Genomic DNA, 54623 nt, shown 5'->3' with positions numbered 1-54623 from the left:
CCATCGGCGCGCGGCTGCGGGAGCAGGCCGGCCCCGGCGGCGCGGCGCCCGACACCTCCACCGTCTACCGCACGCTCGAGCTGCTCGAGAAGCTCGGCCTGGTCTGGCACACCCACCTGGGCAAGGGGGCGCCGGTCTACCACGCCTCCGAGCACCCGCACCTGCACGTGGTGTGCGCCTCGTGCGGTGACATCGCCTCGGCCGACCCGGCGCTGCTCGACGAGGCGGCGGAACGTCTGGCCGCCGAGCTGGGTTTCACGGTGGACGTGGGGCACGTCGCGCTGTCGGGGACGTGCCGCCGATGCAGGGGAGCCGAGACGGAGAACGCATGACCACCACCTCACCGCTGGCACAGCGACCGGGCGCCGTCGTCGCCGAGGGCGCGACCGTCGCCGCCCACCGGGTCGCCGTCCACTACGGCGACCCGCTGCGCGAGCAGCGGCTGCTGGCCGAGGGCGCCGGCCTGGTCGACCGCAGCGACCGCGACGTGCTCACCGTCCCCGGGGTCGACCGGCTGACCTGGCTGCACAGCCTGACCAGCCAGCACCTCGAACGGCTCGCCGACGGCACCGGCACCGAGGCGCTGGTCCTCTCTCCGCACGGCCACGTCGAGCACCACCTCGTCCTGGCCGAGCTCGGCGGTACCACCTGGGCCGACGTCGAGCCGGGCACGGGTGCGGAGCTGCTCACCTTCCTCCAGCGGATGGTGTTCATGCTCCGCGTCGAGCCGGCGCTGGTCACCGATGCCTGGGCGCTCCTCTCCCTCGTCGGCCCGCGGGCGCCCGAGGTGCTCGCCGCCGCCGGCCTGCCCGCCCCGGAGGACGCGTACGCGGTCGCCGCGCTGCCCGACGGCGGCTGGGTGCGCCGCGTGCCGTCCCTCGGCGACGGCGGCGCCACCGCGTTCGACCTGCTCGTGCCCCGCGACGCGCTCGCCGGCCGGGCCGACGCGCTGACCGCGGCCGGTGCCGGCAGCGCCGGCCTGGACGCCTACGAGGCGCTGCGCGTCGAGGCCCGCCGCCCGCGCCACGGCGTGGACACCGACCACCGCACCATCCCCAACGAGCTGGAGTGGCTCCGCACCGCCGTCCACCTGGAGAAGGGGTGCTACCGCGGGCAGGAGACGGTCGCGCGGGTGCACAACCTCGGCCGCCCCCCGCGGCGGCTGGCACTGCTGCACCTCGACGGCGTCAGCGAGGACCTGCCCGCCCCCGGGACGCCGGTGCTCTCGGGCACCCGCGAGGTCGGCCGGGTGGGCAGCGTCGTCCGCCACCACGAGCTCGGTGCCGTCGCGCTCGCCCTGGTCAAGCGGTCGGTGGCCGCCGACGCCGACCTCGCCGTCGGCGGCTCGCGAGCCGCACTCGACCCCGACGACCTCGCCGAGGAGGCCGACGACACCCGGACGGCCGCCCGCGACCGGGTCCGGGCGGTGCGGTCTGCCACCATCGGGCGGTGACCTCCGCGATCCCTCACCCGACGCCCGCCGGCGGAGCGGCCGTCGACGAACTGCTCGACCCGGCCTTCCTCCAGGACGTCGAGCACCGCTCCATGGCCGACGTGCGGGTGCTGCGCCGCCGGGCCGAGCAGGAGGAGGTCAACCTCTCCTACACCCGGCGGCTGCTGCAGGGCCGGCTCGACATCGTCCGCCGCGAGCTGCAGCGGCGCGCCGAGCACGACGGCCGCTCGCTGGTGGACCTGCTGCCGGAGATCCTCGCCGAGAAGGGCCGCGGCCCCGCCCACGGCCTGGGCCGGCACCAGACGGTGCAGCCGGCCTCTCCCGAGGAGTACGAGTCCTGGGTGCACGGCCTGACCCCGGACGTCGACCTCTCCGACGTCATGGGTCTCGCCGACGCCGACCTGGAGCGGGCCGCCCGCGCGCTCGCTGCCGCCGAGGGCCAGCTCTCCGAGCGGCGCCGCGGCGTGCAGCAGGTCATGGACGCCCTCGCCGGCGAGCTGGCCCGGCGCTACCGCAACGGCGAGGCCGACGTCGCCGCCCTGCTCGCCGACGAGGGCCGGTGACGGCCTCCTCGCAGGGTCCCGCCGCGAGCTCGAGAGTGGCGGGGGGCGAGGAGGTCCTCTCCTGGCCCGACGCGCCGGTGCTGGTCGAGGTGCGGCGCTCGGGGTTCCTGGAGTCGGTGCACCGCGGCGCGGCCGTCGTCGTCGGCCCCGAGGGGGACGTGCGCTGGTCGGCCGGGGACGTCGCCCGCCCGGTGCTGCCGCGCTCGGCGAACAAGCCGGTGCAGGCCACCGCCTACCTCGCCGCCGGCTGGCGGCCCCGCTCGGGCGAGGAGCTGGCCATCGCGGCCGGCTCGCACGCCGGCGAGGACGGCCACCGCGACCTCGCCGCGGCGGTGCTCGCCTCGGCCGGGCTGGGGCCCGAGGCGCTGGGCTGCCCGCCGGCGCTGCCCGGGCACGAGCCCACCCGCGCCGCCTGGCTGGTGGCCGGCCGCGCCCCCGAGCGGCTGGCCATGAACTGCTCCGGCAAGCACTCCGCGATGCTCGCGGCCTGCGTCGCCGCCGGCTGGCCCACCGAGGGCTACCTGGACCGCGACCACCCGCTGCAGCAGGCGATCGAGGCCCGGCTGGGCGAGGCGGCCGGTGAGCCGGTGGCCGCCGTCGTCGTCGACGGGTGCGGCGCCCCGCAGCACGGCCTGTCGCTCACCGGGCTGGCGCGCGGCGTCGGCTCCCTGGTGGCCGCGCCCGAGGGCAGCCCCGAGCGCGCGGTGGCCGACGCGGTGCGGGCACACCCCTGGTACGTCGCCGGCACCGGCCGCGAGGACACCGACCTGATGACCGCCGTCCCCGGCCTGCTGGTCAAGGGCGGCGCCGACGGTGTGCACGTCGCGGCACTGCCCGGGCGCGGCGCGGTGGCGCTCAAGCTCGACGACGGCGGTGACCGCGGGCGGACGCCGGTGCTCGCCGCGCTGCTGCAGCACCACCTCGGGGTCCCCGCCGGGGCACTCGCGCGCTGGGCGGTCACGCCCGTGACCGGTGGGGACGGCGTCGTCGGGGAGGTCCGGCCCTCCGCGGTGCTCGGCGGCTGACCGCGACACGCCGGGTGTGAGGGGTCTCACGGGGCCGTGCTAGCTGCTGCGCTTGCAAGAGCTAGCACCCCTGCCTACCGTCGAGTACGTGCAGGGGCCCGGCGAGTTCGTGAGCGGCCAGGTGAGGTCGGTCCGCGAGAAGGTGGACCAGCTCGCCGGCACCGTCGCGGCCGAGGCCCAGCAGGTCTCGGCGGTGCGCTCGCAGGTCGGTGAGTACATCCGGGAGCAGCGCAACGCCGCCCGGGTGTCCCTGCGCGAGCTCGCCCGCACGGCCGGCGTGAGCAACCCCTACCTGTCGCAGGTGGAGCGGGGGCTGCGCAAGCCGTCGGCGGAGATCCTGGCCGCCATCGCCCGCGGCCTGAAGATCTCCGCCGAGTCGCTCTACGAGCAGGCGGGGATGCTCGACCGGCGCGCCGGCAACCCCGACACCGTCGCGGCGATCCGCTCCGACGAGCACCTTTCCGAGCGGCACAGGGCCGTGCTGCTCGAGCTGTACGAGACCTACGTCCGCGAGCACGCCGCCACCGGCGGCACGGCCGCGGCCGACGCCCCGAGCACCACCCAGGACCACCCGGCCGGAGCCCCTCCGGCGCCGCACCCCTCCAAGGAGTCCGCATGAGCACCACCGACACCCTCAAGCAGGTCGCCGAGCGCGGCCGCACCCCGCTGCTGGCCGCCGTCGGCGCCGGTGACCTCGCCCTCGAGCAGGCCCGCACCGTGCTGACCTCGCTGCGCTCGCGCGCCGAGGCCCTCCCCGGCGAGGCCCAGGTCCAGGTCGACCTGGCCGCCAAGGAGGCCCGCACCCGCGCCGAGCAGGCCGCCGACCGCGCCCGCGGCGCCAGCCGCCAGCTGGTCACCGCCGTCCGCCCCGACGCGGTCGCGAGCACCGTGGCCGAGCTGGTCGAGCAGGCCCGCACCCAGGCCCTCACCACCGTCGAGCAGCTCGCCGAGCGCGGCGCCGAGGTCCTCGAGGAGCTGCGCCGCCAGCCGGGCTTCCGCCGGTTCGTGGCCCGCACCGAGCGAGCCGTCGACCGCGTCGAGGACGCCGTCGAGGAGGTCCTCGAGGAGACCGCCGAGGCCGTCACCGAGGCCTCCGACGAGGTGACCTCGCTGGTCCAGAAGGCCGCCTCGCGGACCGCCAAGGCCACCGCCAAGGCCGAGAAGGCCGTCGACGAGGCCGCCGACAGCGCCAAGGCCGCGCTCGAGGGCACCGCGGAGGAGGCCCCGGCCAAGCCCGCCCGCAAGCCGGCCAAGCGCACCACCCCGGCCGCCGAGGGCGCCGGCACCACGGCCACCGCCCGCGTGACCCGCACCCGCACCACCAAGAAGACCGACGCCTGACGTCGGGACACCACGGCCCAGGGCCCCGGAGCTGCACCCGCGCTCCGGGGCCCTGTGCCGTCCGGGGCGACCTGCCCCGTCGGAGGGGTGGGGCGCACCCGCCGGGCGGGTACCCTGCCCGCATGGCGTTCGACGCGCTCCTGCTCCTGAGCTTGTCCTGGCTGCTGCTGGCGGTGGCCGTCTGGGCACTCGTCGACGCGGTCGTGCGCCCCGCCGCCGGCTACGTCGCCGCCGGCAAGCTCACCAAGCCGGCCTGGGTCGCCATCACCGCGCTGGCCGGCGTGATCCTGTACTCCCAGGGGCCGATGACCTTCCTCGGCCTGCCCGCGGTCATCGCCGTCGTCGTCTACCTCGTCGACGTGCGGCCCGCCGTGCGCGGCGTCCAGCGGGGCAACAACTCCTGGTGACCGCCGGCGGCCGGGTCAGTACCGGTCGTCGCGCGGCATGAGCACCCACAGCACCAGGTACGCGATGAACTGCGGCCCGGGCAGGATGCAGGAGATCACGAAGGCCAGTCGCAGGGCGCCCGTCGAGATGCCGTAACGGCGGGCGATGCCGGAGCAGACGCCGGCGATCATCTTGTTGCGGGTGTCGCGGGCCAGTCGGCGCGGGGCGGGGTAGGTCATGGCCCGACCCTAGGCGCGGCGGCGCGCAGCCGGCATCGGGGAGGACCCTGGTCAACGGCCGAAGACACCCGGAGGCGGCTCGGGGGAGGGCTGGGCCTCCGGGTCGTGCACCGGCCCCGCGCTGCCCGCGAACCGGGCCAGGTCGTCGTCGGCGACGACCCGTGCCGGCATCGGGTCGGCAGCGCACCGCCGGGTCAGCGCGGCCACCGGCAGCGGCGCGTCGGAGGCCACCGCCACCAGGTTGCCGAAGCGCCGGCCGCGCAGCGTGCCCGGCTCGGCCAGCACGCAGACGTGCGCGAACACCGCCCGCAGCGTGGCCACCTGGCCGCGGGCGAAGCGCAGCGGCGGGCCGTCGGCGACGTTCGCGGTGAGCACGCCACCCGGCCGCAGCACCCGCCGTGCCTCGGCGGCGTACTCCACGGTGGTCAGGTGGGCCGGCGTCCGGGCGCCGGCGAACACGTCGCTGACGACGACGTCGGCGCTGCCGGTGGGCAGCGCGGCGAGCCCGGCGCGGGCGTCCGCGGCCCGGACCCGGACGCGCGCCCCCCGCGGCAGCGGCAGGTGGGCGCGGACGAGGTCGGTGAGCCGCTCGTCGACCTCGACCACGCGCTGGCGCGACCCCGGCCGGGTCACCGCCAGGTAGCGGGCCAGGGTGAGTGCGCCCCCGCCGAGGTGGACGGCGTCGACCGGCTCGCCCTCGGGCGCGGCCAGGTCGAGCACGTGCCCCATCCGCCGGACGTACTCGAACTCCAGGTGGGCGGGGTCGTCGAGGTCGACGTGCGACTGCGGCGTGCCGTCGACGACGAGCACCCACGACCCGTCGCGGTCGGCGTCGCCCAGGAGCTCGGCGGTGCCGCCCTCGACCGGCGTGGGACCGGGCGGGACGACCGCGGGCCGCTCGCCGCGTCTCACGCCGGCGCGACCGCGGACCAGCGCACGGTCAGCTCCCCGTGCCGCCAGCGCCGCGTGGACCCGACCAGGGGCCAGCCGTCGTCGGCCAGCGCCTGCACCGCCGCCGTCCACCGCTGCCGGGGTCCGAAGGTGGACAGGCCCGCGGCGGCTGCCCAGGCGGCGTCCAGGGCCTGCAGCAGGGCGTGCACCGGCCGGCCGGGGACGTTGTGGTGGATGAGCGCCTTGGGCAGCCGCTCGGCCAGGTCCGACGGCCGGTCGAGGTCGGCCACCCGGGCGGCCAGGGTGAGGGTGAGCGGCCCGTCGGCGTCCAGCGCCACCCAGGTCGCCCGCCGTCCCCACTCGTCGCAGGTGCCCTCGACGAGCACCCCGCCCGGGCCGAGGGCGGCGCACATCGTCTCCCAGGCCCGCGCCGCGGACGCCTCGTCGTACTGGCGAAGGACGTTGAACGCCCGCACCAGGACCGGGCTCAGCCCGGCCAGCTCGAAGCCGCCCACGCGGAAGTCGACGCGGGGCGGGTCGCGGTCGTCGGCGACGGCGGCCACCCGGGCGGGGTCGATCTCCAGGCCGACCACCTCGAGGCCGGGGACCTCGGGTGCCAGCCGCTCGGCCAGCTCCAGCGTGGTGACCGCCGAGGAGCCGTAGCCGAGGTCGACCACCAGCGGCCGGGCCGCGTCGCGCAGCCGCGGCACCTGGGTGGCCTGGATCCACCGGTCGACCCGGCGCAGCCGGTTGGCGTTCGTCGTCCCCCGGGTGGGCAGGCCCAGGGCGCGTGCCCGGCCGGCGGCCAGCCGGGGGGTGGCCCGCCGGGGGGCGAGGCTCGCCCGGCGCTTGTGCTCGCTGCCCGCCTCGCTCACCGGTCCGGAGGGTAGTCCGCCGCCGCGGGCGGCTGGCGCACCGCGGCTACCGTGGGGCGGTGCTCGTCCGCTCCGGTGCCCGCCTGGCCGACCTGACCACCCTCGGCGTCGGGGGCCCCGTCGGGCGCCTGGTCGAGGTCACCGACGCCGCGGAGCTGGTCGCCGCCGTCCGCGAGGCCGACGAGGCGGGCCGCCCGCTGCTGGTGCTCGGCGGGGGCTCCAACCTGGTCGCGCCCGACGAGGGGTGGGACGGCGACGTGGTGGCCGTCCGCAGCCGCGGCGTCGAGCGGCGCGGCGACACCCTCGAGGTGCAGGCCGGGGAGGACTGGGACGACCTGGTCGCGGTGACCGTCGAGCAGCAGCTCGCCGGCATGGAGGCGCTCTCCGGCATCCCCGGGTCCACGGGCGCGACGCCGGTGCAGAACGTCGGGGCCTACGGCCAGGAGGTCGCCCAGACGATCACCGAGGTGCGCGTCCACGACCGGGCCGAGAAGCGCGAGCTGACGCTGTCGAACGACGAGTGCGCCTTCGGCTACCGCGACAGCCGCTTCAAGCGCGAGCCCGGGCGGTTCGTCGTCCTCACGGTGACCTTCGCACTCGACGCCGGCCCGCTCTCGCGCCCCGTGGGCTACGCGGAGCTGGCCAAGCGGCTGGGCGTCGACCTCGGCGGGCGGGCGCCGCTGGCCGACGTCCGCGCCGCCGTGCTGGAGCTGCGCCGCGGCAAGGGCATGGTCGTCGACCCCGCCGATCCCGACACCCGCAGCGCCGGGTCGTTCTTCACCAACCCCGTCGTCCCCGCCGAGCAGGCGGTGCCCGGCTGTCCGAGCTGGCCCGCCGGCGACGGGCGGGTCAAGCTCAGCGCCGCCTGGCTGGTGCAGTCCGCGGGCTTCGGCCGGGGCACGCGCGAGGGCCGGGTCGGGACGTCGTCGAGGCACAGCCTCGCGCTGACCACCGAGCCCGGGGCGACGGCGGCCGAGCTCATGGCCTTCGCCGACCGCGTGGTCGCCGCCGTCCGGGAGCGCTTCGGCGTCACGCTGGTGCCCGAGCCCACCAGGCTGTGACCCGCCGGCCGGTGACGTCCGGCCGGTCCGGCCCGTGCCGATGCTCCGGCCGCCGCTGCGGCTGAGCCCCGGCCGTGCCCCCGACCTCACCCCGTGGTGCCCGACCTCACCCCGCAGCACGAGGACGGGCACCGCGGGGTGGGGGTCGGTGCCGGGTCAGCCGCCGGTGAGGTCCAGGTGCATGACGTGCAGCCCCACGTGGCCGTGCTCGGGGTGGTCGAAGGCGCCCGGCACGGTGCCCACCACCGTGAACCCCAGCGACCGCCACAGCGACACCGCGGGCGTGTCGGTCTCGACGACGGCGTTGAACTGGATGCCGCGGTACCCGGCGTCGCGTGCCCACGCCACGACGTGCTCGCCGAGCAGGCGTCCCACGCCCCGGCCCTGGGCGGCCGGGTCGACGAGGAAGCTCGCCGTCGCGACGTGTGACCCACGGCCCGGCCGGTTCCGGCCCATCTCGGCGCTGCCGACGACCGCTTCCCCGTCGACGGCGACGACCGTCCGCCCCGGCGGCTGCTCCATCCACAGGGGACGCGCGTCCTCCGCCGACAGGCCCTCCGGGTAGGCGTACGTGCGGCCGGCGTCGACCACCGCCCGGAAGAACGGGTGGATCCGCGGCCAGTCGGCCCCGGTCGCCTCGCGGACGTCCACGCTCACCCCTCGCGGTGCACCTTGTGCTGGGCGGCCTGGGCACGGGGGCGGACGACGAGCAGGTCCACGTTCACGTGGTGCGGGCGGGTCAGCGCCCAGGCGATGCAGTCGGCGACGTCCTCGGCCACCAGCGGCGCGCGCACGCCCCGGTAGACGGCGTCGGCCTTCTCCCGGTCGCCGGTGCGGTTGAGCGCGAACTCGTCCGTCCTCACCATCCCGGGCGCGATCTCGATCACGCGCACGGGCTGGTCGAACAGCTCGAGGCGCATGGTCTCGGCCAGCGTGTGCACGCCGTGCTTGGCCGCGGTGTAGGACGCGCCGCCCTCGTAGCTGACCAGTCCCGCCGTCGACCCGACGAAGAGCACGTCACCGGCGCCCGAGGCGATCAGCGCGGGCAGCAGCGCCTTGGTCAGCCGGACGGTGCCGAGCACGTTGACCTCGAAGGTGCGGGCCCACGAGTCCAGGTCGGCCTCGGCCACCGGCTTGGCGTCGAAGGCGCCGCCGGCGTTGTTGACCAGGACGTCGACCCGCGGCACCTGGGCCACGAACGCGTCGACCGAGGCGGCGTCGGTGACGTCGAGCGGCAGCGCCCGGGCGCCGAGGGCGGCGGCCAGCTCGGTCAGCCGGTCCATGCGGCGCGCACCGAGGACGACGTCGAAGCCCTCGGCCGCCAGCCGGGCCGCGGTGGCGGCGCCGATGCCGCTGGAGGCGCCGGTGACGACGGCGGTGCGGCCGGTCCCCGGCAGCGAGCGGGAGGGAGGGGCGGACATGTGGCCATCCTGACGCTGTTGCAGGATGGAGGACCGACAGGGGTGCCCTCCGGGCGCCCGGCACGGGTGCGAGGCGGGAGGTCGGGGTGCCTGCTCGCCGCCTGCTGTCCCCGCGTGCGCCCCGGCGGGTGGCGACCGTCTCGGTGCACACCAGCCCGCTCGACCAGCCCGGTGCCGGCGACGCCGGGGGCATGAACGTCTACATCGTCGAGGTCTCCCGCCGGCTGGCCGCCCGCGGGATCGCCGTCGACGTCTTCACCCGGGCCACGTCCAGCGACCTGCCGCCGGTGGTGGAGATGAGCCCCGGCGTCACGGTGCGGCACGTCAGCGCCGGCCCCTTCGAGGGGCTGGGCAAGGAGGAGCTGCCGGGCCAGCTGTGCGCGTTCACCGCGGGCGTGCTGCGCGAGGAGGCCCAGCACGAGCCGGGGCACTACGACGTCGTCCACTCGCACTACTGGCTGTCGGGCCAGGTGGGCTGGCTGGCGCGCGACCGGTGGAGCGTGCCGCTGATCCACACCGCGCACACGCTCGCCAAGGTGAAGAACGCCGCGCTGGCCGACGGCGACCGGCCCGAGCCGCGCGCCCGCGTCATCGGCGAGGAGCAGGTCGTGGCCGAGGCCGACCGGCTGGTGGCCAACACCGAGGAGGAGGCCCGCCAGCTCGTCGACCACTACGGCGCCGACCCGCGCCGCACCCTCGTCGTCCCGCCGGGCGTCGACCTCGACCGCTTCCGCCCCGGCGACCGGGCCGCCGCCCGCCGCGCGCTGGGCGTCCCCGCCGACGCCGTCGTGCTGACGTTCGTCGGCCGCATCCAGCCGCTCAAGGCCCCCGACCTGCTGCTCGAGGCGGCCGCGCGGATGCTGGGGGACGACCCCGCCCTGCGCGACCGGCTCGAGGTGCACGTCGTCGGCGCGCCCAGCGGCTCGGGCCTGGAGGCGCCGCGCCGGCTCGAGGAGCTCGCCGTCCGCCTCGGCATCGCCGACCGCGTCCGCCTGCTGCCGCCGCAGACCCCCGACCGGCTCGCCCTGCACTACCGGGCCGCCGACGTCGCCGTCGTGCCCAGCCACAACGAGTCCTTCGGCCTGGTCGCCCTGGAGGCGCAGGCCTGCGGGACGCCGGTGGTCGCCGCCGACGTGGGCGGGCTGTCGACGGCGGTGGACGACGGCGTCTCCGGTGTCCTCGTCGGCAGCCGCGACCCCGCCGCCTACGCCGCCGCGATCCGCGCGGTGCTGGCCCGCCGGCCGCTGCTGTCCGCGGGCGCGCGCCGGCACGCCAGCGCCTTCTCCTGGGAGCGCACCGCCGACGCGCTGGTGGCCGCCTACGCCTCCGCCGCCGCCGAGATGGCCGCCGGAGCGGCACCGGTCCGCCGGGAGCGGGCGCTGGGCGCGCTGCGGCCGGTGGCCGGGACGCAGGTGGCCTGGTGAGCGCGGCGGCGGAGCGCCCGGCGCGGGACGACGTCGTCGCGGCCCTCGACGCGGTGATCGACCGGACGCTGCGCGACGCCGAGCTGGTGCACGAGCACCCGGCGCCGGGACGGTGGCTGGTCGACCTGCCGGGCACCCACAAGCTCAAGACCGTCTGCGGGCTCGTGGTGGGGGAGCACGCGCTGCGGGTGGAGGCCTTCGTCTGCCGCCAGCCCGACGAGAACCGCGAGCAGCTGTGGACCTACCTGCTGCAGCACAACGCGCGCATGTACGGCGTCGCGTGGTCGGTCGACCGCGTCGGCGACGTCTACCTGACCGGCCGGCTGCCGCACGCCGCGGTCACCCCCGAGGAGCTCGACCGGGTGCTCGGCGCGGTGCTCAGCTACGCCGACGACCACTTCAACACGATGCTGGAGATCGGCTTCGGCACCTCGATCCGGCGCGAGTGGGAGTGGCGGGTCAAGCGCGGGGAGTCGCTGCGCAACCTCGAGGCCTTCGCCGCCTTCGCGCAGGCCGGCCGCACCGACCGGCAGGGCGACGGGGGAGGGAGCACCCCGGACGGCGGGGCGTGACCGCCACCGACCGGGACCGCGCGGCGACCGGCGAGGACGAGCGCCCCGGCTCCGCCCGGCGGTGGTGGGTGCTGGCCACCATGACCGTCTGCCTGCTGGTGGTGATCACCGGCAACACGACGCTCAACGTGGCGATCCCGACGCTGCAGCGCGAGCTGGGCGCCACCCAGGGCGAGCTGCAGTGGGCCGTCGACGCCTACATCGTCGTGTTCGCCGGGCTGCTGTTCTCCTGGGGCGTCGTCGGTGACCGCATCGGCCGCCGCACGGTGCTGCTCATCGGGCTGGGCGTCTTCGCGGCGGCCTCGGTGCTGGCCGCCTTCTCCGACAGCCCGCTGGAGCTCATCGCGTGGCGCGCGCTCATGGGCGTCGGCGGCGCGGCGGTGCAGCCGACCACCCTCGCCGTCATCACCAACGTCTTCCCGCCGGCCGAGCGGGGCCGCGCGATCGGCATCTGGGCGGCCACCGCGGGGCTGGCGGTCGCCGGGGGCCCGCTGGCCAGCGGCGCGGTGCTCACCACCTTCTGGTGGGGCGCGATCTTCCTCATCGGCGTCCCGGTCGCCCTGCTCGGGGTCGTGGGCACGCTGGCGTTCGTGCCGGAGTCGCGCGACCCCGACCCCGGCCGGCTCGACGTCCCCGGCGTCCTGCTGTCGATCGCCGCCCTGGCCGGCCTCGTCTACGGGATCATCCACGGCGGCTCGGGGGTGGGCTGGACGACGCCGGGCGTGCTGGTGCCGCTGCTGGGCGGCGCGGTGCTCATGGCGCTGTTCGTCTGGCTGCAGCGGCGCTCGGCGCACCCGGCCCTGGACGTCTCGCTGTTCCGGCTGCCGGCGTTCTCCGCGGCGGCCGTCGCGCTGGGCCTGAACTTCTTCGCCCTGATGGGCGCCACGTTCTACCTCGTCTACTACCTGCAGGGCGCCCGCGGCTACGACCCGCTGCAGTCGGGCGCCGCGCTCGTCCCGGTCGCGATCGGGATGGCGGTCATGGCCTCGCGCAGCTCCCGGCTCGCCGAGCGCCACGGCGCCAAGGCCGTCTGCGCCGGTGGCTTCGGGCTCATCACGCTGTCGTTCCTGGGCTTCCAGCTGCTCGACCAGGACGCCCCGCTGTGGCTGCTGCTCACCACGCTCAGCGTGCAGGGACTGGGCATGGGCGCGGTCATGGCGCCGGCCACCGAGTCGATCATGTCGGTGGTGCCGCGGGAGAAGGCCGGCGCGGGTGCCGCGGTGAACAACTCGGTGCGCCAGGTCGGGGGCGCCCTCGGCGTGGCGCTGCTCGGCTCGGTGCTCGCCTCGGCCTACGCCGCCGACCTCGGCCGGCAGGTCGACGTGCTGCCCGCCGCACTGCGCGACGAGGCGCGCACCTCCGTCGTGGCCACGCTGGAGATCGCCCGCGCGACCGCCGAGCAGGCCCGCGCCGCCGGGGACGAGGAGACGGCCGCCGCGGCCGACGCGCTGGTCGAGCCGGCGCGCGAGGCGTTCGTCTCGGCCATGCACCTCACCGCCGTGGGCACCGCGGCCGCGTCGTCCGTGGCCGCCGTCGTCGTCCTGGTGTGGCTGCCCGGGCGGCGCCGGCCGGTGCCCGACGCGCGCGCGGCGGCCCGACCCGGCGCCTAGCGTGGGGCCGGTGACCGACCCGCCCGCCCAGCAGGAGCGCCTCGCCCGGGCCCTGATCGGCGTGGTCGCCGCCTCCGGCCTGGTCTACCCGCTGCTGCTGTGCGCGGTGCAGCTGGTGTTCGCCCAGCTCTTCGTGGTCGACGTCGCCGCCACGCTGCTGTGGCTGGGGACGGCGGCCGGCTGCTGCGTGGCCCTGGTCGCCGCGGTGCGCTGGGGTGCCGCGAGGCGGGTGCGCAGCCCGTGGCTGCTGGCCGGGCTGGCGCCGCCGGTGCTGTACGAGGCGTGGGTGCTCTGGCCGCTCCTCACGAGGTGAGCGCCGGTCGGGCAGGATGGGCCCCGTGACGACGTCTGCGGTGAACGCGCCCGGCACCCTGGTCCTGCTCCGCCACGGCGAGAGCGAGTGGAACAAGGCCAACCTGTTCACCGGGTGGGTCGACGTCGAGCTGTCGGAGAAGGGCCGTGCCGAGGCCGCCCGCGGCGGGCAGCTGCTCGCCGAGCACGGCCTGCTGCCCGACGTGCTGCACACCTCGCTGCTGCGGCGCGCCATCACCACCGCCGAGCTGGCGCTGGCCGCAGCCGACCGGCAGTGGATCCCGGTGCGCCGGTCCTGGCGGCTCAACGAGCGGCACTACGGCGCGCTGCAGGGCAAGGACAAGGCCGCCACGCTCGCCGAGTACGGCGAGGAGCAGTTCATGGTGTGGCGCCGCTCCTACAGCACCCCGCCGCCGCCGATCGAGCCCGGCAGCGAGTACTCGCAGGACGCCGACCCGCGCTACGGCTTCCTGCCGCCGGAGGTGCGCCCGGCCACCGAGTGCCTGGCCGACGTCGTCGTCCGGATGCTCCCGTACTGGTACGACGCGATCGTCCCGGACCTGCGCAGCGGCGGCACCGTGCTGGTGACCGCGCACGGCAACAGCCTGCGGGCGCTGGTCAAGCACCTCGACGGCATGGGCGAGGACGAGGTCGTGGGCCTCAACATCCCCACCGGCGTCCCGCTGCGCTACGACCTCGACGCCGACCTCAAGCCGGTCAAGCCCGGCGGCGAGTACCTCGACCCGGACGCCGCCGCAGCCGCCATCGAGGCGGTCAGGAACCAGGGCAAGAAGTAGTGCCCGGCGCGCTCCCGCCCCGGGAGCCGCCGTTCGCCGGCACCGAGGCCGAGCACCTGCTCGGAGCCTTCGACCGCCAGCGCACGACGTTCCGCTGGAAGGCCGACGGCCTCGACGCGGCCGGGCTGCGGGCTCGACCGGCCGGTGCACGTCACCGCCCCCGACGGGCGCCCGGCCGGTCTGCGCCGGCTGCTGTTCGACCTGCTCGAGGAGTACGGGCGGCACACCGGGCACGCCGACCTGCTGCGCGAGGCGGTCGACGGCCGGGTCGGCGAGGACCCACCCGCGGACCGGCGCCCGGTCGGCGTCAGGGCGTCGCCGCCTCCTGCATCTGGCGCTCGCCGGTGACCAGGTAGACGACGCGCCGCGCGACGCTGACGGCGTGGTCGGCGAAGCGCTCGTAGTAGCGCCCGAGCAGCGTGATGTCGATGGCCGACTCCATGCCGTGCGGCCAGCCGGGGCTGAGCAGCTCGGTGAACAGCTGACGGTGCAGCGCGTCCATGAGGTCGTCGTCGCTCTCGAGCTCGGCGGCGGCCTGCACGTCGAGCTGGGCGATGACCGCGCCGGTCTTGGCCACCAGGCCCTGCGCGACGTGCCCGGCCTCCAGGAAGATCGGCCGCACCTCGGCGGGGACGGCCGACTCCGGGAACCGCATCCGCGCCAGCTTGGCCACGTGGACGGCGAGGTCGCCCATCCGCTCGAGGTCGGCGACGATCCGCATCGCGGTGGTGATGGTGCGCAGGTCGGTGGCCACCGGCTGCTGCCGCGCCAGCAGCGTGAAGCAGCGCTCCTCGATGCTCTCCCGCACCGAGTCGACGTGCTCGTCCCCGGCGATGACCAGGTCGGCGAGCGCGACGTCGGCGTCGAGCAGCGCCGTCGTCGCCTTGCTCATCGCCGAGCCGACCGAGTCGGCCATCTCGACCAGGCACGTGTTGATGTCCTCGAGCTCTTCGCGGTAGTGCTCCCGCACGGGTCCTCCTCGTGGCCGGCCGCCCCCGGACGGCTGCGCCGCACGGGCACCGACTGCTCCGGTGCCGTCGTCTGGTACCCGAGGGTAGGAGGTCCCGGCGGGGTGCCGGCTCCGTGCCGGTGAACGCGCGTCCACGGCGGCGTGAACAGTCCCCGCCGACCGGTCCGCCACCACCCGCACGGGGGATGACCGGATCCGTCCGCGGCCTAGCATCGGCCGCGTGAGCACGCTGGTCGCCCTCGTGACCGGCCTCGTCGTCGGTGCCGTCGTCGCGGCCGCCGTCGTGCTGCTCGTCCGCCGTCCCGCTGCCGTCCCCCCGCCGGGCAGCGGTGAGCCCGACGGCGCGGCGAGGGAGGCGCAGCTGGCCCGCCGGCTGCTCGACCTCATGGACCCGGCGGTGCTCGTCCTCGACGTCGACGACGCGGTGGTGCTGGCCAACCCGGCCGCCCGCGGGCTGGGCATCGTCCGGGACCGGCGGCTGCTGGTCCCCGAGCTGCTGCGGCTGGTCCGCGACGTGCGCGCCGGCGGCGGGCGCCGGGCCGACGTCCAGCTGCCCGGCGACCTGGTCGGGACCGGCCCGCGGATGGTCGGCGTCCACGGCGTGCGGCTGGAGAGCGGCCCGGCGCCGGCGCCCGGCCCGGTGGCGCTCGTGCTGCAGGACGTCACCGAGGCACGCCGGGTGGAGGCCGTCCGCCGGGACTTCGTCGCCAACGTCGGCCACGAGCTCAAGACCCCGGTCGGCGCGCTGGGCCTGCTCGCCGAGGCGATGCAGGGCGCCGCCGACGACCCCGAGACCGTGCAGCGCTTCGCCGCCCGCATGGCGCACGAGGCCGACCGGCTCGCCCGCCTGGTCCGCGAGCTCATCGACCTGTCCCGGCTGCAGGGCGCCGAGCCGCTGCCCGAGCTGGCGCCGGTCGACGTCGACACCGTGCTGGCCGAGGCCGTGGACCGCACCGGCCTGGCCGCGGCCGCGAAGGGCATCACCATCGCCGTCGGCGGGCGGCAGGGCCTGGTCGTGCGCGGCGTGGAGGCGCAGCTGGCGACGGCGGTGACGAACCTGCTGGCCAACGCGGTCGCGTACAGCCCGGAGAACACCCGGATCGCCGTCGGCGCGCGGGCCCGCTCCGGCTTCGCCGAGATCGCGGTCACCGACAGCGGCATCGGCATCCCGCGGCAGGACCGCGCGCGGGTGTTCGAGCGCTTCTACCGCGTCGACCAGTCCCGGGCCACCAAGACCGGGGGCACCGGCCTGGGCCTGGCCATCGTCAAGCACGTGGCCAGCAACCACGGCGGCTCGGTCAGCGTGTGGAGCGAGGAGGGCCTCGGCTCCACCTTCACCCTGCGCATCCCGCTGGCGGTCGAGGACACCTCCGACCGCCCCGACCCCGCAGGCGAGGCGCCCGGCGCCGTCGCCGGGCAGCTCCAGGAAGGACGGTCATGACCCGAGTGCTGGTGGTGGAGGACGAGGAGTCCTTCTCCGACGCGCTGTCCTACATGCTCGGCCGCGAGGGTTTCGAGGCGGTCGTGGCACCCACCGGGCCCGAGGCGCTCGCCGAGTTCGACCGGGCCGGCGCCGACATCGTCCTGCTCGACCTCATGCTGCCCGGGCTGCCGGGCACCGAGGTCTGCCGGCAGCTGCGCTCCCGCAGCAACGTGCCGATCATCATGCTCACGGCCAAGGACTCCGAGGTCGACAAGGTCGTCGGCCTGGAGCTGGGCGCCGACGACTACGTGACCAAGCCCTACTCGGCCCGCGAGCTGGTGGCCCGCATCCGCGCCGTGCTGCGCCGGCGGGGCGACGTCGAGGCACCGGCCGACGGCGCGCTGGAGGCCGGCCCGGTCCGGATGGACGTCGAGCGGCACGTGGTCGCCGTCGACGGCGAGCCGGTGGCGCTGCCGCTCAAGGAGTTCGACCTGCTCGAGCTGCTGCTGCGCAACGCCGGGCGGGTGCTCACCCGCGGGCAGCTCATCGACCGCGTGTGGGGCTCGGACTACGTCGGCGACACCAAGACGCTCGACGTCCACGTCAAGCGGCTGCGCGCCAAGATCGAGCCGGACCCGGCCAACCCCAAGCACCTGGTGACCGTGCGGGGGCTGGGCTACAAGTTCGAGACGTGACACGGTCGGCCCACCGGCCTCCACCACGGCCACGTGCCCCATCACCTGGCGCGGAGCCCTGCCACGGCGTCCCGGTCGGGAGCCTCCGCCCCGCGACCGGTCCGCCGTCCTCCGCAGGGCGGCTCCGGTTCCGGCCGCGCACACGACGGAGCCGTCCTGAGGGGGTGTCGGGCCGTGGTCACTGGCCCCGGCCGGTCTCCTCCTGGAGCTCGTCGATCTTCTTCGACGCGTCGGCCTTGGTGATGTCCTCCGGCACGTCCTCCCCGGCCTGGCGGGCCAGCGTGTGCAGGTAGCTCTTCTGCGCGCCGGTGGCCGGCTCGCCTCCGGTCACCCAGTCCGACGGGTCCTTCTCGGCGGTGGGGTCGCCGGCCTGGCCGGTGTTGACGTTCTCTTCGCTCATGTGTTCGAGACTAGGCGTGCACGAGCCGGTCCGCAGGTCGAGCGGCGGTGGCCCGCGCCGCCTCCCAGCGCCGCCCGGTCCGGTAGACGTGCACACTCCCGCACGCCGGGCACTCGACGGCCAGGGCGATGTGGGTCGGGTGGTTGGTGACCGATCGGATGCGCCGGTCGGAGACCAGCTCGTCGGTCCGGGTCACGGGGCAGGTGATCAGCGTCATGCGACGAGCGTGCTCCCCTGCCCGCGACCCGACGAGTGGCAGAGGTGACACCGATCGCGTCGTTCCTGCCATCATGTCCGCATGACCGGAAGCGACCGCCCGCTCGTCGTCAGCCTGCTCGCCGGCGACGGCGTCCTCGGCGCCTTCGGCCTCGGCGTCGCCGCCGAGGTCTTCGGCTACGACTACCGCCGCCTCGGCATGCCGCGCGTCGACTTCGCCGTGGTCACCGACCGCCCGGGGATCGTGCGCACGGACACCGGCCTGGCGCTCTACGTCGAGCACGGCCTCGAGCGGCTGGCGACCTCCGACGTCGTCCTGGTCACCGCGTGGGAGAAGCTCTCCCGGCCCGTCCCGACGACGGTCCTCGAGGCGCTGCGGGCCGTGCACGCCCGCGGCGGGCAGCTGATCAGCCACTGCACGGGCGCCTTCGTCGTCGCGGCGGCCGGCCTGCTCGACGGGCGGCGGGCCACCACCCACTGGCGCTACGCCGGCGAGCTGGCCGCCCGCTACCCGCGCGTCGACGTCGACCCGCGGGTCCTCTACGTCGACGAGGGCACGATCATCACCGGCGCCGGGACGGCGAGCGGCGTCGACGCCCTGCTGCACTTCGTGCGCCGCGAGTGGGGGTCCGCGGCGGCCAACGCGCTGGCCCGCGAGATGGTGGTCCCGCCGCACCGCGACGGCGGGCAGGCGCAGTACATCGACACCCCGGTCGCCCGCTGCGAGGACGACCTGCTGGGCATCGTGCTCGACTGGGCGCGGGCGCACCTGGCCGAGGAGATCAGCGTCGAGGTGCTCGCCCGCCGGGCGCTGATGAGCCCGCGCAGCTTCGCCCGCCGCTTCAAGGCCACCACCGGGACGACGCCGCACGCCTGGCTGCTCGGCCAGCGGCTGGCCGCCGCCGAGACGCTGCTCGAGGAGAGCGACGCCCCGGTCGAGGAGATCGCCCGGCTGGTCGGCTTCGGCACGGCCGCCGGGTTCCGCGACCAGTTCACCCGCCGCCGCGGCGTCTCCCCGCGGGCCTACCGGCAGACGTTCCGGACCGCCGCCGCGGTGCCCGTCGCGGCCGAGGGCTCGGCCGCCTAGCGGGGCACGGGCCGGGCGACGCCGACGAGCGAGTCCAGCCGGCCCGCGTTGGCCGCGGCCAGCGGGCTGCGCACCACCCGGGTGAGCGCCAGCCCGGCGCGGGCGAGCAGCACCGCGTGGGTGCGCGGCGTGAAGTGCCAGATGTGCTCGGCGGGCTTGAGCGTCCACCAGCGGGTGCCCAGCAGCCGCGCCGGCAGCGACGAGACGTAGGGCGTGGAGAAGAGGACGACGCCGTCGTCGGCCACCAGGGAGCGGGCGGTGCGCCAGAACTCCAGCGGGTCGGGCACGTGCTCGACGGTGTCCCACGCGCAGACGACGTCGAAGCCCGGTCGCAGGGGTGCGTCGGCGAGCTGGCCGCAGAAGACGTCGAGGCCGAGGACCTCGCGGGCGTGCCGGGCGCCGGTGCGGGAGAGCTCCACGCCGCTGGCCTCCCAGCCGGCGCGGCGCGCGGCGTCGAGGAAGAGGCCGTAGCCGGCGCCGACCTCCAGCAGCCGCCCGCCGGCGCCTCGGCCGCGCACCCGGTCGAGCAGCGCCAGCCGGCCGGCGGTCCAGGTCCGCTGCAGCAGCATCGCGGGGTCGAACCGGCCGGACCGCTCGGCCCCGCCGTCCTCGACGCCCCCGCCGTACACGCCGCCCTCGAAGTAGCCGACGTCGTCGTAGAGCCGCTGCAGCGCCTCGGGCCGCAGCCGGGGGCTGACGAAGACCAGCCCGCACCGCGGGCAGCGGACGACGCCGAAGGGGGCCAGGTCGTGCACCGGCCGGCCGCGCACGCCGCAGAGGCAGCAGTCGACCTCCTCGGTGTCCTCGGACGTCCAGGTCACCGCGGCAGTCACGGCGGTCAGCCTACGGAGCCGCTCCCGGCGCCCGTGCGCGCAGCGCCCACCGGCGGGTCGGCCGCCCCGGCGGCGTCGTCGGACCGGGTCTCGCCCGACTCGGGGTAGCGCTGCGCCAGCAGCGTGGTGATCCGCCGCCGGACGACGTCGGACACCAGCCCGCCGGGATCGGCGCCCAGCAGCTCGCCGGGGACGACGACGTAACGGTCGGGCGCGGCGTCGGCCTGCGCCAGGAACGCCGCGCGGACGGCGTCGGCGTCGGCGCCGTCGGGCCCCGCGGTGACGGGAGAGTCGACGACGACGGTGAGGTCGGGCAGCAGGCCGCGGGTGGCCCACAGCGAGGTGCGGAAGATGCGGTCGGCGTCGAGGCCCTGACCGGCGCCGTGGAAGGCGATCGAGGTGTCCACGTAGTGGTTGCACACCACGACCTCGCGCCGTTGCAGCGCCGGCCGGATCACCGTGGCCACGTGCTCGGCGCGGTCGGCCGCGGCCAGCAGCGCCGCGGTGTAGGCGGCCACCGGGTGGCCCTCGCCGTCGGTCACCGAGTGGCCGGCCGCGGGCGCCGGGGGGTAGAGCAGCTGGCGCACCTGGCGGCCCAGGGCGGTGTCGCTGGGCTCGTGGGTGGCCACGACCGGGCGGCCGCCGTCCCCCAGCACGCGGGCCAGGTCGGCGGTGTAGCGGCGGGTGAGGTCGCGGTCGGCGCCCTCGACGACGACGAACAGTCCGGTGCCGCTGGAGGAGGCCGAGAGGATGTCCGAACTGCCCCACAGCAGCCGCAGCACGTCGCGCACGCGGGTGCGCGAGCGGCCGTGCGGCGCCACCTGCCGGACGGCGTAGGCGCTGACCAGCAGCGCGAGGACGCCGCCGATGAGCAGGGTCAGCCCGGGGCCGGTGACGGTGAGCACCAGCTGGCCGACGCGCAGCTCGTGCGTGCCGAGCAGGCCGGCCAGCCCCGGACCGACCGCGACGGCGAGCAGCAGCACGATGCGCACCGAGGAGATGACGAAGGCGAACACCCGCCCGCGCAGCCGGTCCTCGACCTCGAAGCCGATCAGCGTGTAGCCGATGATCCAGGAGACCCCGGCGAACAGGCCGACGAGGAAGGCCGCCGCGGCGGCCAGCACGAACTCCTGCAGCAGCGACATCGCCAGCAGCGCCAGCCCGGCCAGCCCGATCGAGCGGGCGAACAGCGTCCGCCGCGGCACCGTGGGCAGGATGCGCGGCCCGGTGAGCATGCCGAGCGCCAGGCCGGTGAAGACGATGCCGAACACCACGCCGTAGCCGGCCGCGCCGGCGTCGAGGGTGGCGATGTAGAGCTGGGCGACGCCGATGATCAGCCCGCCGGCGCCGAACGCGCCGATGACCCCCACGTAGAGCGCGCGCATCAGCGGCTGGCCGCGGAGGAACGAGACGCCCTCGACCACCAGGGAGAAGACGTTGGCCGGCGTCTCGCGGTCGGTGGCCGTGGGCGGGATCAGCCGCCGGGACAGCAGCACGGTGGTGGCCGAGACGCCGAAGCTGGCGGCGTTGAACACCAGGGCGACCACGATCGCCGTCCGCGCGTCACCGCCGTCCCCGGTTCCGGGGAAGACGCGGCTGACGGTGGACAGCAGCGCGAACAGCAGGGCGGCGACCGGGACGGCGCCGTAGACGCTGAACAGCGACACCTGGTTGGCCACCGCCAGCCGCTCCCGCGGCACGATCGCCACCCAGATCGCCTGCTTGGCCGGGTTGGTGAACAGCCCGACCGCCTCGACGAGGAACTGGGCGACGTAGAGCCAGGTCAGCTCGTAGCTGACCGCGATGGACAGGTACAGCCCCGCGGCCAGCAGCTCGCCGACGACGACGGTGGTGCGCCGGTCGAGCCGGTCGGCGAGCGCGCCGGCGAGCGGGCCGAGGAGCAGGTCGGGCAGCAGGCGGGTGAGGATGACGCCGGAGATCGCCGCGCCCTGCACCGCCGTCGACTGGTCCGAGGTGAGCTGCTGGGCCATCGCGGTCGTGGCCAGCAGGCCCAGCCAGTCGCCGAGGCTGGAGACGGCGACCGCCGCCCACAGGCGCCGGAAGACCGGGATCCGCACCAGCGCGCGGAACGCGTTGTCCGGTGCACGGTCACCGGCCGACGGCCCCGCCGGGTGCGCGCCCGCGCTCGCCGCCTGTCGGTCGCTCACAGTCCTCGCCGTCCGGTCGTCGCGGTCGTCGCCTGCAGGGTAGTGGCCGGACCGGCCCCGCAGGCCGCTCCTGGCGCCCACCGGGGGCGTCGCGCTCAGCCGGCGGGCCGGCGTCGGGACAGCGTCAGGGGCACCGGCGCCGGGCTCGCCGGGTGCGGGGCGACGAGCCCCTGGTCGAGCCGGGCCTCGGTCAGCCGGCGCAGCTCGTCGTACGCCGCCGGGCCGAGCAGCGCGGTGAGCTCCGGCCGGTAGGTGAGCACCAGCGGTTCCGGGGAGACGTGCGCGGCGGGGGAGCCGGTGCACCACCAGTGCAGGTCCGCCCCGCCCGGGCCCCACCCGCGGCGGTCGAACTCGCCGACCGTGCTCACCAGCACGGTGCTGCCGTCGGGCCGCTCGACCTCCTCCTGCTCCCGGCGCACCGGCAGCTGCCAGCAGACGTCGGGCTTGGTGGTCAGCGGGTGCAGTTCCTCCCGCGCCGCCATCCGGTGCAGCGCGCACCCGGTGCCGCCGGGGAAGCCGGGCCGGTTGAGGAAGACGCAGGCGCCGTCGACGAGGCGGGTGCGCAGCGAGCGGACGCCGCCCTCGTCGGGGGCCTCGTCGGGGGCCTCGTCGTCGGCGGAGTCCTCCTCGGTCCAGGCGCCGCGGCCGACGGGGGCGAGCTGCCAGTCCTCGTCGGCGAGGTCGGCGACGGCGGCGGTGACCCGCAGCAGGTCGTCCTCGTCGCTGAAGAAGGCCCCGTGGCTGCAGCAGCCGTCGTCGGGCCGGCCGGGGACGACGCCGGCGCAGCCGCGCCCGAACACGCAGGTCCAGGCCGAGGCCAGCCAGGTCAGGTCAGCGCGGACGACGTGCCGCGGGTCGGCCGGGTCGGGGAACTCCACCCACTCGCGGGCGAAGTCGGGCTCGACCTCGGGGGGCACGTCCGGCACCGCCCCAGGGTAGGGAGGACCCGCTCCCCCTCGTGCCTCGCTCCGCTCGGCACGAGCCTCCGGAGGGGGCCAGGCAGACTGACCGCATGCGGCTCGGGGTGCTGGACGTCGGCTCGAACACCGTCCACCTGCTGGTGGTCGACGCCCACCGCGGCGGTCACCCCACCGCGCAGCACGACGACCGGTGGCTGCTGCGCCTGGCCGAGCACGTCGGCGACGACGACGTGCTGTCCAAGGAGGGGGAGAAGGCGCTCGTCAAGGCCGTGCAGAAGGCCTGCGACCAGGCCGAGAAGCTCGACTGCGCGGAGGTCCTCGCGCTGGTCACCTCCGCCATCCGCGAGGCGCGCAACGGCATGGAGGTGCTCGACCGGGTCCGGCAGCGCACCGGCGTCCGGCTGCAGGTGACCAGCGGCGAGGAGGAGGCGCGGCTGACCTTCCTCGCCGTCCGCCGGTGGTACGGCTGGAGCGCGGGACGGCTGCTGGTCCTCGACATCGGCGGCGGCTCGCTGGAGCTGGCCAGCGGCGTGGACGAGGACCCCGACGTCGCCCTGTCGGTGCCGCTGGGCGCCGGCCGGATGACCCGCCGCTTCCTGCCCGAGGCCGCCACCGGCGGCCGCCCCGACCTCGCCGCGCTCGAGGCGCTGGCCGAGCACGCCGCGGACGTGCTCCGGCCCGCCGCCAGGAAGCTCCGCGGCGCCGGGCCACCCGACCTGGTCGCGGCCACCAGCAAGACCTTCCGGACGCTGGCCCGGCTGACCGGCGCCGCGCCCTACTCGGCGGGGCTGCGGGTGCCGCGGGAGCTCACCGCCGACGGGCTGGGCCAGCTGATCGGGTTCGTGTCGCGGATCGAGTCGCGGGCGCTGTCCGAGCTGCGCGGCGTGTCGCCCGACCGTGCCCACCAGGTGCCGGCCGGCGCGGCCGTGGCGCAGGCGGCGATGCAGGCCCTGGATCTACCCTCCGTGCGGATCTGCCCGTGGGCGCTGCGGGAGGGCGTCATCCTCCGGCGACTCGACTCGTTGGGAAGTGCGTGATGGCCCACCCCAGGAACGACCCCGAGACCGGCGGCCGGCCGCTCGCCGACATCCTGCGCGAGGCCGGCATCGAGGCGCCGCGCAGCGTCCGCCGGCGCCGCGGCGAGGAGACCGGCGAGACCGCCATCCGCCAGCGCCGCCGGGAACCGGAGGCCGAGACCGACCGGCCCAACCCCGGCCGCCGGCTCAGTGACACCGGGCGGGTGTCCGACACCGGCCGGCTGGCGCGGGACACGGGCCGGGTCGCCGACGCGCCGCGCCCGGCCCGCAGCGGCGGCGACACCGGCCGCGACACGGGCCGCGTCCCCCAGGACACCGGCCGGGTCTCCCGGGACACGGGACGGGTCACCGGGAGCACCGCCCGCGGCGCCGCCGCCACCGGCGCGGCCGAGCCCTCGACGGCGGCCATCCCGGGGCTGCGGCCCACGGGTGGCAAGCCCGGCGTGCCGGGCGCCCCTGCTCCGGCCACCGGCCCGATCCCGGTCATCCGCGGGGACGAGGCCGCGGTCCTCGAGGACGAGCCCCTCGGCGCGAAGGAGGGCGTGGTCGCCTGGCTGCGCTTCGCCGGCGAGCTGGTCCTGGCCCTCGCCGCGGGGGTGGGGATCTACTTCCTGTCCACCGTCGTCTGGGAGCAGGTGCCCCAGGTGGCGGTGGTGCTCGCCCCGCTCGCCGTCACCGGCCTGGTCGCCGGCGTCGCCGCGTGGCGGCAGCGCACCGGCCGGGAGCCCGTGGGCGTGCGCCTGGTCGCCGTCCTGGTGTTCGCCGGGACGCTGCTGACCATCGCCCCGGCCGCCGGGCTGCTCGCCGCCGCCACCTGAGGCGGACGGGCAGCCCGGGCGGGCTCACTCGTCCTCGTCGTCCCCGTCCGACGACGCCTGGGCGAACTGCTCGACGATTGCGGCACCGAAGGCGTCGAGGTCGTCGGGGTTGCGGCTGGTGACCAGGTTGCCGTCGACGACGACCTCCTCGTCGACCCACGTGGCGCCGGCGTTGCGCAGGTCGGTCTGCAGCGAGGGCCACGAGGTCATCCGCCGCCCGCGGACGACGCCGGCCTCGACGAGCACCCACGGTGCGTGGCAGATCGCGGCGACCGGCTTGTCCGCGTCGAAGAACGCCTTGACGAAGGCGACCGCGTCGGCGTCGGCCCGGATGAAGTCGCCGTTGATGACGCCGCCGGGCAGGACCAGTGCCGCGTACTCCTCGGGGTCGGCCACGCTGACGACCGCGTCGACCTTCTTGTCCTCGCCCCGGTCGATGTGCTGGTAGGCGGTGATGGTCCCGCTCCCGAGGGACACCAGCTCCGGCTCGGCCCCGGCCTCCTCCAGGGTCTGCCACGGCCGCTCGAGCTCGACCTGCTCGACGCCGTCGGTCGCGAGCACGGCCACCTTCATCCCGTCCAGTTCTCCTGCCATGCGGCCGCCGCTACCCGGGGCGTCCGGACGGCACACCCACCCGCACTACGGTCCGGGCGACACCGGGAGCGAGGAGGACCACATGGGTGAGCGGCAGGGACTGGCGGTCCTCGGCGGCGGCAAGATGGGCGAGGCGCTGCTGGCCGGGCTGGTGCGTCGGTCGGGCCCCGACGGGGTCGTCGTCTGCGAGCGGCACCCCGAGCAGGGCGCCGAGCTCGCGGCCCGCTACGGCGTCGCCGTCGTCGGGCTGGAGGAGGCTGCGGCGCGGGCGCGCGTGCTGCTGCTGGCGGTCAAGCCGCAGGACCTGCCGGGCCTGCTCGGCCTGCTGGCCCCCTCGGTGGACACCCGCCACCTGGTGGTGAGCATCGCCGCCGGCATCTCCACCGCGACCATCGAGGCCGCACTGCCGTCGGGGGTGCCGGTGGTGCGGGTCATGCCCAACACCCCGGCGCTGGTCGACGAGGGGATGAGCGTGCTGTCGGCCGGGGCGTCGGCCGGCGAGCCCGAGCTGGACGAGGCGGCGGCGCTGCTGGCCACCGTCGGCCGGGTGGCCCGGGTGCCCGAGCACCAGCAGGACGCGGTGACGGCGCTGTCGGGCAGCGGCCCGGCGTACTTCTTCTACCTGGTCGAGGCGATGGTCGACGCCGGCGTGCTGCTGGGCCTGCCGCGGGCGCTCACCACGGAGCTGGTGGTGCAGACGGCGCTGGGCTCGGCGGTCATGCTGCGCGAGTCGGGGCAGCACCCGGCCCAGCTGCGCGACGCCGTCAGCAGCCCGGGCGGGACGACGATTGCCGGCATCCGCGAGCTGGAGCGGCACTCGGTGCGCTCGGCGCTGATCGCCGCCATCGAGGCGGCCGCGCAGCGCTCGGTCGAGCTGGGCCGGACCGACGGGAGCCGGTGACGGTAACGCCGGGACAGGGGCAGTGGGGGGACGCAGCGTCACCAAGTCGATACAACTCCTTGCCGACGCGCCGGTACGGCTGGGAAGCGAGTTGCATAGGTGTACTTCTGCCTAGGACGGACCGTTCCCCCTGTCCGTTTCTTCCATCGCTTCTGTCACGCCGGTCCCCCTACTCTCTGTATCAGCACGTGCGTGTCCCGTAGTCGGTGGGGAAGCCGACGCCCGACGCGTGCTAGGTCCGGAGAACTGATCATGACCATGCCCCAGCGCACCAACGCCGCCTACGTCCGCCCGGCCGTCCCGGGCCCGCGCCCGATGGCCCGCCCGATCCCGGCCGCCGCCATGGCCCGCCCCGTCGGCCCGCAGCACCCCGCCGCCGTCCCGGTCGGCCGCCCGGTCGTCCCGCAGCCCCGCGCCGCCGTCACCTTCCTCACCGTCGCCGAGGTCGCCAGCATGATGCGCGTCTCGAAGATGACCGTGTACCGCCTCGTCCACGCCGGTGAGCTCTCCGCCGTCCGCGTCGGCCGCTCCTTCCGGGTGCCCGAGCGCGCCGTCCAGGACTACCTGCGCGACGCCTACACCGACATCGCCTGAGGAAGGACCCCGTCCTCCCCGCCCCTCGCAGGCTCAGGGCGGGACCCGGGACGGGGCCGACTCGCGCTGCTCGACCGCACCACCACCCCCTCACCGTGGGGAGATCGACCCCGGCCCGGTTCCCGTGGCAGCGTCGCCACGGGGGCGCCGGGTAGGCTCGGGCCCCGAGCGACACCCCGGCCACGGCCGGAGCCGTCGCACACGAGCTGATCCACACTCGCGTGGCGCCCGGTTCCGCCTCCTGCGGTCACCGGCCGGCGCCCCGCGGCCACGACGTCGGGAGCAGGACATGGGTTCGGTCATCAAGAAGCGGCGCAAGCGGATGGCGAAGAAGAAGCACCGCAAGCTGCTCAAGAAGACCCGCGTGCAGCGTCGCAACAAGAAGTGAGCTGACGCTCGTGCCGCCTGCCGTGGTCCTGGTCACCGGTGTCAGCCGGTGGCTGGGCGGTGCCCTGGCGGCCGAGCTGGCCCGCGACCCCGCCGTCGAGCGGGTGATCGGGGTGGACACTGTCCCCCCGTCGGCGGACCTGCTCCGCAGCCTCGGTCGCACCGAGTTCGTGCGGGCCGACATCCGCAACCCGCTGATCGGCAAGGTCATCAGCACCGCGGCGGTCGACACCGTCGTGCACATGAACATCAGCTCCACGCCCGCCGGCTCCGGCGGGCGGGGGCCGATGAAGGAGCTCAACGTCATCGGGACGATGCAGCTCCTGGCCGCCTGCCAGAGCGCGCCCTCGGTGCGCCGGTTGGTGCTCAAGTCCACCAGTGCCGTGTACGGCGCCTCGCCGCGCGACCCGGCCGTCTTCACCGAGACGATGCAGGCCCGGCGGGTGCCCTCGGGCGGGTTCGCCAAGGACAGCCTCGACATCGAGGGCTACGTGCGGTCGTTCTCACGCCGCCGTCCCGACGTCGGGGTCGCCGTCCTGCGGTTCACCAACTTCATCGGCCCGCGCATCGACTCGGTGCTCACCGGGTTCCTGCGCATGCCGGTGGTCCCCACGGCGCTGGGCTACGACGCCCGCGTGCAGCTGCTGCACGAGGCCGACGCGCTCGGCGTGCTCACCCGCGCCACCACCGGTGACTTCGCCGGCACGGTCAACGCCGGGGGGACCGGCACGTTGTTGCTCTCACAGGTCATCCGCCGGCTGGGCCGCCTCCAGCTGCCGGTGCCCTCGCCCGCCCTGGGCTCGCTCGGCCGGTTCACCCGCCGGTTCGGCTTCGTCGACTACTCCCCGGAACAGATGCGCTTCCTCAACTTCGGCCGGGTCGTCGACACGACCCGGCTGCGCACCGAGTTCGGCTACACGCCGCGCTACACCACCGAGGCGGCACTGGCCGACTACGCCCAGACGGTGTCGCCCGTGGTGCCGTCCGACCTGATCGGCGAGCTCGCCGCCGGCGCCGAGGAGCTGGTCTCCCGGGCCGGGTCGGTGGCGGCCACGGTCGGCGCGACCGTCCACGGCCGGTTGCGGCCGGCCCCGGCGGCACCGGGACTGCGGGCGGTGCGCGATGCCTGAGGCCCGGGTCATCCAGCTGCGCCCCGACGACGAGTCGCACGTCCCGCCGGCCGCGGAGCCGAGCTGGGACGAGCAGGTGGTCGGCGGGGTCGAGTTCCTCCGCCGCCGGCTGACCGGCGAGTACGCCACCGACGAGTTCGGCTTCGACCCCGACCTCACCGACCACGTGCTGCTGCCGCTGCTGCGGCCGCTGTTCCGCCGGTGGTTCCGGGTGGAGACCCACGGGATCGAGAACGTCCCCACCTCCGGTGGCGCCCTGGTGGTGGCCAACCACTCCGGGACGGTGCCGGTCGACGCGCTGATGACCACCGTCGCGCTGCACGACGACCACCCGGCCCAGCGGCGGTTCCGGCTCCTGGGCGCCGACCTGGTGTTCGACCTGCCCGTCGTCGGCGAGTTCGCCCGCAAGTTCGGGGCCACGCTCGCCTGCAGCGAGGACGCCGAGCGGCTGCTCTGCGGCGACGAGCTCGTCGGCGTCTTCCCCGAGGGGTTCAAGGGGATCGGCAAGCCGTTCCGCGACCGGTACACCCTGCAGCGCTTCGGCCGCGGCGGTTTCGTCACGGCGGCGCTGCGCACCGGCAAGCCGATCGTCCCCTGCGCGATCGTCGGCGCGGAGGAGATCTACCCGATGGTCGGTAACGCCAGGACCGTCGCCCGGCTCCTCGGCCTGCCCTACTTCCCGATCACCCCGACGTTCCCGGCGCTGGGCCCCCTCGGTCTGGTGCCGCTGCCGTCGAAGTGGCTGATCGCGTTCGGCGAGCCGATCGAGACGGCGTCCTACGGCCCGGCGGCCGCCGAGGACCCGATGCTGGTGTTCAACCTGACCGACCAGGTCCGCGAGACCATCCAGCAGTCGATCTACCAGCTCCTGCTGCAGCGGAGCTCCGTCTTCTCCTGAGCCGCGTGTCGCTGGCGGCGAGTGTGCGCCCACCGGGGTCACCGGCTCCTCCGAGACCCCGGTGGGTGCACGGTCGGCCCCGCCGAGCGCCGGTGGGGATCAGGCCGTCTTGCGGCGGCGGAGCGCGAGGGCGCCGCCGACGACGCCGCCGGTGAGGGCGGCCGCGGCGACCGTGGGCACCCCGATCCGGGCGGCCTTGCGGCCCGTGCGGAAGTCGCGGATCGTCCAGCCGCGGGAGCGGGCGACGGCGCGCAGCTCGGTGTCGGGGTTGACCGCGACCGCCGTGCCGGTGAGCGACAGCATGGGCAGGTCGTTGGCCGAGTCGCTGTAGGCGGTGCAGCGCGCCAGGTCCAGGCCCTCGCGCTCGGCCAGCGCCCGCACGGCCTCGGCCTTCGCCTCGCCGTGCATCAGCTCGCCCACGAGCCGGCCGGTGTAGCGGCCCTCGACCACCTCGGACACGGTGCCCAGGGCGCCGGTCAGGCCCAGGCGGTGGGCGATGATCCGCGCCAGCTCGACCGGCGTCGCGGTCACCAGCCACACCCGCTGGCCGGCGTCGAGGTGCTGCTGGGCGAGGTTGCGGGTGCCCGACCAGATCCGGTCGGCCATCAGCTCGTCGTAGATCTCCTCGCCGGCGTCGGCGATCTCGGCGACCTCCCGGCCGGCGACGAAGGCCAGCGCCGTCTCGCGGATGGTGAGCATGTCGCCGGCGCTCTCGTTGCCGGCGACGCGGAACTTGGCCTGCTGCCACGCGAACCGGGCGATGTCCCGCGAGGTCAGGTACTTGCGGGAGGCCAGGCCGCGGGCGAACCAGAACAGCGAGGCGCCCATCATCATCGTGTTGTCGACGTCGAAGAACGCGGCCGCGGTGCGGTCGGCGACGACGACCGGGACGGGCTCGACCTCGGCGGCCGCCGCGGAGGCCGCGCCGGCCACGTGGGCCCGGATCTCCTCCTCGGCCTGGGCCTCGGCAGCCCGCGCACCGCGCCTGCGGAACGGCAGTCGCGGCACCGCCACCTCCCTGGTCCCTGCCACCCGGAGGTGGCACCCCGCGACCCTAGCGGGGGCGCGCGGACCGGCCGGACCGGGACCTCAGCAGAGGACCGGCGGCAGCAGGCAGGTCGGCAGCGGGGTGTCGAGGACCGCCGGGGGAGTGCTGCTCGGCGACGGCGACGGGGACGTGCCGCCCCCTCCGGGCACCGGCAGCGAGGGGACCGGACCGCTGTCGGGCGCGGTCGTCGTGGGTGCCGGGTCGCCGGCCGTGGACGCCGGGCCGCCGGGAGCCGGCGCGGAGCCGGTCGACCCGCTGCTGCTGCCACCGGAGGGTGACACGGGCGCCGGTGTCGGCGTCGGCGCGGCCGGGGGCACCTCGCCGGCGGGGACGTCGCTGGTGGGTGTGTCGGGGACGGCGGACGGGTCGCCCGGGGGCGTCGGCACCGGCGCCTCGGGAGCGGCGCACGGCGGGGGCTTCGGGCCGAGCTCGTCGCGGCCGCTGGTCGCCGGGCCGGCGGCGCAGGCCAGTGCCGCCCGCAGCTGCTCGGCGCGGACGCCGACCCGGCCCACCAGGTCGATCGACCCGGTGGCGGCAGCGCCGGCGTCGCCGGGCAGCGCGGGCCGCAGGTCGGCGAGCCCGGAGCCCTGCTGCCGCGCCCAGCCGCTGAGCACCGTCAGCGGCGCGGGGTCCCGGGCGCTGAGCGCCTCGGTGAACACCAGCTCGGCGCCCTCGGTGGTCTGCTCGTCCATCGTGGCGAGCGTGTCGCGGACGAGGGGGGCCGGGGCGCCGCCGTCCGCCAGCTCGTCGAGCTCCTGCAGGCGCGTCGAGGCGAACCCCAGCAGCGTCGCGCCGCGCTCGTCGCCGGCCAGGGCCAGCTGCGTCTGCTCGGAGCCGCGCTTGAGCCCGTAGAGCGCGTCGCCGGGCCGGGCGTCGGCCGACAGCGCGACCAGTGCGCCCATCGCGGTGACCGCCAGCGCCGCGCCGGCCACCGCCGCGGTCAGCCGGGACCGCCAGGCGGCGCGGCGGGGCCCGAGGAGGGCGCGCAGGCCGCGGCGCGGCGCGGGCCCGGGCGAGCGGACGGCGGCCATCGCGACCAGCCGGGCGCGCGTGGCCGCGCGGAAGTCCGGCGCCGGCTCGACGTCGAGGTCGGCGGCCAGCGCCCGCAGGCGGGCCTCCACGGCCTCCTCGCGGTCCCGCACGGACGCGCGGCGGCTGCCCGCGGCGTCGTGCGAGGGGCTCACCTGGGTCCTCCGGTCGGTCGGTCGGGACGGGCGCGGTCGGGTCGGGGGCGGTCGGGTCGGGGTCGTGCGGAACGCCGTCGACCGGAGCAACGAGGCCGGTCGGGGGCCGGTACGGGGTACCCGCGGGTAACCACCCCGGGTGCCCCGACCGGGGGCACGGCCGTCACCGCAGCCCCTCCGGCAACAGGCCGGCCAGCCGACGCACCGCCCGGTGCTGCAGGGCCTTGACCGCGCCGTCCTTCTTGCCCATGGCCGCGGCGGTCTCCGACACCGACAGGCCCTGCAGGAACCGCAGCGAGATGCACTCCTGCTGCTCCCTGCCCAGCTGCCGGATGCAGGCCAGCAGTTGCTCGTTGGTCAGCCGGGCCACGACGGCGTCCTCGGGGCCGTCGGTGGCCCGGTCGGCGTCGCGCATGTCGGCGGTGCTGACCTCCAGCCGGAAGCGGCTGCTCTTCACGTGGTCGCGGACGATGTTGCGGGCGATCGTCACCAGCCAGGCGCCGACGTCGCGGCCCTGGAAGGACAGCGAGTCGATCCGCCGCAGCGCCCGCACGAACGTCTCGCTGGTGAAGTCCTCGGCCTGCGCCCGGTCGCCCACCCGGAGGAGGACGAAGCGGTAGACCAGCGTCACGTAGTGGTCGTAGAGCTGCCCGAACGCCTCTGCGTCGCCGTCCTGGGCGCGGCGGACCAGGCGCCAGACGTCGACCCGGTCGGCCGGCCGCTCCTCCTCGAGGGCCGCGAGGTCCTCGTCGAGCGCCGCGTCGTCCTCCTCGCCCTCCGTGGGCGGTCCGGGGGGCACGGCGGACCCGAGGACGGCCGCCCCGGGCGTGCGCGGGCACGGGGTCGGGCGGGGCCGCCGGGCCGGGGCGGGGGACGGCGCCTCGTCCACCGGGCGCGACTGCGGCATGCGGGCGTCGACCTCCTCGTCGGCCCGCCGAGCCGCGACGGCTCGCCCGACGGGGGCCCCTCCCCGGTTCGCCGGGTGCCCGCGCTGCTGCGGGTCGTGTCCCATGGTGACAACATCACTGCGAACCGTCCACGTCGGTGGTCGCTCCCGCACCCCCTGTCCCAGGGGGAGGAGGCGCCGCCGCCCGGGAGGAGGCGCCGTGGAACCGCCCGCAGCCGCCACGGGCCCGGCGCCCCCGCGGCTGGAGCTGCTCACCCGCGAGGGCTGCCACCTGTGCGTCGCCGCCGCCGAGACGGTGGCCCGGGTCGCCGCGGAGGCGGGGGTGACCAGCCGCGAGGTCGACGTCGACACCGACCCGGAGCTGCGGGCCGAGTACGGCGACCGGGTGCCCGTCGTGCTGCTCGACGGCCGCGAGCACTCCTACTTCACCGTCGACGTCCCGCGGCTGCGCCGCGACCTGGGGCTCGGGTAGGGCCGGCACGGGCTGGTCCGGCCCCCGTGCAGGGGCCCGCCACGAGCCTGCGAGTGGTGGGGGCCACGGGGGTCCTTGCTATGGTCTCGGACACAGCACCGCCCGTCCGCGCTGACCAGGGAGCCGGTGCGGCCGCCGGGACTTTGTTCCTGCGTTCACAAGCGGTTACCGTGGCAGTCGCCGGGTGGTCGTCCGCCCGGATCCCCGATGTCGTCCGCCCCCCTCGGCTCCCGCCGTCGTCCGGGCGCGACCGCTGTGGAGTGGACCCGTGATGCAGTCGCGGCCCCGGATCCCGGAGGCCACCGTCGCGCGCCTGGCCGTGTACCTGCGGGTGCTCAGCGGCCTGGCCGACGGCGGTCGCGGCACGGTCTCCTCCGGTGAGCTGGCCTCGGCGGCCGGCGTCAACCCGGCGGGCCTGCGCAAGGACCTCTCGCACCTGGGGCCCTGCGGCACCCGCGGTGTGGGCTACGAGGTGGCCACGCTGCGTGACCGCATCGCCGGTGTGCTCGGCATGGAGACCGCGCACGCCTGCGTGCTGGTCGGGCTGGGCAACCTCGGCTCGGCCCTGGCCGGCTACGGCGGCTTCGGCAGCCGCGGGTTCGAGTTCGTCGGCCTGTTCGACGCCTCGCCGGCCCGCGTCGGTCAGGAGGTCGGCGGCCGGGTGGTCCGCCCGATGGAGGAGCTCGACGAGGTCGTCACCGCCACCCGGGCGACGATCGGGGTCATCGCGACACCGGCCGAGGTGGCCCAGGGGGTCTGCGACCGGCTGACCTCGGCCGGGGTGAGGAGCATCTTGAACTTCGCGCCGGTGGCGCTCACCGCGCCCGCGGGGGTCGACGTCCGCCAGGTCGACCTCTCCGTCGAGCTCCAGGTCCTCGCGTTCCTCGACAAGCAGCGCGGCCCCGCCACGACCGTCCTCGCCCCCGCCGGAGGCATGGCATGAGCCTGCTCGCCGTCGGCATCAGCCACCAGACCGCGCCGGTCGCGCTGCTCGAGCAGTTCGCCATGTCCCGCGACGACCAGGTCAAGGCGCTGCACGAGCTGGTCGGCAGCGACCACGTCAGCGAGGCGCTGGTGCTGGCCACCTGCAACCGGGTCGAGGTCTTCGCCGAGGTCGACCGTTTCCACGGCGGCGTCGCCGAGGTCAGCCGGGTGCTGGCCCGCCAGGCCGGTGCCACCGTCGAGGAGCTCTCGCCCTACGTCACCGTCCACTACGAGGACCAGGCCGTCGCCCACCTGTTCACCGTGGCCGCCGGCCTGGACTCCATGGTCGTGGGCGAGACCCAGGTGCTCGGCCAGCTGCGCGCCGCCTACGCCCTCGCCCAGGAGGAGGGCGCGGTCGCCCGCGCCCTGCACCCGGTGGCCCAGCACGCCCTGCGGGTGGGCAAGCGGGTGCACGCCGAGACCGGCATCGACCGGGCCGGGCAGTCGCTGGTCACCGTCTCCCTCGACCGCGCCGAGGCGCGCGTCGGACCGCTGGCCGGCCGCCCGGTGCTGGTCGTCGGCGCCGGCTCGATGGGCGCGCTCGCCGCCACCACGCTCTCCCGCCGCGGGGCGCTGGTCACCGTCGCCAGCCGCTCCCCGGAGTCGGCGGCCCGGCTGGCCGCGGCCGTCGACGGCGGCACCGCGGACCTGGCCGACCTGCCGCAGGCCATCGCCGACGCCGACGTGCTGGTGACCTGCACCGGCGCCACCGGCCTGGTCGTCTCCACCGACGCGGTCGCCACCGCGATGGCCGGCCGCCCCGACCGTCCGCTGGCCGTCGTCGACCTGGCGCTGCCCCGCGACGTCGACCCCGGCGTGGCCGCGCTGCCCGGCGTGCACGTCGTCGACCTGGCGCTCCTGCAGGGCGAGCGCAACGGCGCCCTCCTGCGCGGCGACCGCCCGGCCACCGGCACCGACCCGACCATCGGCGCCGACCGGGTCGCGGGCTCCGTCGGCGCGGACGACGTCTCCGCGGCGCACGCGCTCATCGAGGCCGAGACCGCGCTGCTGCGCGCCGAGCGGCAGGCCGCCGCCGTGGCCCCGACGGTGTCGGCGCTGCGCAGCCAGGCCGCCGAGGTCGTCGACGCCGAGCTGCTGCGGTTGTCGACCCGGCTGCCCGACCTCGACGCCCGGGCCCGCAGCGAGATCACCCGCACCGTGCGCCGCGTCGTGGACAAGCTGCTGCACGAGCCGACCGTGCGGGTCAAGGAGCTGGCCAGCACCCCGGGCGGCGTCGACTACGCCGACGCGCTGCGCGCGCTGTTCGGGCTGGGCATCGACGCCGAGGTGCCCGCCGACGGGTCGCACCTGGCCGAGGCGGTCGGCGTGGACCCCGACGAGCTGCGCCCGGGCGGCGCCGCGTGACGACCGCCACCCGCACGCTGCGGCTGGGCACCCGCGCCAGCCAGCTGGCCCGCACCCAGTCGCAGGCCGTCGCCGACGCGATCACCGCGGTCAGCGGGCTGCCGGTGGAGCTGGTGCACATCAGCACCGAGGGCGACCGGTCCGCCGCGGCGATCGCCCAGCTCGGCGGCACCGGCGTCTTCGTCACCGCCATCCGGCAGGCCCTGCTCGAGGGCACCGTGGACGTCGCCGTGCACAGCTACAAGGACCTGCCCACCGCGCCGGAGCCCGGCCTGGTGCTGGCCGCCGTCCCGCCCCGCGAGGACCCGCGCGACGCGCTCGTCGCCCGCGACGGGCTCACCCTCGGCGAGCTGCCCGCCGGCGCCCGGGTGGGCACCGGCGCCCCCCGCCGGGTCGCCCAGCTGCGCGCCCTGGGCCTGGAACTGGACGTCGTGCCGATCCGCGGCAACGTCGACACCCGGATGGCCCGCGTGGTCCCCGGCGACCTGGACGCCGTCGTGCTCGCCCGCGCCGGGCTCGCCCGCCTCGGCCGGCTCGCCACGATCACCGAGACCCTCGACCCGCTGCAGGTGCTGCCCGCGCCCGCACAGGGCGCGCTGGCCGTCGAGTGCCGGGCCGACGACGAGCGCACCCTGGAGGTGCTCGCCGCCCTCGACGACGCCCCCACCCGCGCCTGCGTGCTCGCCGAGCGCACCACGCTCGCCGCGCTGGAGGCCGGGTGCAGCGCGCCGGTCGCCGCGTACGCGGAGCTGGCCGAGGGCGACGACGGCCCCGAGCTCTACCTGCGGGCCTCGGTCACCGCGCTCGACGGCAGCGACGGAGTCCGCGGCTCCGTCACCGGCCCGGTGGGCGACGCCGAGCGGCTCGGCCGCGAGATCGCCGCCGACCTGCTCGACCGCGGCGCCGCCGAGCTCGTGGCGGCGTCCCGGTGACCCCCTCCGCCGGGCAGCCCGCCCCGGCCCCCACGACCCCCGCACACGCCCTCCCGAGGGCCACGAGACCCACAAGGACCAGGAGCACGCGATGACGCGCTTCCGCAAGACCCCAGGCCGCGTCGTCTTCGTCGGCGCCGGCCCCGGCGATCCCGGCATGCTGACCACCCGGGCCACGGCCGCGCTGGCCGAGGCCACGGTCGTGCTGGTCGACCCCGACGTCCCCGCACCGGTGCAGGACGCCGTCCGCGAGAACCGGCCCGGCCTCGAGCTGACCCCCGTCAGCGGCGAGCCGGCCGACGTCGCCAAGGGCGCGGTCGCCGCGGCGAAGGGCGGCGACGTCGTCGTCCGGCTCGTCGCCGGCGACCCGTTCACCTCCGACGCCGCGGTCAAGGAGGTGCTCGCCGTCGGCCGCACGTCGGTGCCCTTCGACGTCGTCCCCGGCGTCGCGCCCGCGACCGCCGTCCCCGCCTACGCCGGGGTCGCCCTCGGCGGCACCTCGCTGACCGCGGACCTCCGCGACGGCTCGGCCGACCTGCCGGCGCTGGCCGGCGCGGCCGCGGCGCTGGGCGCCCCCGTGGTGCTGCAGGCCGGCGCCGAGCAGCTCCCCGACGCCGCCGCCCGGCTGGTCGAGGGCGGCCTGTCCGGCAGCACGCCGGTCGTGGTGACCGCCGGCGGCTCGGGCACCGGCCAGCGCAGCGTCGTCGCCAAGCTGGCGGCCGTGGCGGAGAAGACCGCCGGCCTCGACGCGCTCACCGGCGCGGTCGTGGCCACCGTCGGGGCGGCCGTCGACAAGCGCGGCAAGCTGTCCTGGTGGGAGAGCCGGCCGCTGTTCGGCTGGCGGGTGCTGGTGCCCCGCACCAAGGACCAGGCCGGTGAGATGAGCGACCGGCTGCGGGCCTACGGCGCGGTGCCGGTCGAGGTGCCCACCATCGCCGTGGAGCCCCCGCGCAGCGCCGCCCAGATGGACCGGGCCATCAAGGGCCTGGTCACCGGCCGCTACGGCTGGATCGTGTTCACCTCCGCCAACGCGGTGAAGGCCGTCCGCGAGAAGTTCGCCGAGCTCGGCCTCGACGCCCGCGCGTTCGCCGGCGTCAAGGTCGCCTGCGTCGGCGAGCAGACCGCCGAGTCGGTGCGGGCCTTCGGCATCGTGCCGGAGCTCGTGCCCTCGGGCGCCCAGTCCAGCGAGGGCCTGCTGGCCGACTTCCCCGAGTACGACGACGTCCTGGACCCGATCAACCGGGTGCTGCTGCCGCGCGCCGACATCGCCACCGAGACCCTCGCCGCGGGCCTGCAGGAGCGCGGCTGGGAGATCGACGACGTGACCGCCTACCGGACCGTCCGGGCGGCCCCGCCGCCGGCGCCCGTGCGCGAGGCGATCAAGGGCGGCGGCTTCGACGCGGTGTGCTTCACCTCGTCGAGCACCGTGCGCAACCTGGTCGGCATCGCCGGCAAGCCGCACGCCAAGACCGTCGTCGCGGTCATCGGCCCGGCCACCGCCGCCACCGCCCAGGAGTTCGGGCTGCGGGTGGACGTGCAGCCCGAGACCGCCGCCGTCGGCCCGCTGGTCGACGCCCTGGCCGCGTTCGCCGAGGCCAGGCGCGCGGAGGCCGGGGAGTGACCGCGGCGCAGGGCGGGTCGAACCCGGGCTTCGCGCGCGGGCGCCGGCTGCGGTCGACGCCCGCGCTGCGCCGGCTCACCGCCCAGACCCGGGTGGCCCCGGCCGACCTGGTGCTGCCGGTCTTCGTCAAGGAGGGCATCTCCGAGGCCCAGCCCATCGGCTCGATGCCCGGCGTCGTGCAGCACACGACCGACTCGCTGCGCAAGGCCGCCCACGAGGCGGCCGACGCCGGCATCGGCGGGCTGATCCTCTTCGGCGTCCCCGCCGAGAAGGACGAGGTGGGCTCGCAGGCCGACGCCGCCGACGGGATCGTCAACGTCGCGCTGCGCCAGCTCCGGGCCGACCTCGGCGACGAGCTGGTGCTCATGGCCGACCTGTGCCTGTGCGAGTACACCTCGCACGGGCACTGCGGGGTGGTCACGCCGGCCGGCGTCGTCGACAACGACCCCACGCTGGACCGCTACGCGTCGGTGGCCATCGCCCAGGCGCAGGCCGGTGCCCACGTGATCGCCCCCAGCGGGATGATGGACGGGCAGGTCGCGGCCATCCGCCGGGCGCTGGACTCCAGCGCGTTCACCGAGACGCCGGTCCTCGCCTACGCCGCCAAGTACGCCTCGGGCTTCTACGGCCCGTTCCGCGAGGCGGCCGAGGGCGCGCCGCAGTTCGGCGACCGCTCGACCTACCAGATGGACCCGCCCAACGCCGACGAGGCGCTGCGCGAGGTGCGCCAGGACCTCGCCGAGGGCGCCGACGCCGTCATGGTCAAGCCGGCGCTGCCCTACCTCGACATCGTGGCCCGGGTCGCCGACGCCGTCGACGTCCCGGTCAGCGCCTACCAGGTCAGCGGCGAGTACGCGATGGTCGAGGCGGCGGCCCGCAACGGCTGGATCGACCGCGAGCGCGCCATCCTGGAGACGCTGACCGCCATCCGCCGGGCCGGTGCGGGTCAGGTGCTCACCTACTGGGCCGTCGAGGCCGCGCGCCTGCTGCGGTGACCGCCCGCCGATGAGCTACGTCGAGCCCGGGGGCTCCTGGCGGCCGTTCTGGCTGGTCGCCGGTGTCCTCGGGCTCCTCGGCGTCCTGGACCGGGTGCTGCCCGGCCCGGACGTCCCGCCGCTGCTGTGGCTCGTCGCGGTGGTGGCCGTGCTGGGGATCGCCGCCGCCGTCTGCCTCGCCGCGCGCCGCGCCTGGACCGTGCGGGTGGACCCGGGCGGTCCCGACGGCGCGCTGTCGGTGGGCCGGGAGCGGGTGGCGCTGGCCGACGTCGACGCCGCCCACCTGCGCGCCGTCCGCCGGGGCGCGGCCGGGGTGGACGCCGGCGCCCCGGTGCTCGGCGGCGGCTGGTCGGTGCCGCGGGGCCGCACCGGGCTGCCGCTGCGGCTGGCCGACGGGCGCACCGTGCTCGTCCCCACCTGCGACCCGGCGGCCCTGGGCACCGCCCTGCTCGCCGCGGTGCCGGCGAGGGCGACGTCACAGCCCGCCCACCCCGACGCCCCCGACGGCCGCCCCGGCAGGAGGGGGACACTGGGGCCGTGACCTCGCTGGACACCGCCCGGTACGACTACGCCGCACCCGTCTCGGCCGAGCTGTTCGCCCGCGGGCAGCGCGTCACCCCCGGTGGCGTGAACTCCCCGGTGCGCGCGTTCCGCGCCGTCGGCGGCACCCCGCGCTTCATGACGCAGGGCTCCGGACCGTGGCTGACCGACGCCGACGGCCGCCGCTACGTCGACCTCGTGGCCTCGTGGGGGCCGATGATCCTCGGCCACGCCCACCCGGCCGTCGTCGAGGCGGTCACCGCCGCCGCGCGCCGCGGGTTCTCCTTCGGCACGCCCACCGAGGGCGAGCTCGAGCTGGCCGAGGAGATCATCGCCCGGATGCCGCCGGTGGAGCGGGTGCGGCTGGTCAACTCCGGCACCGAGGCGGTGCTCTCGGCCGTGCGGCTGGCCCGCGGCGCCACCGGCCGGCCGGTCGTCGTCAAGTTCGCCGGCTGCTACCACGGCCACGTCGACGCGCTGCTGGCGTCGGCCGGCTCCGGCGTGGCCACCCTCGGCCTGCCCGACACCCCCGGCGTCACCACCGGCGCGGCCGCCGACACGGTCGTGCTGCCCTACAACGACGTCGCCGCCGTCGAGCGGGTCTTCGCCGAGCGCGGTCCCGACATCGCCCTCGTCGTCAGCGAGGCCGCGCCGGGCAACATGGGCGTCGTGCCGCCCCTGGCGGGCTTCAACGCCGAGCTGCGCCGGATCACCGCCGCGCACGGCGCGCTGCTGCTGCTCGACGAGGTGATGACCGGGTTCCGGGTGTCCCGCTCGGGCTGGTACGGCCACGACCCGGTCGACGCCGACCTGTTCACCTTCGGCAAGGTCATGGGCGGCGGGCTGCCGGCCGCGGCCTTCGGCGGGCGCGCCGACCTCATGGACCACCTCGCGCCGACCGGGCCGGTCTACCAGGCCGGCACGCTGGCGGGGAACCCCGTCGCGGTCGCCGCCGGGCTCACCACGCTGCGGCACTGCACCGACGAGGTCTACGCCCGCTGCGACGAGGTGGCCGCGGTGCTGCGCGGCGCCACCAGCGCGGCGCTGTTCGCCGCCGGCGTCCCCCACCGGGTGCAGCAGGCCGGCTCGATGTTCTCGGTGTTCTTCGTGCCCGCCGAGCGCCAGGTGCGCGACTACGACGACGCCCGCACCCAGGACACCGCCGCGTTCACCGCCTTCTTCCACGAGATGCTCGCCCGCGGCGTCTACCTGCCGCCGTCGGCCTACGAGTCCTGGTTCGTCAACGCGGCGCTCGACGACGAGGCGGTGGAGAAGGTGCTCGACGCGCTGCCCGCCGCCGCCCGTGCCGCCGCGGCCGCCGACCCCGCCGACGCCCCGCCCGACGAGGCCGCCAAGGACGCCCAGGAGCTGTCCCCGTGAGCGACGGGACGACGGTGGTGCACCTGCTGCGCCACGGCGAGGTGCACAACCCGCAGGGCGTGCTCTACGGCCGGCTGCCCGGCTACCGGCTCTCGGCGGCGGGGGAGGGGATGGCCCGGACGGCGGCGGAGTGGTTCGAGGGTCGCGGCGTGACCCACCTGGTGTCCAGCCCGCTCGAGCGCGCGCGGCAGACCGCCGCGCCGGTCGCCGAGCGGCTGGGCCTGCCGCTGGCCGTCGACGACCGGCTCATCGAGGCCGGCAACGCCTTCGAGGGGCTCACGGTGGCCGGCGGCCGGGGTGTGTTCCGGTCACCGGCGCACTGGTGGCGGCTGCGCAACCCCGTCCGCCCCTCGTGGGGCGAGCCCTACGTGGAGATCGCCGCGCGGATGATCCTCGCCGTCGAGGCCGCGCGCGACGCCGCCCGCGGCAGCGCCGCCGTCTGCGTCAGCCACCAGCTGCCCATCTGGACGCTGCGGCTGCACCTGGAGGGCCGTCGCTACGCCCACGACCCGCGCCGCCGGCAGTGCGGGCTGGCGAGCGTGACCTCGGTGACCTACGAGGGCGACCGGGTGGTCGGCGTCGCCTACGCCGAGCCGGCCGGTGCCACCGACCCCGACGCGGTCCCCGGCGCATGAGGCGTGCCCTGCTCGCCGTGACCGCGGCCCTCGCCCTGCTCACCGGCTGCTCGACCGGCGAGGGCCAGGTCGACGTCGCCAACGGCGGCCAGTTCCGCTTCGTCGCGGCCACCCCGGCCGGCGAGGTCATCCCGGAGGCCGAGCGGGACGCCGCACCCGAATTCGGCGGCACCCTGCTCGGCGGCGGCGACTGGACCTCCGCCGTGCTCGACGGCCGGGTCGCCGTGCTCAACTTCTGGGGCTCGTGGTGCCCGCCCTGCCGCGTGGAGACGCCGCAGTTCCAGGAGGTCTACGCCGACGTCCGCGACGAGGGCGTGGCGTTCCTCGGCCTGAACGTCAAGGAGACCGACGAGCAGTTCGCCCAGGCGTTCGTCGACAGCGAGGGCATCGAGTTCCCCTCTCTGTACGACCCCGCCGGCGAGGTGGCCCTGGCGTTCCGGGACTACCCCGCGACGGCGATCCCGTCCACCATCGTGCTCGACCGGGACGGCCGGGTGGCCGCCGTCTACACCGGCGAGGTCGCCCAGGACGACCTGCGCGCGGTGATCGACTCGCTGCTCGGGGAGGGCTCGGGTGGGAGCTGAGTTCGCCGCGCTGGTCACCGACGGCCCGCTGCTGGTCGCCGCGGCCGTCGCCGCCCTCGTCGGGCTGGTCAGCTTCGCCTCGCCGTGCGTGCTGCCGCTGGTGCCCGGCTACCTGTCCTACGTCACCGGCCTGGTGGGCAGCGGCGTGCGCACCGCCGCCCCGGTCCCCGCCGGCGACGGCACGGCGCCCGGTGCCACCGTCACCGCCGTCCGCGCCGACGAGCGCTCCCCGCGCGGGCGGATGGTGCTCGGCGCGCTGCTGTTCGTCCTCGGCTTCACCGCCGTCTTCGTCGCCGTGGGCACCGCCTTCGGCGGGCTGGGCCGGCTGCTCGTGCAGTACGACGACGTGATCACCCGGGTGATGGGCGTCGTCGTCATCGTCGTCGGGCTGGCCTTCCTCGGCCGGCTGCCGCTGCTGCAGCGCACCGCCCGGCTGTCGGTGCGCCCGGCCGCGGGCCTGGCCGGGGCGCCGCTGCTCGGCGTCGTCTTCGGGCTCGGCTGGACGCCGTGCCTGGGCCCGACGCTCTCGGCGGTCTACTCGCTGGCCTACACCGAGGCCACCGCCGGCCGGGGTGCGCTGCTGTCGGTGGCCTACTGCCTGGGCCTGGGCGTGCCGTTCGTGCTCGTCGCACTCGGCGCCCGCTGGGCGGTCGGGGCGACGACGTTCCTGCGCCGGCACGCCCGCGCCGTCACCCGCTTCGGCGGCGCCGTCCTCGTCGTGGTCGGGCTGCTGCTGGTGACCGGCGCCTGGAGCGAGATGATGTCGTGGCTGCGCTCGTGGCTGGCCGCCACCGGCCTGGGGGAGTCGCTGCTGTGAGTCTCGCCGCCCCGCCGCGGGAGGCCGCCGCGCCCCCGCCGCCGCCCGCCCGGCCGTCGGCCGTCCGCCGGCTCGGCGGGTTCCTGCTGCGCCAGTGGCGCCGGCTGACCGCGATGCGGACGGCGATCGTGCTGCTGTTCCTGCTCGCGCTGGCGGCCGTCCCCGGCTCGCTGCTGCCGCAGCGCTCGCTGTCGCAGGCCAACGTCAGCCAGTACTTCGCCGACCACCCGACGCTCGCGCCGGTGCTCGACCGGCTCTACCTCTTCGACGTCTTCAGCTCCCCGTGGTTCGCCGCGGTCTACCTGCTGCTGTTCGTCTCGCTCATCGGCTGCGTGCTGCCCCGCGCCCTGGAGCACGCCCGCGCGCTGCGCACCCCGCCGCCGCCGGCCCCGCGCCGGCTCTCGCGGCTGCCCGACGCCGCGGAGCTGCCCACCCCGCTGCCGGCGCCCGAGGCCCTCGACGTCGTCGAGGAGGAGCTGCGGGTGCGCCGCCACCGCGTCGTCCGCCGCGAGCGCGGGGGCGTGGAAGAGCTGTCGGCGGAGAAGGGGCTGCTCAAGGAGGCCGGCAACCTGGTCTTCCACCTCGCGCTGGTGGCGCTGCTGCTGGCGCTGGCCGGGGGCAAGCTGTGGGGCTACGAGGGCAGCATCCTGGTCACCGAGGGCGGCCGGTTCTGCAACTCCTTCCAGCAGTACGACACCCACTCCTCCGGCGCGCTGGTCGAGGGCAGCGACCTGACGCCGGTCTGCGTGGGCCTCGAGGACTTCCGCGCCGAGTACGAGGAGGACCTCACCGCCGCCTCGTTCACCGCGGACATCACCTACGGCCCGCCGGGGCAGGAGGGCCGGCCGGCGACGATCGGCGTTAACGACCCGCTGCGGGTCGACGGCGACCGCGTGTACGTGACCGGCCACGGCTTCGCCCCGCGGTTCACCGTGACGCTGCCCGACGGCTCGACCTTCGACGACGTCTCGGCGCCGTTCCTGCCCACCGAGCAGAGCACGATGGCCAGCGAGGGCGCGCTCAAGCTGCCCGACCTCGGCGCCGGCGCCGAGGACCAGCTCGCCCTGCAGGGGTTCTTCGCCCCGACCGGCATGGTCCGCGACGGCATCCTCACCTCGATCAACCCGCAGCCGCTGGCGCCGCAGGTCGCGATCGTGGCCTACCAGGGCTACCTGGGGCTGGACTCGGGCCTGCCGCAGTCGGTGTACTCGCTGGACACCTCGCAGATCGAGCGCGGCCGGCTCACCGAGGTCGGCTCGGCGAACCTGGCGGTGGGGGAGTCGACGACGCTGCCCGACGGCACGACGGTGACCTTCACCGGCTACGCCGAGTTCGCCGCGCTGCAGTTCTCGCACGACCCCGGCCAGGTGTGGGTGCTCGCCGCCGCGATCGCCGTCCTGGCCGGCCTGCTCGGCATGCTCCTGCTGCGCCGGGAGCGCGTCTTCGCCCGCGCCACCGCCGCCCCTGCGGACGGCGGTACCGTGCTCGGCGTCGGCGTGCTGACCCGCGGCAGCGGCGACGGCGCCCCGCGCTTCGCCGCCCTGACCGACGACCTGCGGGCGGCCCTGGCGGCCCGCGCCGCAGCCCGCGCCCCGTCCGACGGGGCCGCACCGGAACCGGAGGCCTCCCCGCGTGACCGCTGACCAGCTGGCCGACCTGTCCGACACGCTGTTCTCCAGCAGCGTCGGCCTGTACTCCCTGGCCGTCGTGGCGTTCTGCGCCCAGCTGGCCTTCGGCCGCCGGCCCGCCCGCGCGCGCGAGCTGGTCGGCTCCGGCGCGCCGGCCGAGCCCGGCGCCACCGCTGCGTCCGCCCCCGGGGCCGACCCGCCCGCGGTGCGCCGCTGGGGCCGGGTCGCGATGCTGCTCACCGCGCTCGGCGCGCTCGCCCACGCCGGGGTCCTGGTCGCCCGCGGGCTGGCCACCGACCGGCTGCCCTGGGGCAACATGTACGAGTTCGCGACGGCCGTCGTGCTCGTCGCCGTGGTGGCCTTCCTCGTGCTGGCGGTGCGCTCGCCGGGCCTGCGCCACCTGGGCCTGTTCGTGCTCGCCCCGGTCGTGGTCAGCCTGGTGGCGATCGGCCTGTTCCTCTACGTCGAGGGCGGCCCGCTGGTGGCGGCGCTGCGGTCGAGCTGGCTGGCCGTGCACGTCACCAGCGCCATCCTCGGCTCGGGCGTCTTCCTGGTCAGCGGCATCGCCAGCGCGCTGTACCTGGTGCGGTCGCGGTACGAGGCGCGGGGCGGCGACGGCGCCGACCTGGTCGCCCGGGTGCCGAGCGCGGCGAGCCTGGACCGGCTGGCCCACCGCACCGCGGTCTTCGGCTTCCCGATCTACACCTTCGCCATGATCGCCGGCGCGATCTGGGCCGAGAGCGCCTGGGGCCGGTTCTGGGGCTGGGACCCCAAGGAGACCTGGATGTTCATCTCCTGGGTCGTCTACGCCGCCTACCTGCACGCGCGGACGACGGCGGGCTGGCGGGGCCGGCCCGCGGCGTGGGTCAACGTCGTCGGCTTCGGCATGGTGCTGTTCAACCTGCTGTACGTGAACATGGTCTCCACCGGCCTGCACAGCTACGGCGGCGTGGACTGAGTCCGCACCACCCGCCCCACCAGGGCACTCGCGCCCCCTGAGCAGGGGTGCGGGCGCCGGTCGGGTCGGTTGCGTGCTTCCATGCTCCGCATGACCGCACGTGCGGGGGACCGGCGAGGAGGCCACCGTGGCTAGGCACGCAGCCGCCGACGACGCCGGCACCGACCCGATCGTCGCAGCCGCGCTCGCCCGGCAGCAGGACGGCGCACCCGGCCGGCGGCACGCGTCGGCGTCCACCGGGGGCACGGGCTCCACGCAGGGTGCCGGCTCCACGCAGGGCACGGAGAGCGGCCTGGGCTGGCCGGGGGACACCACCACCGGGGGCGGGCTGGGCTGGCCCGGCTCGACCGACGACGGGGCGGAGACCGCGCGCATCGACGCCGTCCCGCCGGTACCCGGACCCGGGGACGACCCGGAGTCGCCGGCCCGGCGCGGCTGGCGGCGCCTCTTCGGCGGCCGCGCGGCCTAGCGAGTGGACCCCGCTGCCCCCACCACTCGCGCTCGCGGTGGGCCCTGCAGCGGGGCCACGACTGGTCGCTCCGGCCAGCAACCCCCGGACCGTTACGCGGGGGAGCCGTCGTCCCGGCGGACGCGGCGGGCGAGCTCGCGGAGGAACTCGGGGTCGTCGTCGGGGGCCACCGGACGGGCCGCCTGCGACGGGCGCGGACGGCGGGCCTGCCGCGGCGGGCGCACCCCGCTCCCGGCGGCTGCCGTCGCGCGCACGACGAGCACGACCACGACCACCGCGACCACCAGCAGCACCGCGAACACCCGCGCCACCCCCTCATGAACGGGTCCGTGCGGCCAATGTACGCACGCGGGGATACTCGGGGGACGGAGCGCGACACGGCCCCGGGCCCGAGCAGGACGGAGAGACCCATCGACGCCGTCGACCGGCAGCTGATCGACCTGCTGCGCGACAACGGCCGGGCCAGCTACGCCGAGCTGGCCCGCCAGGTCGGCCTCTCCGCGCCGTCGGTGCACGAGCGCGTCGGCAAGCTGGAGGCCGCGGGCGTCATCACCGGCTACCGCGCCGTCGTCGACCCCGTCGCGGTCGGCCTGGACGTCACCGCGCTGGTCGGCGTCATCGAGAGCGACTCGGTCGACGACACCGGCGTCGAGGCGGCCCTGCGGGAGCTGACCGAGGTCGAGGACTGCTGGCGGGTGGCCGGCAGCGAGGCCTACGTGCTCAAGGTGCGCGTGACCGACATCCCGGCACTGGAGGCCACCATCAGCGCGTTGAACAGGATCAGGGGTGTCGCCCGCACCCGCACCACCGTGGTGCTGTCGACGAAGTGGGAGGGCCGTCATGGCTGAGCAGGACCGCACGACCGGGACGCCGGCGGAGCGCCCGAAGGTGCTGCCCTGGCTGGTGGTCCACACCGTCGGCCGGCTGGCGGTCTTCGCGGTGCTGACCGTGGTCCTCTGGATGGTCGGCCTCGACTTCTGGTCGGGCCTGCTGTTCGGGCTGGTGCTGTCGATGCCGGTGGCCTACTTCGTGCTGCGCCGCTCGCGCGAGCGGCTGAGCACGGCGCTGGTGCTGCGGCAGGAGGAGAGGCGGCACGCCAAGGAGCAGCTGCGCGCCCGCCTCAGCGGCGACGCCGCGGCCTGACGGCCGGCCCGCCCCTCAGGCCGACAGGGCCAGGCCGGCCGCCAGCAGCACGCCGGTGACCAGGGTGAGCAGGCCGGTGGCCTGCAGCGCGGCGATCAGCGCCGGCCCCCGGCCGCCGGAGAGCACCACCCGGGACGGCGGCACCGCCAGCGGGGCGGCGGCCAGCGCCAGCAGCGCCCACGGCCGGTCCACCCCGATGGCGAGGACGACGGCGAACGCGACCGCGAGCAGCCCGACGTAGAACCGCCGGGTGGCGCGGTCACCGAGCAGCACCGCCAGCGTGCGCTTGCCCACCCGCGCGTCGCCCTCGACGTCGCGCAGGTTGTTGACCACCAGCAGGGCGACCGACATCAGCCCGATCGGCACCGCCGCGGCCAGCGCCAGGCCCTCCACCCGGCCGGTCTGCACGAAGGTCGTCCCGGCCACGGCGACCAGGCCGAAGAAGACGAAGACGAAGAGCTCGCCCAGCGCCCGGTAGCCGTAGGGCAGCGGGCCGCCGGTGTAGGTCCAGGCCGCCGCGATGCACACCGCGCCGACGGCGACCAGCCACCAGCTCGACAGCGCGGCCAGCACCAGCCCCGCGACACCGGCGACGGCGAAGGCCAGCAGCGCGGCCACCAGCACCTGCCGCGCCGAGGCCGCGCCCGAGCCGACCAGCCGCATCGGCCCGACCCGGTCGGCGTCGGTGCCGCGCTTGCCGTCGGAGTGGTCGTTGGCGTAGTTGACCGCCACCTGCAGGGCCAGCGCCACCAGCAGGGCCAGCAGCGCCGGGACCGGCCGGAAGCCGCCGAGCGCGGCCGCGGCGCCGCTGCCCACCAGGACCGGCGCCAGCGCGGCGGGCAGGGTGCGCGGCCGGGCACCGGCCACCCACTGCGCGGGGGTGGCCATCACGAAGGACCCCCCTGCTGCCCGCCACTCGCGGGCTCGCGGCGGGACCCCGCAGGCGGGCCGTGCCGGTCCGTCGCCGCGGCGGCGACCCCGCGGCGGTCGGGCTTGCCGGTGTGCAGCGTCGGCACCGCCGCGATGACGTGCAGCTCGCGCGGCGCCGAGGGGCTCCCCAGCCGCGCGGCCACCCACGGCCGCAGGACGGCGAGGTCGGGCGCCTCCCCGCCCGCCGGGACGACGGCGGCCACCACGCGCTGCCCCCACTCCTCGTCGGGACGGCCGAAGACGACGGCGTCGGCGACGGCGGGGTGCTCGCGCAGCGCGCCCTCGACCGCCTGGGGGGCGACGTTCACCCCGCCGGTCACCACGACGTCGTCCAGCCGGCCGTGCACGGTCAGCCGCCCGTCGGGCCCGACCGACCCGGCGTCGCGGGTGCGGAACTCCCCGCCGGCGAAGGCCGCGGCCGTGGCGGCCGGGTCGCGCCGGTACCCGAGCGCGAGCACCGGGCCCGCGACGGCGATCCCCTCGTCGTCGGCGCGCACGCGCACGCCGTCGAGCGGGACGCCGTCGTAGACGCACCCGCCGGCCGTCTCGGTCGTGCCGTAGGTGGTCACCACGGCCACCCCCTCCTCGCGGGCGCGCGCCAGCAGCCCCGGGTCGGTGGCCGCGCCGCCCACCAGCACGGCGTCGAACGCGCGCAGCGCCGCGGGCTCGCGCTCCAGGTACCGGTGCAGCTGGGTGGGCACGAGGGCGGTGTAGCGCCGGTCGCCGCCGGTCCGCCTGACCGCCGCGGCCAGCGACTCCCCGGGCCCGAGGACGGTCGGCCCGGTGCCGGCCAGCACCGAGCGGCACAGCACCTGCAGCCCGGCGATCGCCGACACCGGCAGGGCCAGCAGCCACGTCCCCGGGCCGCCCAGCCGCGCCAGCGTCGCGGTGCCCGAGGCCCGCAGCGCCGCGGCGGTCAGCAGCACGCCGCGGCCGCGGCCGGTGGAGCCGGAGGTGACGACGACGAGGTCGGCGCCGTCCTCGAGCGGCTCGGCCGGCGCGAGGACCTCCCGGGCCGCGGCCTCGGGCGGCCCGGCGGGGAGGACGGCGAGCGGCGCGGTCCCGTCGAGGCAGGCGCGGACGGCGGGCAGCACGGTGCCGAGGACGGCGTCGGGGGAGTCCGGCGCGGTGAGGACGGTCAGCTGCCGGGGCACGTCGAGCCAGGGTACGGAAGAGGACCCTCCTGCCCCCCCACCACTCGCAGGCTCGCGGCGGGCCCTGCAGGAGGGCCATACGCTGGCGGGCGTGATCACCGCCGCCCTCCCGCCGGGGATCGACGAGCTGGCGGTGTGGTCGGTGCCGATGCGCACCCGCTTCCGCGGCATCGACGTCCGCGACGGGGTGCTGGTGCGCGGTCCGGGCGGCTGGGGCGAGTTCTCCCCGTTCTGGGACTACGACGCCGCCGAGAGCCGCCGCTGGTGGGCCGCCGCCGCGGAGGCGGCGGCGGGGGACTGGCCGCCTCCGGTGCGCGACACGGTGCCGGTGAACGTGACGGTGCCGGCGGTCGACGCCGAGCGGGCGCACGCGATCGTGTCCGCCTCGGGCTGCCGGACGGCGAAGGTGAAGGTGGCCGAGCCCGGCCAGACCGCCGCCGACGACCTCGCCCGGGTCGAGGCCGTCCGCGACGCCCTCGGTCCGGACGGCGCCGTGCGGGTGGACGCCAACGCCGCCTGGGACGTCGACACCGCCGTCGTCCGGATCGGGCAGCTGGACCGGGTGGGGCTGGAGTACGTCGAGCAGCCCTGTGCCGGCCTCGCGGAGCTGGCCGCGCTGCGCCGCCGGGTCGACGTCCGGGTGGCCGCCGACGAGGTGGTGCGGCGCGCGGCCGACCCGCTCGCGGTCGACCTGCGCGAGGCGTGCGACGTCGTCGTCCTCAAGGTGCAGCCGTTGGGCGGCGTGCGCGCGGCCCTGCGGGTGGCCGAGGCGCACGGCCTGCCGTGCGTGGTCTCCTCCGCGCTGGAGTCCTCGGTGGGCATCGCCGCGGGGGTGGCGCTGGCCGCGGCGCTGCCGGAGCTGCCCTTCGCCTGCGGGCTGGCCACGGTCGCGCTGCTGGCGCAGGACGTGTCCTCGGCACCGCTGCTCCCGGTCGACGGCGCCCTGCCGGTGCGCGCCGTGGCGCCCGACCGGAGAGCCGCCGTCGCCGCCGACGACGACGTGACGGCCCGCTGGACCGGGCGGCTCGCGGCGGTGCTCGCCGCGTGAACCCCTCGACCGCGCTGGCCCGCGTGCTGGTCGACGAGCTGGCCCGGCACGGCGTCACCGACGCGGTGCTGGCCCCCGGCTCGCGCTCGGCGCCGGTCGCGCTCGCGCTGGCCGCGGCGGAGCGGGCCGGCGTGCTGCGGCTGCACGTGCGCATCGACGAGCGGACGGCGGCCTTCCTCGCCCTCGGCCTGGCCCGCGCCTCGGGCCGCCCGGTGCCGGTCCTCACCACCTCCGGGACGGCGGCCGCGCACCTGCACGCCGCCGTCCTGGAGGCCGACGCGAGCGGCGTGCCGCTGCTGGCGCTCACCGCCGACCGGCCGCCGGAGCTGCGCGCCACCGGGGCCAACCAGACCGTCGAGCAGCCCGGGCTCTACGGCGGGGCGGTGCGCTGGTCGGCCGACGTCGGCGTGCCCGAGGCCGGCCGCGAGGAGGCGCAGAACCGCTACTGGCGCTCCGTCGTGTCGCGGGCGGTGCTGGCGGCCACCGGCGCGCTGTCGGCCGACTCGGGCCCGGTGCACCTCGACCTGCCCTTCCGCGAGCCGCTGCTGCCCGACGGGGAGCCCGGCGAGCTCGCCGGTCCGTGGGCCGGCCGGGCCGGCGGTGCGCCGTGGACCGCCGGCCGGCCCGCCCCGGTGGCGTCCGCGCCGGTCGACGGCGGGGTGCGCACGCTGGTCGTGGCCGGCGACGGGCCGACCGCCGTCGGGCGCGCCTGGGCCGAGGGTGCCGGGGTGGCCGGCTGGCCGGTGGTCGCCGAGCCCAGCGGCGGTGCCTGGACCGGCGACGCCGTCCGCGGCGGGGCGCTGGTGCTCGGCGTCGCCGGCTGGCTGGACGCGCACCGCCCCGAGCGGGTGGTCGTGGTCGGCCGCCCGACCCTGTCCCGGCCGGTGTCGGCGCTCCTGGCCGACCCGCGCGTGCGGGTGGAGACCGTCGCCGTGGCACCGCGCTGGCCCGACGCCGGCCGGACCAGCGCGGCGGTCGGCCGGGACGCCCCGCCGGCCGGTCCGGGGTACGGCGACGGCTGGGCGGAGGCGTGGCGGGACGCGGGCGGCCGGGTCGGGACGGCGGTCGACGCGCTGCTGGACGCCGCACCCGCGCTGACCGCCGCCCGCCTGGCCCGGGACGTGGTGGCCGCGCTGCCCTCCGGGGCCCTGCTCGTGCTCGGCTCCTCGACACCGGTGCGCGACGTCGACCGGCTCGCCGTCCCCCGCGGCGACCTCACCGTGCTCGCCAACCGCGGCGTCGCCGGGATCGACGGCACGATCTCGACGGCGCTCGGGGCGGCGGTGGTGCACGGCGGCCCGGCCGTGGCGCTCCTGGGTGACCTCACGTTCCTGCACGACCTGCAGGGGCTGCTGACCGGTGAGGGCGAACCGCGTCCGGACCTCACCGTGGTGGTGCCCGACAACGACGGCGGCGGGATCTTCGCCCAGCTCGAGCCGGGGCGCTCCGCGTACGCCCGCGACTACCGGCGGGTGTTCGGGACACCGCACGGCCGCGACCTGGTCGCCGTCGCCGGGGCGCTGGGCTGGGCGGCGACGGCGGTGACGACGCCGCAGGAGCTCACCGCGGCGCTCGCCCTCGGCGGCCCCCGGGTGGTGGTGGCGCGCACCGACCAGCACGCCGAGGCCGACCTCGCGGTCGCGATCCGCGACGCCGCGGTCGCCGCACTGGCCTGACCAGCGGGAACGGTCCGTCACACAGCCGCCGGCCGGGGGACACGCCGTCGGCGACACGCCGCGGACGGCCCGGTGTGACCTACGACACGGCGACAGTCGACATGACGACACGTAACGTTTTGGTCGCGCTCAGCAAACAGGAGCGCAGCGCCGGTCCGCCAAACCCTGCCCACCGCGCGCCAACCGTCCAGTCCCAGGGCAGGGGTGGGGGAACCACTTCCGGCGCGCGACGGCCCACGAGGGCCTGTCGGAGCGCGCCTCCGGGGTGAAGCCGCGAACCGCGGCCGGGCACTCGATCGCCCGAACCCGACAGCTCACCTCGCCGGCGGTGATCGGGAGATCATCACCATGGCCAAGCACCGCGCACCCCGCTACGTCCGCACCAAGAAGGTCATCGCCAAGGCCCCTGTCGCCGCCGGCGCCACCGTGGTCGGGCTCGGCGTCCTCAGCTCGCCCGCCTCGGCGGCCACCGGTCACGACTGGACCGGTGTCGCCCAGTGCGAGTCGAGCGGCAACTGGAGCACCAACACCGGCAACGGCTACTACGGCGGCCTGCAGTTCAGCCAGTCGACCTGGGCCGCGTTCGGCGGCACCGACCTCGCCCCGCGCGCCGACCTCGCCACCCCCGCCCAGCAGGTCGAGGTCGCCGAGCGCGTCCTGGCCGGCCAGGGCATCGGCGCGTGGCCGAGCTGCGGCAAGCACCTCACCGACGGCACCACCGCAGCCGCCGCCGAGGCGCCCGCCGCACAGCCCGCCGCCGCGCAGCCCGCCGAGCAGCGCGACCACGACGACCACGACCACGACCACGACGCCGACGACTACGGCCGGCACGCCGCCTCCGGCAGCGACTACGCGGTCGAGCGCGGCGACACGATCCAGAGGATCGCCGCCGCCCACGGCGAGAAGTGGCGCGACCTCTACCAGCGCAACGCCGAGACCATCGGCAGCAACCCGAACCGGATCCACCCGGGCCAGGTGCTCGCGCTCGCCGGGTCGGCGACCGGGGCGCCCGCCGAGGCCGCCACCACGGCCACCGCCGGCACGTCCGCGCTCGCCGCCCCGGTCGCCCCGCTGGCCCAGGCCGCCCCCGAGGTCGCGTCGGCCGGTGCGACCGCGACGATCACCAACTCCGCCGGCCCGGTCCGCGACGTGGTGCAGGCGGCGGCGGACGCCGTCGTCAGCAACGTGCCGGGCGCCGCCGACATCACCCTGGGCGGCACCCGCGCCAGCGCCGTCGACCCCAACGGCCACCCGTCCGGCCTGGCCCTGGACTACATGGTCATGTCCGACGCCGCCCTCGGCGACGCGATCGCGCAGTACCACGTGGACCACTGGGAGGAGCTCGGCGTCTCCTACGTCATCTGGGAGCAGCGGATCCTGACCTCGCCGACCGGCACCTGGAAGGCGATGGAGGACCGCGGTGGCGTCACCGCCAACCACTTCGACCACGTGCACGTGAACTACGCCGGCTGACGCCGGCGCCACGGGGCCCCGACCGCCACCCCGGCGGTCGGGGCCCCGTCGTCCGCGCGGTCCCACCCGGGCCGGCGCCACACCAGGAGGTAGCGCCAGAACAGCAGCCGCCGCACCCGGACGCCGGGCAGCACCGCCGCTGACCGGCGCCGCACCTCGCGCACCGTCAGCTCCGGCTCCCGGAGGGGCATACCCGGCGGCGGCCCGGCCCAGCGGCGGCCGCGGAGGGCCAGCAGCAGCCCGACGGCCCGGTGCAGCACGGCGGCCAGCAGCTCCCGCGGCAGCTCGCGGGGCAGGTCGGTGCGCGGCAGCGCCACCATCGCCAGCACGCCGCCCGGCCGCACCGCCGCGGCCAGGGTGCGCAGCGCCTCCTCCAGCGGCAGGTGGTGCAGCACGCCCGAGCCCACGACGGCGTCGTAGCCACCCGGGGGCAGCCCGGTCCCCAGCACGTCGCCCTCGAGCACGCGGACGCCGGGCGGCACCCGGGCCCGCGCGAGCGCGGCCATCTCCGGCGAGCGGTCGACGGCGTCCACGGTGGCGCCCCGGGCGGCGAGGACGGCGGCCAGGTCACCGGTGCCGCAGCCGACCTCGAGCACCCGCTCGCAGCGCCGCGGCAGGGCGCGCAGCAGCAGCGGCCGGTAGTGCGCACCGTGGTCCCAGCGCAGGTCCGGGACCACGCGGGTCAGCTCTCCAGCGCGGCCTGGACGGCGGCGAACTTCGACTGGGTCTCGGCCAGCTCGGCGGCGGGGTCGGAGCCGGCGACGATGCCGCAGCCGGCGAACAGCCGTGCCGAGCACGGGTCGTCGTCGGAGAGCTGGGCGCAGCGCAGGGCGAGGCCGAACTCGCCGTCCCCGTCGGCGTCGAGCCAGCCGACCGGCCCGGCGTAGCGGCCGCGGTCGAACCCCTCGAGCTCGGCGATCACCGCGGCGGCCCGGTCCGGCGGGGTGCCGCAGACGGCGGCGGTCGGGTGCACCGCGTCGACGAGCTCCAGCAGGCCCGCCGACCCGCGGCGGCCCGACCGGCGCTGGGTGCCGGTGACGTCGGTGGCCAGGTGTCGCACGTTGGCCAGCGTCAGCAGCGAGGGCCCGTCGGGCACCGACAGCGCGGTGCAGTAGGGGTCGAGCGCGCGCACCAGCGAGTCGACGGCGAGGGCGTGCTCGGCGCGGTCCTTGGCGCTGTCCATGAGCCCCACGGCCAGCCGCTCGTCCTCGGCGCCGGCGCCGCGCGGTGCGGTGCCGGCCAGCACGCGCGCGGACAGCTCCCGGCCGGTGCGCCGCAGCAGCAGCTCCGGGGTGGCGCCGAGCAGCCCGTCGACGGCGAAGGTCCAGCAGTCGGGGAAGCGGTCGGCGAGCCGCTCGAGCAGCCGGCGCGGGTCGAGCGGGGCGTCGGCGGTGACCAGCAGGTCGCGGGCGAGCACGACCTTGGCGAGGTCGCCGTCGTCGATGCGCGCCACGGCGGCGGCCACCGCCGAGCACCACGACGCGGGGTCGAGGACGCCGTCGGCGTAGCGCAGCCGGGCCGGCGCCGGCGGCAGCGGCCCGGCGGCCGCGAGGACCTCGCGCGGGTCGACGTCGCCGGTGGTGGTCAGCCAGGTCACGTCGGCGCGGCGGCCGACGACGACCTCCGGGACGACGAACA

General features: G+C 76.7%; 62 protein-coding genes, 1 pseudogene and 1 riboswitch (2 of these 64 only partly in view). Of the genes and pseudogenes, 43 read left to right on the top strand and 20 right to left on the bottom strand.

Annotated elements, in window-relative coordinates; all coding sequences use genetic code 11:
- From BMZ33_RS06840 to BMZ33_RS06810, 7 genes are all read left to right on the top strand, one after another.
- Positions 1–332: the 3' portion of a Fur family transcriptional regulator gene (locus BMZ33_RS06840; protein WP_091108761.1), read on the top strand. It extends 124 nt beyond the left edge of the window; the window shows 332 of its 456 coding nt (coding positions 125–456); its start codon lies beyond the left edge, outside the window; the stop codon is at positions 330–332.
- Positions 329–1453: a CAF17-like 4Fe-4S cluster assembly/insertion protein YgfZ gene (gene ygfZ / locus BMZ33_RS06835; protein WP_091108760.1), complete on the top strand. Its 1125-nt coding sequence runs from the start codon at positions 329–331 to the stop codon at positions 1451–1453. The genes BMZ33_RS06840 and ygfZ overlap by 4 nt, the downstream gene beginning before the upstream one ends.
- A complete protein-coding gene (locus BMZ33_RS06830; RefSeq protein ID WP_169063986.1) occupies positions 1450–2016 on the top strand; it encodes an RsiG family protein in 567 nt (188 codons plus the stop codon). Before ygfZ ends, BMZ33_RS06830 begins: the two co-directional genes overlap by 4 nt.
- Before the next feature lie 35 nt (positions 2017–2051).
- On the top strand, positions 2052–3041 hold the full coding sequence (locus BMZ33_RS06825) for an asparaginase (RefSeq protein ID WP_169063985.1): 990 nt from the start codon (positions 2052–2054) through the stop codon (positions 3039–3041).
- Positions 3042–3129: 88 nt separating this feature from the next.
- Positions 3130–3660, top strand: a complete 531-nt coding sequence (locus BMZ33_RS06820) for a helix-turn-helix domain-containing protein (protein ID WP_091108759.1) — start codon at positions 3130–3132, stop codon at positions 3658–3660.
- The gene (locus tag BMZ33_RS06815) at positions 3657–4382 is read left to right on the top strand and encodes a hypothetical protein (protein ID WP_091108758.1); all 726 of its coding nucleotides are present in this window, start codon (positions 3657–3659) and stop codon (positions 4380–4382) included. The genes BMZ33_RS06820 and BMZ33_RS06815 overlap by 4 nt, the downstream gene beginning before the upstream one ends.
- Before the next feature lie 122 nt (positions 4383–4504).
- The gene (locus BMZ33_RS06810; protein ID WP_091108757.1) at positions 4505–4789 is read left to right on the top strand and encodes a DUF2516 family protein; all 285 of its coding nucleotides are present in this window, start codon (positions 4505–4507) and stop codon (positions 4787–4789) included.
- A gap of 15 nt (positions 4790–4804) precedes the next feature.
- Here the strand turns inward: BMZ33_RS06810 and BMZ33_RS06805 are convergent, their stop codons facing one another.
- Genes BMZ33_RS06805 through BMZ33_RS06795 form a run of 3 tightly spaced genes read right to left on the bottom strand, consistent with a single transcriptional unit; the run spans position 4805 to position 6774 of the window.
- Entirely contained in the window at positions 4805–5008 is a 204-nt protein-coding gene (locus BMZ33_RS06805; protein WP_091108756.1) for a PspC domain-containing protein, read from the bottom strand.
- A gap of 51 nt (positions 5009–5059) precedes the next feature.
- Positions 5060–5920, bottom strand: a complete 861-nt coding sequence (locus tag BMZ33_RS06800) for a spermidine synthase (RefSeq protein WP_091108755.1) — start codon at positions 5918–5920, stop codon at positions 5060–5062.
- Complete coding sequence (locus BMZ33_RS06795) at positions 5917–6774, bottom strand: class I SAM-dependent methyltransferase (RefSeq protein ID WP_169063984.1); 858 nt, start codon at positions 6772–6774, stop codon at positions 5917–5919. The genes BMZ33_RS06800 and BMZ33_RS06795 overlap by 4 nt, the downstream gene beginning before the upstream one ends.
- A 59-nt stretch (positions 6775–6833) precedes the next feature.
- Between BMZ33_RS06795 and BMZ33_RS06790 the strand changes: the two genes are divergently transcribed.
- Positions 6834–7835, top strand: a complete 1002-nt coding sequence (locus BMZ33_RS06790) for a UDP-N-acetylmuramate dehydrogenase (RefSeq protein ID WP_091108754.1) — start codon at positions 6834–6836, stop codon at positions 7833–7835.
- Positions 7836–7991: 156 nt separating this feature from the next.
- Here BMZ33_RS06790 and BMZ33_RS06785 read toward each other — a convergent pair whose 3' ends face one another.
- Together BMZ33_RS06785 and BMZ33_RS06780 are read right to left on the bottom strand one after the other, a co-directional pair.
- Positions 7992–8492, bottom strand: coding sequence for a GNAT family N-acetyltransferase (locus BMZ33_RS06785; protein ID WP_169063983.1), 501 nt, complete (start codon positions 8490–8492; stop codon positions 7992–7994).
- Entirely contained in the window at positions 8489–9256 is a 768-nt protein-coding gene (locus tag BMZ33_RS06780) for an SDR family oxidoreductase (protein ID WP_091108752.1), read from the bottom strand. Before BMZ33_RS06780 ends, BMZ33_RS06785 begins: the two co-directional genes overlap by 4 nt.
- A gap of 86 nt (positions 9257–9342) precedes the next feature.
- On the opposite strand from BMZ33_RS06780, the gene mshA reads away from it, so the two are divergent.
- The 6 genes and pseudogenes from mshA to BMZ33_RS23120 form a co-directional block, all read left to right on the top strand.
- On the top strand, positions 9343–10680 hold the full coding sequence (mshA, locus tag BMZ33_RS06775) for a D-inositol-3-phosphate glycosyltransferase (RefSeq protein WP_091108751.1): 1338 nt from the start codon (positions 9343–9345) through the stop codon (positions 10678–10680).
- Positions 10677–11252, top strand: a complete 576-nt coding sequence (locus BMZ33_RS06770) for a YbjN domain-containing protein (protein ID WP_169063982.1) — start codon at positions 10677–10679, stop codon at positions 11250–11252. The genes mshA and BMZ33_RS06770 overlap by 4 nt, the downstream gene beginning before the upstream one ends.
- Entirely contained in the window at positions 11249–12862 is a 1614-nt protein-coding gene (locus tag BMZ33_RS06765) for an MFS transporter (protein ID WP_091108750.1), read from the top strand. Before BMZ33_RS06770 ends, BMZ33_RS06765 begins: the two co-directional genes overlap by 4 nt.
- A 10-nt stretch (positions 12863–12872) precedes the next feature.
- Complete coding sequence (locus tag BMZ33_RS06760) at positions 12873–13175, top strand: hypothetical protein (protein WP_136697208.1); 303 nt, start codon at positions 12873–12875, stop codon at positions 13173–13175.
- A gap of 25 nt (positions 13176–13200) precedes the next feature.
- On the top strand, positions 13201–13971 hold the full coding sequence (locus BMZ33_RS06755; protein ID WP_169063981.1) for a phosphoglyceromutase: 771 nt from the start codon (positions 13201–13203) through the stop codon (positions 13969–13971).
- A 123-nt stretch (positions 13972–14094) separates the two neighbouring features.
- Positions 14095–14319 (top strand): annotated as a pseudogene (locus BMZ33_RS23120) (mycothiol transferase); the annotation flags it as partial.
- Here BMZ33_RS23120 and phoU read toward each other — a convergent pair.
- On the bottom strand, positions 14279–14941 hold the full coding sequence (phoU, locus tag BMZ33_RS06745; protein ID WP_091108747.1) for a phosphate signaling complex protein PhoU: 663 nt from the start codon (positions 14939–14941) through the stop codon (positions 14279–14281). The pseudogene BMZ33_RS23120 and the gene phoU sit on opposite strands and share 41 nt — an antisense overlap.
- A gap of 220 nt (positions 14942–15161) precedes the next feature.
- Between phoU and BMZ33_RS06740 the strand changes: the two genes are divergently transcribed.
- Positions 15162–16382 (top strand): sensor histidine kinase, encoded by a 1221-nt coding sequence (locus tag BMZ33_RS06740; protein WP_091108746.1) that lies wholly within the window; start codon positions 15162–15164, stop codon positions 16380–16382.
- Entirely contained in the window at positions 16379–17059 is a 681-nt protein-coding gene (locus tag BMZ33_RS06735; protein ID WP_091108745.1) for a response regulator transcription factor, read from the top strand. The genes BMZ33_RS06740 and BMZ33_RS06735 overlap by 4 nt, the downstream gene beginning before the upstream one ends.
- Positions 17060–17237: 178 nt before the next feature.
- Here BMZ33_RS06735 and BMZ33_RS06730 read toward each other — a convergent pair whose 3' ends face one another.
- On the bottom strand, positions 17238–17459 hold the full coding sequence (locus BMZ33_RS06730) for a DUF3072 domain-containing protein (protein ID WP_091108744.1): 222 nt from the start codon (positions 17457–17459) through the stop codon (positions 17238–17240).
- 10 nt (positions 17460–17469) lie between these two features.
- Entirely contained in the window at positions 17470–17676 is a 207-nt protein-coding gene (locus BMZ33_RS06725) for a hypothetical protein (protein WP_091108743.1), read from the bottom strand.
- Positions 17677–17757: 81 nt separating this feature from the next.
- On the opposite strand from BMZ33_RS06725, the gene BMZ33_RS06720 reads away from it, so the two are divergent.
- The gene (locus BMZ33_RS06720) at positions 17758–18762 is read left to right on the top strand and encodes a helix-turn-helix domain-containing protein (RefSeq protein WP_091108742.1); all 1005 of its coding nucleotides are present in this window, start codon (positions 17758–17760) and stop codon (positions 18760–18762) included.
- Here BMZ33_RS06720 and BMZ33_RS06715 read toward each other — a convergent pair.
- From BMZ33_RS06715 to BMZ33_RS06705, 3 genes are all read right to left on the bottom strand, one after another.
- A complete protein-coding gene (locus BMZ33_RS06715) occupies positions 18759–19595 on the bottom strand; it encodes a class I SAM-dependent methyltransferase (protein ID WP_091108741.1) in 837 nt (278 codons plus the stop codon). The two genes, BMZ33_RS06720 and BMZ33_RS06715, sit on opposite strands and share 4 nt — an antisense overlap.
- A gap of 5 nt (positions 19596–19600) precedes the next feature.
- Positions 19601–21763, bottom strand: a complete 2163-nt coding sequence (locus tag BMZ33_RS06710; RefSeq protein WP_091108740.1) for a bifunctional MFS transporter/dTMP kinase — start codon at positions 21761–21763, stop codon at positions 19601–19603.
- 95 nt (positions 21764–21858) lie between these two features.
- Entirely contained in the window at positions 21859–22689 is an 831-nt protein-coding gene (locus tag BMZ33_RS06705) for a DUF3109 family protein (RefSeq protein ID WP_091108739.1), read from the bottom strand.
- A gap of 86 nt (positions 22690–22775) precedes the next feature.
- On the opposite strand from BMZ33_RS06705, the gene BMZ33_RS06700 reads away from it, so the two are divergent.
- A complete protein-coding gene (locus BMZ33_RS06700) occupies positions 22776–23720 on the top strand; it encodes a Ppx/GppA family phosphatase (RefSeq protein ID WP_091108738.1) in 945 nt (314 codons plus the stop codon).
- Positions 23720–24538 carry a hypothetical protein gene (locus BMZ33_RS06695; protein ID WP_091108920.1) on the top strand — a complete coding sequence of 273 codons (819 nt, stop codon included), beginning with the start codon at positions 23720–23722 and terminating at the stop codon, positions 24536–24538. Before BMZ33_RS06700 ends, BMZ33_RS06695 begins: the two co-directional genes overlap by 1 nt.
- 24 nt (positions 24539–24562) lie before the next feature.
- Here the strand turns inward: BMZ33_RS06695 and BMZ33_RS06690 are convergent, their stop codons facing one another.
- Positions 24563–25132 carry a type 1 glutamine amidotransferase domain-containing protein gene (locus BMZ33_RS06690; RefSeq protein ID WP_091108737.1) on the bottom strand — a complete coding sequence of 190 codons (570 nt, stop codon included), beginning with the start codon at positions 25130–25132 and terminating at the stop codon, positions 24563–24565.
- An 82-nt stretch (positions 25133–25214) separates the two neighbouring features.
- Between BMZ33_RS06690 and proC the strand changes: the two genes are divergently transcribed.
- The 5 genes from proC (at position 25215) to BMZ33_RS06665 (ending at position 29042) form a co-directional block, all read left to right on the top strand.
- Positions 25215–26033, top strand: coding sequence for a pyrroline-5-carboxylate reductase (gene proC / locus BMZ33_RS06685; protein ID WP_091108736.1), 819 nt, complete (start codon positions 25215–25217; stop codon positions 26031–26033).
- 252 nt (positions 26034–26285) lie between these two features.
- The gene (locus BMZ33_RS06680) at positions 26286–26627 is read left to right on the top strand and encodes a helix-turn-helix domain-containing protein (RefSeq protein WP_169063979.1); all 342 of its coding nucleotides are present in this window, start codon (positions 26286–26288) and stop codon (positions 26625–26627) included.
- Positions 26628–26916: 289 nt separating this feature from the next.
- Positions 26917–27015, top strand: a complete 99-nt coding sequence (locus BMZ33_RS06675; RefSeq protein ID WP_012854759.1) for a 30S ribosomal protein bS22 — start codon at positions 26917–26919, stop codon at positions 27013–27015.
- Positions 27016–27025: 10 nt separating this feature from the next.
- Positions 27026–28144, top strand: coding sequence for an NAD-dependent epimerase/dehydratase family protein (locus BMZ33_RS06670; protein WP_091108735.1), 1119 nt, complete (start codon positions 27026–27028; stop codon positions 28142–28144).
- Positions 28137–29042: a lysophospholipid acyltransferase family protein gene (locus tag BMZ33_RS06665; RefSeq protein ID WP_091108734.1), complete on the top strand. Its 906-nt coding sequence runs from the start codon at positions 28137–28139 to the stop codon at positions 29040–29042. The genes BMZ33_RS06670 and BMZ33_RS06665 overlap by 8 nt, the downstream gene beginning before the upstream one ends.
- 99 nt (positions 29043–29141) lie before the next feature.
- Here the strand turns inward: BMZ33_RS06665 and BMZ33_RS06660 are convergent, their stop codons facing one another.
- The 3 genes from BMZ33_RS06660 to BMZ33_RS06650 form a co-directional block, all read right to left on the bottom strand.
- Positions 29142–30050, bottom strand: coding sequence for an HAD family hydrolase (locus BMZ33_RS06660; protein ID WP_091108918.1), 909 nt, complete (start codon positions 30048–30050; stop codon positions 29142–29144).
- Positions 30051–30131: 81 nt separating this feature from the next.
- Positions 30132–31274 carry a DUF5667 domain-containing protein gene (locus tag BMZ33_RS06655; protein ID WP_091108733.1) on the bottom strand — a complete coding sequence of 381 codons (1143 nt, stop codon included), beginning with the start codon at positions 31272–31274 and terminating at the stop codon, positions 30132–30134.
- 163 nt (positions 31275–31437) lie between these two features.
- Positions 31438–32073, bottom strand: coding sequence for a sigma-70 family RNA polymerase sigma factor (locus BMZ33_RS06650; RefSeq protein WP_091108917.1), 636 nt, complete (start codon positions 32071–32073; stop codon positions 31438–31440).
- A 307-nt stretch (positions 32074–32380) separates the two neighbouring features.
- Between BMZ33_RS06650 and BMZ33_RS06645 the strand changes: the two genes are divergently transcribed.
- The 14 genes from BMZ33_RS06645 (at position 32381) to BMZ33_RS06580 (ending at position 45561) form a co-directional block, all read left to right on the top strand.
- Positions 32381–32653, top strand: a complete 273-nt coding sequence (locus BMZ33_RS06645) for a glutaredoxin family protein (protein ID WP_169063977.1) — start codon at positions 32381–32383, stop codon at positions 32651–32653.
- Positions 32654–32924: 271 nt separating this feature from the next.
- The gene (locus tag BMZ33_RS06640; protein WP_244524254.1) at positions 32925–33596 is read left to right on the top strand and encodes a redox-sensing transcriptional repressor Rex; all 672 of its coding nucleotides are present in this window, start codon (positions 32925–32927) and stop codon (positions 33594–33596) included.
- A complete protein-coding gene (locus BMZ33_RS06635; RefSeq protein WP_091108730.1) occupies positions 33593–35002 on the top strand; it encodes a glutamyl-tRNA reductase in 1410 nt (469 codons plus the stop codon). The genes BMZ33_RS06640 and BMZ33_RS06635 overlap by 4 nt, the downstream gene beginning before the upstream one ends.
- Positions 34999–35934 (top strand): hydroxymethylbilane synthase, encoded by a 936-nt coding sequence (hemC, locus tag BMZ33_RS06630; RefSeq protein WP_169063976.1) that lies wholly within the window; start codon positions 34999–35001, stop codon positions 35932–35934. The genes BMZ33_RS06635 and hemC overlap by 4 nt, the downstream gene beginning before the upstream one ends.
- Before the next feature lie 91 nt (positions 35935–36025).
- Positions 36026–37555, top strand: coding sequence for a bifunctional uroporphyrinogen-III C-methyltransferase/uroporphyrinogen-III synthase (locus BMZ33_RS06625; protein WP_091108729.1), 1530 nt, complete (start codon positions 36026–36028; stop codon positions 37553–37555).
- The gene (gene hemB, locus BMZ33_RS06620; RefSeq protein ID WP_091108728.1) at positions 37552–38550 is read left to right on the top strand and encodes a porphobilinogen synthase; all 999 of its coding nucleotides are present in this window, start codon (positions 37552–37554) and stop codon (positions 38548–38550) included. Before BMZ33_RS06625 ends, hemB begins: the two co-directional genes overlap by 4 nt.
- A 10-nt stretch (positions 38551–38560) precedes the next feature.
- Positions 38561–39091: a hypothetical protein gene (locus BMZ33_RS06615; protein ID WP_091108727.1), complete on the top strand. Its 531-nt coding sequence runs from the start codon at positions 38561–38563 to the stop codon at positions 39089–39091.
- Positions 39088–40470, top strand: a complete 1383-nt coding sequence (gene hemL / locus BMZ33_RS06610; RefSeq protein ID WP_091108726.1) for a glutamate-1-semialdehyde 2,1-aminomutase — start codon at positions 39088–39090, stop codon at positions 40468–40470. The genes BMZ33_RS06615 and hemL overlap by 4 nt, the downstream gene beginning before the upstream one ends.
- Entirely contained in the window at positions 40467–41105 is a 639-nt protein-coding gene (locus BMZ33_RS06605; RefSeq protein WP_091108725.1) for a histidine phosphatase family protein, read from the top strand. The genes hemL and BMZ33_RS06605 overlap by 4 nt, the downstream gene beginning before the upstream one ends.
- Before the next feature lie 17 nt (positions 41106–41122).
- The gene (locus BMZ33_RS06600; RefSeq protein WP_169063975.1) at positions 41123–41689 is read left to right on the top strand and encodes a TlpA family protein disulfide reductase; all 567 of its coding nucleotides are present in this window, start codon (positions 41123–41125) and stop codon (positions 41687–41689) included.
- Positions 41679–42506 (top strand): cytochrome c biogenesis CcdA family protein, encoded by an 828-nt coding sequence (locus BMZ33_RS06595; RefSeq protein WP_091108723.1) that lies wholly within the window; start codon positions 41679–41681, stop codon positions 42504–42506. Before BMZ33_RS06600 ends, BMZ33_RS06595 begins: the two co-directional genes overlap by 11 nt.
- Positions 42503–44149, top strand: a complete 1647-nt coding sequence (resB, locus tag BMZ33_RS06590) for a cytochrome c biogenesis protein ResB (protein WP_091108722.1) — start codon at positions 42503–42505, stop codon at positions 44147–44149. Before BMZ33_RS06595 ends, resB begins: the two co-directional genes overlap by 4 nt.
- Entirely contained in the window at positions 44139–45092 is a 954-nt protein-coding gene (gene ccsB, locus BMZ33_RS06585) for a c-type cytochrome biogenesis protein CcsB (RefSeq protein WP_091108721.1), read from the top strand. The genes resB and ccsB overlap by 11 nt, the downstream gene beginning before the upstream one ends.
- Positions 45093–45219: 127 nt before the next feature.
- Positions 45220–45561, top strand: a complete 342-nt coding sequence (locus tag BMZ33_RS06580; RefSeq protein ID WP_136697206.1) for a hypothetical protein — start codon at positions 45220–45222, stop codon at positions 45559–45561.
- Positions 45562–45653: 92 nt separating this feature from the next.
- Here the strand turns inward: BMZ33_RS06580 and BMZ33_RS06575 are convergent, their stop codons facing one another.
- The gene (locus BMZ33_RS06575; protein ID WP_169063974.1) at positions 45654–45872 is read right to left on the bottom strand and encodes a hypothetical protein; all 219 of its coding nucleotides are present in this window, start codon (positions 45870–45872) and stop codon (positions 45654–45656) included.
- Between the two features lie 27 nt (positions 45873–45899).
- Here BMZ33_RS06575 and BMZ33_RS06570 point away from each other — a divergent pair, with 27 nt between their 5' ends.
- Entirely contained in the window at positions 45900–46409 is a 510-nt protein-coding gene (locus tag BMZ33_RS06570; protein ID WP_169063973.1) for an Lrp/AsnC family transcriptional regulator, read from the top strand.
- Positions 46402–46704, top strand: coding sequence for a DUF4229 domain-containing protein (locus tag BMZ33_RS06565; RefSeq protein ID WP_091108719.1), 303 nt, complete (start codon positions 46402–46404; stop codon positions 46702–46704). The genes BMZ33_RS06570 and BMZ33_RS06565 overlap by 8 nt, the downstream gene beginning before the upstream one ends.
- A 15-nt stretch (positions 46705–46719) precedes the next feature.
- On the opposite strand, the gene BMZ33_RS06560 is transcribed toward BMZ33_RS06565, so the two are convergent.
- Both BMZ33_RS06560 and menE read right to left on the bottom strand, forming a co-directional pair.
- The gene (locus BMZ33_RS06560; RefSeq protein ID WP_091108913.1) at positions 46720–47592 is read right to left on the bottom strand and encodes a 1,4-dihydroxy-2-naphthoate polyprenyltransferase; all 873 of its coding nucleotides are present in this window, start codon (positions 47590–47592) and stop codon (positions 46720–46722) included.
- A complete protein-coding gene (menE, locus tag BMZ33_RS06555) occupies positions 47592–48788 on the bottom strand; it encodes an o-succinylbenzoate--CoA ligase (RefSeq protein ID WP_169063972.1) in 1197 nt (398 codons plus the stop codon). Before menE ends, BMZ33_RS06560 begins: the two co-directional genes overlap by 1 nt.
- Before the next feature lie 91 nt (positions 48789–48879).
- Here menE and BMZ33_RS06550 point away from each other — a divergent pair, with 91 nt between their 5' ends.
- From BMZ33_RS06550 to BMZ33_RS23965, 3 genes are all read left to right on the top strand, one after another.
- Complete coding sequence (locus tag BMZ33_RS06550; RefSeq protein WP_169063971.1) at positions 48880–49836, top strand: o-succinylbenzoate synthase; 957 nt, start codon at positions 48880–48882, stop codon at positions 49834–49836.
- Positions 49833–51512 carry a 2-succinyl-5-enolpyruvyl-6-hydroxy-3-cyclohexene-1-carboxylic-acid synthase gene (gene menD / locus BMZ33_RS06545; protein ID WP_091108716.1) on the top strand — a complete coding sequence of 560 codons (1680 nt, stop codon included), beginning with the start codon at positions 49833–49835 and terminating at the stop codon, positions 51510–51512. The genes BMZ33_RS06550 and menD overlap by 4 nt, the downstream gene beginning before the upstream one ends.
- A 174-nt stretch (positions 51513–51686) precedes the next feature.
- Positions 51687–51856: riboswitch (cyclic di-AMP (ydaO/yuaA leader) on the top strand.
- 4 nt (positions 51857–51860) lie between these two features.
- The gene (locus tag BMZ33_RS23965) at positions 51861–52985 is read left to right on the top strand and encodes a LysM peptidoglycan-binding domain-containing protein (RefSeq protein WP_169063970.1); all 1125 of its coding nucleotides are present in this window, start codon (positions 51861–51863) and stop codon (positions 52983–52985) included.
- Here BMZ33_RS23965 and BMZ33_RS06530 read toward each other — a convergent pair.
- Positions 52973–53662 (bottom strand): class I SAM-dependent methyltransferase, encoded by a 690-nt coding sequence (locus BMZ33_RS06530; RefSeq protein ID WP_169063969.1) that lies wholly within the window; start codon positions 53660–53662, stop codon positions 52973–52975. The two genes, BMZ33_RS23965 and BMZ33_RS06530, sit on opposite strands and share 13 nt — an antisense overlap.
- 5 nt (positions 53663–53667) lie before the next feature.
- On the bottom strand, positions 53668–54623 hold the 3' portion of the coding sequence (locus BMZ33_RS06525) for an isochorismate synthase (RefSeq protein ID WP_091108715.1). It continues 316 nt past the right edge of the window; the window shows 956 of its 1272 coding nt (coding positions 317–1272); the start codon falls outside the window, past its right edge; its stop codon occupies positions 53668–53670.

The sequence above is a fragment of the Geodermatophilus dictyosporus genome (assembly GCF_900115505.1).
Lineage (GTDB): Bacteria > Actinomycetota > Actinomycetes > Mycobacteriales > Geodermatophilaceae > Geodermatophilus > Geodermatophilus dictyosporus.
This window is presented reverse-complemented; position numbering and strand designations above follow the sequence as displayed.

What these genes read in the sequence shown, in the direction of transcription:
- ygfZ (WP_091108760.1), top strand. Translation starts at nt 329, where the DNA reads ATGACCACCACCTCACCGCTGGCACAGCGACCGGGCGCCGTCGTCGCC.
- BMZ33_RS06815 (WP_091108758.1), top strand. Translation starts at nt 3,657, where the DNA reads ATGAGCACCACCGACACCCTCAAGCAGGTCGCCGAGCGCGGCCGCACC.
- BMZ33_RS06810 (WP_091108757.1), top strand. Translation starts at nt 4,505, where the DNA reads ATGGCGTTCGACGCGCTCCTGCTCCTGAGCTTGTCCTGGCTGCTGCTG.
- BMZ33_RS06805 (WP_091108756.1), bottom strand. Translation starts at nt 5,008, where the DNA reads ATGACCTACCCCGCCCCGCGCCGACTGGCCCGCGACACCCGCAACAAG.
- BMZ33_RS06780 (WP_091108752.1), bottom strand. Translation starts at nt 9,256, where the DNA reads ATGTCCGCCCCTCCCTCCCGCTCGCTGCCGGGGACCGGCCGCACCGCC.
- BMZ33_RS06735 (WP_091108745.1), top strand. Translation starts at nt 16,379, where the DNA reads ATGACCCGAGTGCTGGTGGTGGAGGACGAGGAGTCCTTCTCCGACGCG.
- BMZ33_RS06730 (WP_091108744.1), bottom strand. Translation starts at nt 17,459, where the DNA reads ATGAGCGAAGAGAACGTCAACACCGGCCAGGCCGGCGACCCCACCGCC.
- BMZ33_RS06725 (WP_091108743.1), bottom strand. Translation starts at nt 17,676, where the DNA reads ATGACGCTGATCACCTGCCCCGTGACCCGGACCGACGAGCTGGTCTCC.
- BMZ33_RS06720 (WP_091108742.1), top strand. Translation starts at nt 17,758, where the DNA reads ATGACCGGAAGCGACCGCCCGCTCGTCGTCAGCCTGCTCGCCGGCGAC.
- BMZ33_RS06700 (WP_091108738.1), top strand. Translation starts at nt 22,776, where the DNA reads ATGCGGCTCGGGGTGCTGGACGTCGGCTCGAACACCGTCCACCTGCTG.
- BMZ33_RS06695 (WP_091108920.1), top strand. Translation starts at nt 23,720, where the DNA reads ATGGCCCACCCCAGGAACGACCCCGAGACCGGCGGCCGGCCGCTCGCC.
- BMZ33_RS06690 (WP_091108737.1), bottom strand. Translation starts at nt 25,132, where the DNA reads ATGGCAGGAGAACTGGACGGGATGAAGGTGGCCGTGCTCGCGACCGAC.
- proC (WP_091108736.1), top strand. Translation starts at nt 25,215, where the DNA reads ATGGGTGAGCGGCAGGGACTGGCGGTCCTCGGCGGCGGCAAGATGGGC.
- BMZ33_RS06680 (WP_169063979.1), top strand. Translation starts at nt 26,286, where the DNA reads ATGACCATGCCCCAGCGCACCAACGCCGCCTACGTCCGCCCGGCCGTC.
- BMZ33_RS06675 (WP_012854759.1), top strand. Translation starts at nt 26,917, where the DNA reads ATGGGTTCGGTCATCAAGAAGCGGCGCAAGCGGATGGCGAAGAAGAAG.
- BMZ33_RS06665 (WP_091108734.1), top strand. Translation starts at nt 28,137, where the DNA reads ATGCCTGAGGCCCGGGTCATCCAGCTGCGCCCCGACGACGAGTCGCAC.
- BMZ33_RS06640 (WP_244524254.1), top strand. Translation starts at nt 32,925, where the DNA reads ATGCAGTCGCGGCCCCGGATCCCGGAGGCCACCGTCGCGCGCCTGGCC.
- BMZ33_RS06635 (WP_091108730.1), top strand. Translation starts at nt 33,593, where the DNA reads ATGAGCCTGCTCGCCGTCGGCATCAGCCACCAGACCGCGCCGGTCGCG.
- BMZ33_RS06625 (WP_091108729.1), top strand. Translation starts at nt 36,026, where the DNA reads ATGACGCGCTTCCGCAAGACCCCAGGCCGCGTCGTCTTCGTCGGCGCC.
- BMZ33_RS06615 (WP_091108727.1), top strand. Translation starts at nt 38,561, where the DNA reads ATGAGCTACGTCGAGCCCGGGGGCTCCTGGCGGCCGTTCTGGCTGGTC.
- BMZ33_RS06570 (WP_169063973.1), top strand. Translation starts at nt 45,900, where the DNA reads ATGTACGCACGCGGGGATACTCGGGGGACGGAGCGCGACACGGCCCCG.
- BMZ33_RS06565 (WP_091108719.1), top strand. Translation starts at nt 46,402, where the DNA reads ATGGCTGAGCAGGACCGCACGACCGGGACGCCGGCGGAGCGCCCGAAG.
- BMZ33_RS06560 (WP_091108913.1), bottom strand. Translation starts at nt 47,592, where the DNA reads ATGGCCACCCCCGCGCAGTGGGTGGCCGGTGCCCGGCCGCGCACCCTG.
- BMZ33_RS23965 (WP_169063970.1), top strand. Translation starts at nt 51,861, where the DNA reads ATGGCCAAGCACCGCGCACCCCGCTACGTCCGCACCAAGAAGGTCATC.